This window comes from Methylocystis parvus (genome assembly GCF_049675845.1).
Taxonomy (GTDB): domain Bacteria; phylum Pseudomonadota; class Alphaproteobacteria; order Rhizobiales; family Beijerinckiaceae; genus Methylocystis; species Methylocystis parvus_A.
Genome location: NZ_CP187161.1, coordinates 3,861,643 through 3,916,345, shown reverse-complemented (window position 1 = coordinate 3,916,345; position 54,703 = coordinate 3,861,643). Strand labels below are relative to the sequence as shown.

The following is a 54,703-nucleotide window of genomic DNA, read 5'->3' as shown; positions in this document are numbered from 1 at the left end:
GACGAGCCGCAGCTCAAGGCCATGTTCGAGACATCGGCCGAAGTGTTGAGCGGCCTCAAAAAGGCCTATAGCGACTACGACGAGAAGAAGGAGCCGGCCTGGCCCGGCGGTCGCGAGCTGCATAGCTGAGGAGAGAGCGGATCAGCCGGAAAATCCCCAAGCTCCTTTCCATCGCGGGCTCCGATCCTTCGGGCGGCGCGGGCGCGCAGGCGGATTTGAAGACCTTCTCCGCCTTCGGCTGCTACGGCATGGCGGCGCTGACCGCGCTCACCGCGCAGAACACGCGGGGCGTGACCGCCGCCTATCCGCTCGCGCCCGACATTGTCGCGGCGCAGATCGAGGCGGTCGTCTCCGACATTCCGCCGGACGCGATCAAGATCGGCATGGTGGCGACGCCCGAGATCGCCGCCGCCATCGCCGGCGCGCTGGGCAAGACGCCACGAAATCTCGTCCTCGACCCCGTGCTCGTGCCGACCCAGGGCGCGAGCCTCGCGAGCGCGGGGCTGGAGCGCGCGCTGATCGCGACGCTGCTGCCCCTCGCCCGTCTGGTGACGCCCAACGTCTTCGAGGCCGCCGCCCTGACCGAGACGCCGCAGGCCAAGTCGGTTGACGAGCTCGCCGCGCAGGGGCTGCTGCTTGTCGAGGCCGGCGCCAAGGCGGTGCTGGTCAAGGGCGGCGACCTCTCGGGCGACCCGGTCGACGTGCTCGTCGCGGATGGCGAGACGCGTCTCTTTCACGGTCGCCGGATCGCCACGCGCCACACCCATGGCACGGGCTGCGCGCTCTCTTCCGCCATCGCCGCGGGGCTGGCCAAAGGCGAATCGCTCATCGACGCCATCGCCGCCGCCAAGATCTGGCTGGAGGGCGCACTCGAAGCGGCCGATGCGCTCGACATGGGCGACGGGCGCGGCCCCCCACATCATTTTTACGCCCTCTGGCGCTGAACCGTAAGGCCCAGCTTGGAGGGAAAGGGCTGAATTCGTATTGTCTCCGGCCAGTTTATGTTTAACGGCTTGGGGGCGACATGACTTTGGCGACGCCGACGCTCGGCCTTCGCGCGGGCAACAAGGATAGGGTTTTCTATGTCTCGATGGCCGTCGCCATGGCGACGACCGTCTTCATCGGTTTCGGGCCGACCTTCTTCTTCAAGCTTTTCTCTCAGTCCCCGCCGCTTGCGCCGCTGTTGCATCTCCACGGCGCCGCCTTCGCGGCCTGGTATGCGCTCTTCTTCACGCAGGCGACGCTGATCTCCAACGGCAGGCCCGACATCCATCGCAAGCTCGGCTATGCGGGCGCGTTCCTCGTCGCCGTCATGGTGGTTCTCGGCGTCATGGCGGCGGCGCACGCCATCCGCACCAATCACACGCCGCCGGGCCTCGACCCGCGATCCTTCCTCGTGCTGCCTTTCTTCGGCATCGGCGTATTCGCGACCCTCGCTGGCGCCGGATTTCTGATGCGCAAGCGGCCGGAGACGCACAAGCGGCTGATGCTGCTGGCCAGCATCGCCATGCTGGACGCGCCGATCGCCCGCATTCCCGGCGTCTTCGCGGTCGGCGGCCCCCTCGCCTCCTTCGGGCTTCAGGACCTCTTCATCATCGCCTGCATCGGCTACGACTTCCTCTCGCGCCGGCGAATCCACCCTGCCTATCTCTTCGGCGGACTGTTCATTCTGGCGATGCAGCCCATGCGGATCGTCGTCTCGACGACGCCCTGGTGGCTGGCCTTTGGGGATTGGCTGAAGGGGTGATGCGCCCCCTCTCCCCGCAAAGCGGGGAGAGGGCCGGGGTGAGGGGCAAGGGCCCAATCCGAGCGGATGTCGCTCTGCCCCTCACCCTGACCCTCTCCCCGTTCGCACGGGGAGAGGGAAGTATTACCCGTTCAGCGCCGCCTTCACCGCCGCGCTCGCCTTCGCGAAATCCATGCGGCCGGTATATTTCGCCTTCAGCGCGGCGACGACCTTGCCCATGTCCTTGATGGAGGCGGCGCCGGTCTCGGCGATCGCCGCCTTCACGGCTTCCGCCACCTCGGCCTCGGAGAGCTGCTGCGGCAGATAGGCGGAGATGACGGCGATCTCGCCCTTCTCCTTGTCGGCAAGGTCGGCGCGGCCGGCCTTCTCGTAGATATCCAGCGATTCCTGACGGCTCTTGATCATCTTCTGGAGCAGAGCGAGGATGTCGTCCTCGGTCAGGGTCTTCCCCGCGCCGCGCGCCTCGATGTCCTTGTCCTTGAGGGCCGCGTTGATCATGCGCAGGGCGTCGACCTTGGCGCTGTCGCGGGCCTTCATGGCGTCCTTGAGGTCCTGGTTGATCTTGTCGCGCATGTGACTTGGGGTTTCCATTTTGGGGGCGGATGGATTACATCCGTCCGACAGAATTTCTCGCGCCATGGCCGGGCTGGTCCCGGCAAGCAAGCCGACGCCGTCCCCGACGGCTCGGCGCGGCCATGACGCGCGGCGAGGCGCTGTCATAACGGCTTGCCCCGCCCGAACGCAAATGGACGGTAGATGACCCAAGACAATGGCTGGACCAAACCCGTGCACACCGGCGTGCTGGTGCTCGCAAGCGGCGAAGTGATCGAGGGCTATGGCCTCGGCGCCGTCGGCGAGGCCGTGGGCGAAGTCTGCTTCAACACCGCCATGACGGGCTATCAGGAGATCCTGACCGACCCCTCCTACGCCGCGCAGATCGTCACCTTCACCTTCCCGCATATCGGCAATGTCGGCGTGAACGAGGAAGACATCGAGACGGTCGACCTCGCAAAGAGCGCCGGCGCCGTGGGCGCCATCTTCGGCCAGAAAGTGACCGAGCCCTCCAATTTCCGCGCCGAGACGACGCTGACCGACTGGCTCGCCAGGCGCGGGATCGTCGCCCTCTACGGGATCGACACGCGCGCGCTCACCGCGCTGATCCGCGAGCGCGGCATGCAGAACGCCGTCATCGCTTTTTCGCCCGAGGGCAAGTTCGACATTCCGGCGCTCAAGGCGAAGGCCGCGGGCTGGCCGGGCATCGACGGCATGGACCTTGTCCCCAGCGTCGGCGCCAGGGAGCGCTACGACTGGAAGGAGACGCCCTGGAAGCTCGGCGCCGGCTATGGCGCCCGCGACGGGCAGGCGAAATTCCGCGTCGTCGCCATCGATTACGGCGTGAAGCGCAACATTCTGCGCCTCCTCGCCGATCAGGGCTGCGAGGTGATCGTCGCCCCCGCCACCGCGACCAGCGCCGAGATTCTGGCGCTGAAGCCCGACGGCGTGTTCCTCTCCAACGGCCCCGGCGATCCGGCCGAGACGGGCAAATACGCCGCGCCGGTCATCCGCGACCTGCTCGCGAAGAAGATCCCCACCTTCGGCATTTGCCTCGGCCATCAGATGATGGCGCTCGCCGTCGGCGCGAAGACGAAGAAGATGCCGCAGGGTCATCACGGCGCGAACCATCCGGTAAAGGACTTCACCACCGGCAAGGTCGAGATCGTGTCGATGAATCACGGCTTCGCGGTCGATCGCGACAGCCTGCCGTCAAACGCCGTCGAGACGCATCGCTCGCTCTTCGACGGCTCCAATTGCGGCATCGCGCTGACCGATCGCCCGGCCTTCTCGGTGCAGCACCATCCCGAGGCTTCGCCCGGCCCGCAGGACAGCCACTATCTGTTCCGGCGTTTCGTGGAGATGATGGAGAAGGCGAAGGCGGCGTAGCCGTCTTCCAACCGCGCGCAACGCGCGAAGGAGGCGGCGTTGGCGAGCGTCAGGAGCGTCGTCAAATTCCTTGGCCTCGGCGCGCTCGCCGCCGTCGCGGCCGTCGCCGCCTCGCTTGTCGCCCGACCTCAGCTCCGCGCGGAGCTGATCGCGGAGCTGAACGACCCCGCCGGCCTTCCTACGCTTGAGGACGACCCGCGCGTTCATTCCGAGCCGGAAGCGCGCGCCTGCGCGGAGGCCGTCGCGGACGCCCTTCCCGACGCCATCGCCAAAATCGAGGCTGCGCATGGCCGCCCCTTCGCCAGGCCGCCCATCGTCGCCGTTTTCGCGGATGAGGACGCCTATGCGCGCGCCAACGGTCTGGGCGACGCGGATGTCGCGGGCGTCTCGCGCGCCGGCCGGGCGATGCTCTCGCCCTATTTCTGCGCCCATGAGCGCTACCGGCTCGGCAGCGTGCTCGCCCACGAATTGTCGCATGTCCATTTCTTTGGCTGGCGCCCGCGCGGGACGCCGCGCCCTCCGCAATGGTTCACCGAAGGCCTCGCCGTCATGGCCTCTGACGGCGGCGCGGCCGAGAGCGTGACCGACGCGCAGGCGGCGCAGGCGATCCGCGACGGCTATGGCGTCATTCTCGACGCGACGCCCTGGTCCGATTTCCTCGCGATCCCCTTCGCCGCCGAGCCGCCCTGCGGCAAGGGCTGCGTCGTGAGAAGCTTCCGGCAGCGGCTCGCCTATCGGCAGGCGGCGATCTTCGTCGCATGGCTGCGCAGGAGCGACCCTGACGGCTTCTCGCGGCTGATGCGGGCGCTGGAGGGCGGCGCGGATTTCGACCCGGCCTTCCGGGCGGCCTATGGCGCAACTCCGGCGGAGCGCTGGAAGGATTTCACCGCGACGCTTCAGGCCTCGCGATAAAAAATCAGCGACAGGCCGACGATCATGAACGCCACCGGCCAGACATAGCCGGCGATCTTCTTCGCCCCGCCGTCGAGCCGCAATTCCAGCCAGCGCGACCAGCCCGCCGCGACGCCCGCAAGCGCGAGCGGCGTGTGGGTGATCTCGATTAAGGTCTCTTCCTTGAGATTGGCGAGCGCGTGGGAATGAGTGAGCAGGAAAGCCCCTGCCGTCGCCACGCTGATCGGGAAGACATAAGCCGCCCACCACGCCTTGATGCGGCCGAGCCGCACCTGCCATTCGAAGAGGCCGAAGGCGACGATGAGCAGCGTCAGCAACCGGTGCTGCGCGATCTCCGGATCGCGCAGGCTCTCGATGAGGCCGAGGCGCCCCAGCGGCCAGACGGATTCGTCCGCGCGCAGGAAGAGGAAGCCGGCGAGCCCGAGAAAGACGAGCGGCCAATGCTGCATGATTGGCGCAAGCCGCTTGCTGGCGCGCTCCAGCAGCGCCATCACGCCCATGACGAAGACGAAAATCCCCGCCCAATGGTGGTTATATTCCGACCAGGCGATGTCGGCCGGCGTGCGCGGCGGATAGGCGCCGGGCGGCAGCTCTTTCAGCGCCTCCGGCGGCAAAGCGGCCGAGAGAGCTTCGAAATCGGGGCTTTCAAGCCGGATCGGGAAGCGCGGCTCCAGCCGATCGACGATCTCGGCGAAGCTGGCGCGGTCGTTCGGCAGATCGCGCGCCGGCGGCAGAGAGGCGAGCGAGGCCGCGCAGAAGATCACGGTGAGGCCGACGCCGATCTCCGTCTCCGCGAAACGGCGCGTGCGCAGCAGCGGGCCGGCGGGGTCGTTCTTGAGCTTGCGGACGGCGAGAAAGTTCAGCCCGCCGAGCAGCAGCAGGCCCAGCAGCAGGATGATCTTGGCGCTGAGCATCAGGCCGTAGGACGTGCCGTACATGGCGGGGGGCGCGCCGACATAGAAGACGGCCATCAGCACGCCGCCTAGAAGCAGCGCCGCCACCGCGCCAACGGACATATGGGAGAACCGCCGCGCGACGAGCGCGCGCGCGCCGGGATCGGCGACGTCTGTCAGCGCCATCAGAAAAAAGGGGATCCCGCCGATCCAGACGGCGGCGCCGATCATGTGCAGGAACTCGGCCGCCGAGAGCGCGACGGCGCCGTCGAACTGGCTGACGGCGTGGGTCGAACCCGCCTGCACGCCGAGCAGCAGCGCCGACAGCACCGGCGCCGCCGAGCGGATGGCGACGCCGCCGCGCCGCGCGCGCCAGGCCGCGAGCGCGATGACGCCCGCGAGGACGCCCGCCATGAGATCGACCGCGACGGCGCGGGCGCCGGCGGCCTCATGGACCGGGATTTCGAGCGTGCCCATGAGCATGACGGTGAGCGCGGCGGCGGCGAGCGCCTCGGAGCCGGCAAGCGCGCAGGACGCCATGAAGACGAGCCGCAGCGCCCGGCGCTCCAGCGCCTCGCCCGCCCCCGCAAGCCGCGGCGCGAGCGGCCAGACCAGCATCAGCAGAAAGGCGAGGCCGCCGACCGTGACGCTCTGCGCCGCAAGGATGAATCCCCGCAGCACGACGGCCAGAAAACCGTAAATATCGACGAAGAGCTGCATTCAGCGGCTCACGGTGAAGGGAATGTCTCCCTGGGTGATGTGGCCGTCCGGGCTCAGCGTCTGCCAATGCAGGCGGTAGCGCCCCTGTGTCAGGCCCGTCGCCCTGGCCTTCAGCGTATCGGCGTTGTCCCCGTCGAGAACGGGAAGAAGGACGGCGTCGCCGTCGATCTTGAAGAGCTTCAGATAGGAGCGCGCGGCGTCGATCCGGCTGTTGAAGCGGATCTCGATCCCGAGCTCGTCGGTCTTGACGGTGTCCTGGGGATGGGGCGTCGAGCCCAGCACCAGCGCATGGGCCGATGCCGGGTCGCAGGCGAATGTCGCGAGGGCGCAGGCGCCCAAAAAACGGAACAGCTTCATGAGTCGACCCGCAGCCGCCCGGATGGGCTCAAGTCCCGCCGATTAGCCGATTCCGCGCGGCCTTAGCAATGGCTCCGCCCTTGCCGCATTTTGTCGCTTACTTCAGGAAGACGTAGATATCGACGTCGACGCTAGCGTCTTCGCCTTTGAAATCAGTGAGATATTCCTCGATGATGAGATCCTTGGTGTCGAGGCCCTTCTCGTCGAGATAGGCGGCGATCGCCTCATAGGTGGCGTCGATTTCGTCGTAAGAGCCGCGATGCTGGAATTTCAGCGCCTTGCCCGCCGGCGACGCGCCGATCTCGACACCGTCCGAGAGCTTGGGCTTCCCCTCGGGCGCGGCGGCGAGCGGCGCCATGGCCTCGAAGGCGAACCCCGTGTCGTCCGTCTTGGTGAAGACCGCGACGGGGCGGCCGTTCACCGTCAATCCGGCCTTGGCGACGGCGGCGTTGAGCTTTTTCATCGCCTCGGAAAGCGTCTTGGCTGCGCCTTCCCATTTCCCCTGCCCCTTCAACACCGCAGCCGGGCGCGCATCGACGGTAACGGTCTCGCTCATCACGGATGGCGCCGCGTCGGGCGTCCCGGGCTTGGCGGCGTCGGGCTTTTCGCCGGGCTTGGCGGCCTCGGGCGCGGCGGGCGCCTGCGTCGCGGCGGTCTTGGCGGGCTTGTCGTCCTCCTCGGACGGGCCGGGGAACATGCGGCGTTCGGCGATGATCGCCGCAGAGGCCACGAGAAGCGTGAAAATGGCCAGCGCCCGCCAATGGGTCTTCAGGGCGTCGATCAGACCCGGTTCCTCGTCCATTCCTGCTGCGTCCCTTTTCGGCGAAAGCGATTCGTGAGCCACTCTTGGCGCGCAATTGCGACAGGCGTCGGGCGACGCGGTCGCGCGCCCTCGAAGTAGCGCTGAAGCGACGCAGTCTCTATATACGACCGCGTCTCAATGGAAAGACGAATGGCGCATCCGCTCGACAATCATCCGATCCTGCGCATGAACGGCGCGGGCAACGAAATATTGGTGCTCGACCTGCGCGGGACGGCGCATGTGCTCGCCCCGGAAGAGGCGCGCGCCATCGCGGCGGCGCCCCGGCTGCGCTTCGACCAGCTCATGGCGCTGCACGATCCGGCCGCGCCGGGAGACGACGCCTTCATGCGCATCTACAATATCGACGGCTCGCTCTCCGGCGCCTGCGGCAACGGCACGCGCTGCGTGGCCTGGGCCCTGGCGCGCGAAGGCAAGGAGCGGCTCTCGCTCGCGACCGACGCCGGACGCATCGAAACGCGGCGCGAGGCGGAGACGCTCTTCACCGTCGACATGGGCCGCCCGCGTCTCGACTGGCGCGACATTCCGCTGGCGCGCGAAGCCGACACGCGCGCCGTAAACCTCGACCCGCCCGTCGCCGGCGCGCCGGCGCAGTTTTCCGCCGTCAGCATGGGCAATCCGCACGCGGTCTTCTTCGTCGCCGACGCCATGGCGATTGCGCTCGAAGACCTCGGGCGGAAGATCGAGCGTCACCCGCTCTTTCCCGAGCGCGCCAATGTCTCCTTCGCGCAAATCCTCTCGCGCGACGACATTCTTCTGCGGGTCTGGGAGCGCGGCACGGGCGCGACGAAGGCCTGCGGCTCCGCCGCCTGCGCGACCCTCGTCGCGGCAGTCCGTGCGGATCTAACGGAGCGGCGGGCGCGCGTGCGTTTGCCGGGCGGCGACCTCCACATCGAGTGGCGCGCCGACGATCATGTGATGATGACGGGGCCCGTCGAATTCGAGTTCGAGACGCGGTTGAGCCCGAGCCTTTTCGAAGGCGCGGCGGCGTGAGCGCGCGGACGGGAGAGCTTGCGCCAAAGGCGGAAGTTCTCACCTTCGGCTGCCGCCTGAACATGGTGGACAGCGAGGAGCTGGCGCGCCAGCATCCCGGCGCGGTCGTCGTCAACACCTGCGCCGTCACCAATGAAGCGACTCGGCAGGCCCGCCAGGCGATCCGCCGCCTGCATCGCGAGCGCCCAGAGGCGCAAATCGTCGTCGCCGGCTGCGCGGCGCGGATCGACCCACAAAGCTTCGCGACGATGGACGGCGTGACGCGCGTCGTCGCCGAGGAACAGACCAATCGCGCGCGCGCGGCGGAAGAAGGCACGCGCGGCTTTCTCGCCGTGCAGAACGGCTGCGACCATAGCTGCACATTCTGCATCATCCCCGCGGGTCGCGGCGCCTCGCGCTCCGTCTCGCCGCAGGAGGCGGTCACGCAGGCGCGCGCGCTGGTCGAGAGCGGCAAGCAGGAGATCGTTCTCACCGGCGTCGATCTCACCAGCTACGACGCCGACGGCATGAGGCTCGGCGGGCTCGTGCGTCTCCTTTTACGGGAATTGCCGACGCTTGCGCGGCTGCGCCTCTCCTCTATCGACTGCATCGAGGCGGACGACGATCTCGTCGCGGCGCTCGCCGAAGAAGAGCGCCTCTGCCCTCACCTACATCTATCGTTGCAGGCGGGTGACGACCTGATCCTCAAGCGCATGAAGCGGCGCCATCTGCGCGGCGACGCCATCCGCTTCTGCGCGGCGTTGCGAGAAGCGCGGCCCGACATCGTCTTCGGCGCCGATTTCATCACCGGCTTTCCGACCGAGACGGAAGAGATGTTCGACCGCACGCTCGCGCTCGTCGAGGAATGCAAGCTGACGCATCTGCATGTCTTCCCCTTTTCCGCGCGACCCGGCACGCCGGCGGCGCGCATGCCGCAACTTTCGCGCGACATCGCCAAGGAGCGCAGCGCACGGCTACGCGAAGCGGGCGATCGCTCGCTTGTCCGTCATCTCGACGCGCAAGCGGGAAAAACGCTGCGCCTTCTCACCGAACGCGGCGGCGGCGCTCGCGCGGCTGATTTCACGCTGGCGCGCACTCCCGGCGTCGAGGCCGGGCGCATGATCGACGCGCGCGTAACCGGGCATGACGGACGCGCCCTGACGGTCGCGCCTATCGCGTCTTGGTGAGCGCGTTGGTGCGGTTGCGGATCACTTCGAGCAGCGCCTCGCACAAAGTCGCGGCGACGGCTTCGTCATTTTGCTGCGAGAGCGCGCAGCGAAAGGCCGCCACGATCTCCGCATAGGCCTCGGCTCCATAGAGATTCATCACCGCGCTCAACATGCCGATCGCGGTTTCCTCGACAGAGGCTCCCATGAAATTCCCCGTGAAATTGGTGACGTAAAACGCGACTGCTCCTGCGGATTCGCGCGGGCAGCCATGGCCTCGATTGGAAATTCCGTTACTGTGGCGGCGGTTAATTGGAGAGCGCTCCGCAAAGACGAACTGCGGCCCTCCAATCCGCCACAGGTGATTGAGCTTAACCATGACAGAGCGAATGTCAACCATTCATGGTGGATGACGTGCCGGATTCGCCGCAAAGCCACCTCCAGGATTTCGCGGAGCGCGTGCGCGCATTGATCGCGCCATTCGGCTCGATCGCGAAGGCCGCAAAGGCTCTGGAGATTCCGGAGAACACGCTGCGCCGCGCCTGCGCCGGCCGCAACGAACCGCAAGCGCCCCTGCTCATTGCGCTTTCCCAGAAGCTCAACGTGTCGATGAGCTATCTGCTGGGTCTCTCCGACGACCCTGTCATATCCGCGTCTCCGGGCATGAAGCCATCGCCTCAATTCGAGTTCGCGCGCGTCCCGAGCCTCGACGCCGAAGCCGCCGCCGGCGATGGCGTCGAAACGTCGGCCGTCGCGATCGAAAACATGCTTGCTTTCCCGCAGTGGATGCTACGCAAGCTCGCCCCGCCCGGCGCCAAGCTCTCCTTCATGCGCGCAAAAGGCGACAGCATGAGCCCGCTCTTCAACGACGGCGCGCTGCTTCTCGTCAATGAGAGCGACGCGCGGCTCAAGCAGGACGCCGGCGCGCGGCCAGATGTCTATGTCTTCCAGCAGGACGGCGCGCTGCGCGTGAAACGGCTGCGCCTGAAGCCCAATGGCGACGTCATCATCGGCAGCGACAATCCGGCTTACGATCCGGAATTTCACAGGGCCACCGATGCCAAGCGCCTGAAGCCGCTGGGGCGCGTTATATGGTGGGACGACCGGCTGTGAACTCTACTTGCCGCGATAGACGATGCGATAAATCGCGCCGTTCTGGTCGTCCGTGACCAGCAGCGATCCGTCGGGAAGTTCGGCGACATCCACGGGCCGGCCGAGATAGCCGCCCCGTCCCGTGTTCCAGCCCTCTGCGAAAGGCGCGCTCTCGCCGCCGTCTCCATTGGGACCGGGCGTCGTGAACATCACCCGCGCGCCAACGGGAACGCTACGGTCCCACGAACCGTGCTGCGCGGAGAAAATCCCACCGCGATATTTTTCGGGAAACATCGCGCCGCCATAGAATGTCAGGCCGAGATCCGCGGCGTGCGCGGCTTCCTCGACCTGCGGAAAGACGACGTCCTTCGGCGGCGCATCCTTCGCATATTCATGCGTGCGCACATGGCCGCCGCCATACCAGGGAAAGCCGAAATTAAGGCCGGGCCTGTCGGCGCGGTTGATTTCGCCGGGCGGAATGTCGTCGCCCATGCTGTCGACCTGATTGTCGGTGAACCAGAGCCGGCCCTTGTCGTCGAACGCCATCCCGACCGAATTGCGGATGCCGGTCGCGAAGACCTCGCGGCCGGAGCCGTCCTGATTCATGCGGATGATCCCGCCAATGCCAGTCTTTTCGTAAAGCGGCAGCTTGTCGCGCGGGGCGACGTTATGGGGCTGGCCGAGCGCGATATAGAGCTTCCCATCCGGGCCAACCTTGCAGACGCGGGCGGAATGGCCTCTGCTCTCCTCGCTGCGCGGAATGAGCTCGCCAGCCTTCACGATGGTCTTGGCGACAGAGGCGGCTTCGCGCCATTTATTCTCAGCGTCGTCGATGCGCGTCACGCGGTTGCGCTCGACGAGGAAGAGCGCGCCCTCCTTCGACAGGCACACGCCATGCGGCATGACGAGGCTTGCGGCGGGCGCCAACAGATCGACGGACGTCGCCCCGCCGTCGCCGGGCGTGATCACATAAGCGCGCTTCTCGTCCGTGCCGACGAAGATGGCCTTGCCGTCGCGTCCGACGGCCAGCGTTCGCGCATTGGGCGCCAGCGCGTAAAGCGAGATGGAAAAGCCGTCGGGCAGCCTGACTTGCGAGAGAACGCGCTCGATCTCGCGCCGCTGCGCTTCCGGGTCGGGAGCGCGTCCCGCGAGCGCGTAGGCGCCCATCGCGGCAAACAGCAACAGAAGCGCCAGCCGGAAAAGTCTTTTCATCGCAACCGCTCGAAATTCGCCTCTGCCCAGGAAGAATGCAGCAATCCAAACGTGAAGCAAGGCCGCGACCGCGGCCTTGCTTCTTTAGTCGGCTATCAGAAGCCCGCGGTCTGATCCGTGCCGCGATTCTGCGACGACGTGGACGAGCCCATGCCGGACGCGCCGCCCTCTTCCCAATAGGGCTTCGAACCGAAGTGCTGATGCAGGCGCGATTCCCAATCGCGATTCGACCAGCTCGACTCGTCGTATTCCGGCGCATTCTTCAACTGATCCTCGGTGACGTTCGTCACATAGCCGCCGAGATTCGTGTCGTATTTGAACGCCTTCCACGGCAGCGGGTGCTCGCCCTCGCCAATGCCAAGGAAGCCGCCAAAGGTCATGATCGCATAGCGAATGACGCCCGAAACCTTGTCGATCATCAGGTGGTCGATCTGACCGATCTTGTTGCCCGAAGGGTCATACACGGCCGTCCCCTCGACATTCTCGCTCGAGATCAGATTGCCGCTCTGCGTCGCCATTCCCATCGTCGCCTCCTAAAAGCGCGTTGCGAACCTTTTCACAGGCCCGCTGAGCCCAGAGAACAAATCTTCGCAGCAAATGTTCCCGGACGGCGGACAGTCCGGCGGCGCCGTATCTGGCGACAGATGCCCGGCCCACGGCAGCCGTGCGGCTTTCGCGGGGAACGAAAACAGTCTATTGCAGCGCCGACGGCCCCAAGAGGCGCGCAGGAAAGGGAAGTATGGGCTCGGAAATCGCGGTCAGCTGGGAAGTGCTGGAGATCATCTGGATCAACATCCTGCTTTCCGGCGACAACGCCATCCTCATCGCCCTCGCCTGCCGCGGATTGCCGGTCAAGCAACGGCGCTGGGGCGTGTTCCTCGGCGCGCTGGGCGGCGTGATCCTGCGCGTGATCTTCACGCTGCTCGTCGTCCAGATGATGAGCATTCCCTATCTCAAGGCCCTCGGCTCGCTGCTGCTCCTGCTTGTCGCCGTGAAGCTGCTGATCGACGAGACCGAACACTCCGACGTGAAGGCGAAGCCGGACCTCATGGGCGCGGTCATCGCGATCATCATGGCGGACGCCGTGATGTCGCTCGACAATGTGCTCGCAATCGCGGCCGCCGCGCGCGGCTCCACCTATCTCATCGTCTTCGGTCTCGCGCTTTCCGTGCCCATCGTGATGTTCGGCGCGGGCTTCCTGCTCAAGGTCCTGGAGCGCTTCCCGGCGCTGGTCTGGGCGGGCGCGGGGCTGCTGGGCTGGGTCGCGGGCGATATGGCGGGGTCGGACCCCGCCGTGCTCGAACGTCTGCACGGCGTCGATCACGCCATGCTGGAGCGTATTTTGTCGGGTGGCGGCGCGGCGTTCGTGCTGCTCGTCGCCTTCGCCATCAAGGTCTATCGCCAGTGGCGAGAAGACCGCAGCGATGAAGAGCGGCGGGAAAAATAACGCCGGGCGCGGCCATCGCTGCGTGAAAAGGCGCCCGCATAAAGGAAAAGCCGGGAGGCGTTCGTCGCGAAGTCAGCCTCGCGCGAGCTTTGGCCTCAGCCGCGCAGGCCTTGTTTCGCGACCGGCTGCTGCGGATCGAGCTGCAAGGCGCGCTGATAGGATTCCTGCGCCTTCTGCTTGCTGCCGTTCTTGTCATAGGCGAGACCGAGCCACGCCCAGGCGAGCGCGCTCTTGTTGTCGACGTTCAGAGCGGCGTTGAAGTCCTCGATCGCCTTGTCATATTTGCCGAGCGCAACGAGGCTCTCGCCACGCGCCTGATACGGCGCCGCCGCGAAAGGATCGCGGTCGATGGCGTTGTCGAAATCGCTGACGGCCTTGGCGTTGTCGCCGCGCTTCTGATGGATCAACCCGCGCGCATGGAAAGCCTGCGCATTTTCGGGATTCAAGCGGATGGCGTTGTTCAGGTCCTCGAGCGCCTGGTCGAGATTGCCCTGCGCGCGAAGCAGATTGGCGCGGCCGATATAGGCGGGCGCGTGATTGGGATTGGCCTGGATGGCGCGGTCGAAATCGGCGCGGGCCGTGTCGTTCTGTCCGGCCTGACGGCTCGCCAGCGCGCGATTCGTGTAGGCGGCGGCGTTATTGGGATCGATTTTGATCGCCTGGGAGAAGTCGCCGATGGCCTCGCCGAATCGACCCACGCGGGCGTAAGCGACGCCGCGCGTATTATAGGCCTCGGCGCTGTTGGGATTGCGCCGGATGACTTCGGTCAGCGAATCGAGATTGGCGGAGGCGGCCTTTGGGTCGGTGTCCGTGATCTCGGCGATGCCGCGGCCCGGCGGGCGAATGCCGCTCGCCGTCTCGCAGCCCGCGAGCAAGAGCGCGGACAGCGCCGCGCCGCTCAGGAGCCATGCACGTGGCGAGAGAAGAGACAAGCGAAACGACGACGCCGCTAGGCGGAAGCCCATGCCTGAAACCCTCTCGACATTATTTTGGAGCCAGCTCATTCCTTGCCGGACGCGGTTAAAAAAGCGTCTCCATATGGCAGGAATTCGACGGAATCAGCGCCCCTCGGACGTGATCAGCGGCCCGTAGCCTTGGCCTTGACCGGCAGCAGACCTTCACGCTGCAGCTTCTTGCGGGCCAGCTTGCGGGCGCGGCGGACGGCTTCGGCCTTCTCGCGGGCGCGCTTCTCGGACGGCTTCTCGTAGTGTCCGCGCAGCTTCATTTCGCGGAAGATGCCTTCACGCTGCATCTTCTTCTTCAGCGCCTTCAGAGCCTGATCGACATTGTTGTCGCGAACGAGAACTTGCACGAAACCATCCTGCCTGTCTGTGGCGGCCCAGCGGGATTGCTTCCCGTGAGTCTGTCCGAATTGGGAATAGGTCGCCGGGCGCTGACGGAGCGCCTGACCCGTGAGTTGGGGAGATAGCAGAGTCGGGGGGCCCTGTCCATGGTCGAGGGCGCGGAAAAATGCGGCGCGGCCGCACAGGCCGGAGACGCTTGCTCCCGCGCTGCGTTATATTATAACGTCCGGCATGACCGACGCGACCACTCATCGTCACGCGCACGACCACGCCTCGGAAAGCGTCATCGGCGCGCATGATCACGGCCGCATCGCCCCAGCCCGCGCTTCGCTGCTCGAGGCCTCCGCGGCCGCCCGCGTCACGGGGGTCTGTCTCGTTCTCGTCGCACTTTGGGCCGGCGTGTATTGGGCGCTGCATTGAGGACAGTCGCGACGCCAGGGCCGATCCGCCTCGTCAATCTGACGCTGGGCTATGACCGGCGGCCGGCCGTGCACCATCTCGAAGGCGAGATCGCGCCGGGCGCCGCGCTAGCCGTCTGCGGCCCCAACGGGGCCGGCAAATCCACGTTGCTGAAGGCTCTGGCTGGCCTCCTGCCGCCGCTTGGCGGGCGGATCGAGCGCGCGGGCGCTGCGCGGGACATCGCCTATCTGCCGCAACTCGTCGAGGTCGACCGCTCCTTCCCCATCAATGTGCGCGACTTCATCGCCATGGGCGCCATGCGCCGCGTTGGCCTCTTTGGCCGCATCGGCGCCGAGGAGCGGGATCGGACTGCGCAGGCCATCGCCCGCGTCGGCCTCGCCGGCATGGACGACCGGCCGATAGAGACGCTGTCCGGCGGGCAAATGCAGCGCGTGCTCTTTGCGCGCCTCATCGTCCAGGACCAGCGCGTGATCCTTCTCGACGAACCTTTCGGCTCGATCGACGAGGCGACGACGCAGGACCTGCTCGCCCTCGTCGCCCAGTGGCGCAGTGAAGGCCGAACTGTTGTCGCCGTCCTGCACGAGCTGGATCTCGCGCGCCGCGCCTTTCCGGAGACGCTGCTGCTCGCCCGCGAGCGCATCGCCTGGGGCGAGACGCGCGCGACGCTCTGCGCGGAAAATCTCGCGAGGGCGCGGGCAATGTCCGAAGCCTATGATCGCGCGGCGCGCGAATGCCTGCGCGACGAAGAAGCCGAACATGCTCACTGACGTCTTCATCTCGCCTTTTCTCGACTATGAATTCATGCGCCGCGCGCTTGTCGGCTCGCTGGCGCTCGCGCTCTCCGGCGCGCCGCTCGGCGTGTTCCTGATCCTGCGGCGCATGTCGCTCGCGGGCGACGCGCTGTCTCACGCCGTTCTGCCCGGCGCGGCGGTCGGCTATCTCGTTGCGGGCCTTTCCCTTCCGGCGATGACCTTCGGCGGCCTCGTCGCGGGGCTCGTGGTCGCACTGGCGACAGGCGCCGCGTCGCGCTTCACGACCTTGCGCGAAGACGCGTCTCTCGCCGCCTTCTATCTGGTTTCCCTCGCGCTCGGCGTTACCCTCGTTTCCCTCAAGGGATCGAGCGTCGACTTGCTGCATGTGCTTTTCGGCTCCGTCTTCGGCCTCGACGACGCCGCGCTGATCATGCTCGCCGGCGTCTCGACGCTGACGCTCGTCACGCTCACAATCTTCTATCGCGCGTTGGTGATGGACACGCTCGATCCGCTATTTCTGCGCCAGACGAGCGGGATGGGCGAAATCGTTCCCTTCCTCTTCCTCGGCCTCGTCGTTCTCAATCTCGTCGCGGGCTTTCAGGCGCTCGGCACGCTGATGGCCGTGGGCCTCATCATGCTGCCCGCCGCCGCCGCGCGACTCTGGACGCATGAACTTTCCGTCGCGCTTCCTCTTTCGGCGGCAGTCGCGGCGCTCTGCGTCTATGCGGGCCTCGTCTTTTCCAACGAGACGGGAGCGCCCACCGGCCCCGCCATCATCCTTGCGGCCGGCCTTTGCTATTTCGCTTCGCTGATATTCGGCCGCGCCGGCGGCGTCCTGCGGCTCAAGCGGCCGCGCCGGCATTTGGAGGGATGATGATCACACGCCGCCTTTTCATGGCCTTCGCCGCCGCTATCCTCGCCGCGCCCGCCATCGCCGACGACAAGCTCCCCGTCGTCGCGAGCTTCTCCATCATCGGCGACCTCGTGAAGGAGGTTGGCGGGGACCGCATTTCCATCACGACGCTTGTGGGGCCTGATGGCGACGCTCACGTCTATCAGCCGACGCCCGCCGACGGCCGCAAGATCGCCCAAGCGAAGCTCATCTTCGTCAACGGGCTCGGCTTCGAGGGCTGGCTGGAGCGCCTGATCGCCGCCGCCAGGAGCAAGGGAACGATCGTCACGCTCGGCAAGGGCGTCGCGGCCAGGCCCGGCGAGGAAGGGACCGACCCGCACGCCTGGCAGGACGTCGCCAACGCCAAGATCTACGTCGCGGAAATCCGCGATGCGCTGATCTCCGCAGATCCGCAGGGCGCTGACGCCTACCGCGCAAATGCGGCCGCCTATCTTGCGAAGCTCGACGCGCTCGACGCGGAGATCGTCAAGACGCTGGACGCCATCCCGAAAGATCGCCGCCGCGTCGTCTCGACCCACGACGCCTTCGGCTATTTCTCGGCGCGCTACGGCGTCGAGTTCATCGCGCCCCAGGGCGTCTCGACCGAAGCCGAGGCCAGCGCCCGCGACATCGCCCGCATTATCGTGTCGGTGAAGGCGAACAAGGTCGGCGCGGTGTTTCTGGAGAACATCTCGGACCCCCGCCTCGCCAAGCGCATCGCGGCCGAAACCGGCGCCCGCGTCGGCGGCACGCTCTATTCCGACGCGCTGTCGGAGCTCAAGGAAGGCGGCGCGAATTATATCGACATGATGCGCCACAATGTTAGAGAATTGACGAAAGCCCTGGCGCCGTAATGAGCGCCTCCGATGTGCCCTCACCCTGAGGAGGCGGCGAGAGCCGCCGTCTCGAAAAGCGAGGGCTGCGCCCGCTGCACATCCTTCGAGAGGGCGCTTGCAGCGCCTCCTCAGGATGAGGTTGGGATATTTGCAAGGAAGCACGCGTGACCGAAAAAATTCCCGTGACCGTTATCACCGGCTATCTCGGCGCCGGAAAAACGACCCTTCTCAACCGCCTCCTCACCGAGCAGCACGGCCGCCGCTACGCCGTCATCGTCAACGAGTTCGGCGAGATCGGCATAGACAATGACCTCGTCGTGGGCGCGGACGAGGAAGTGTTCGAGATGAACAATGGCTGCATCTGCTGCACGGTGCGCGGCGACCTCATTCGCATCATCGAAGGGCTCATGCGCCGCCGCGGCAAGTTCGACGCGATCATCGTCGAGACAACGGGCCTCGCCGACCCCGCCCCCGTCGCGCAGACCTTCTTCGTCGACGCCGACGTCAAGGACGCTGCGACGCTCGACGCCGTCGTGACCGTCGCCGACGCCAAATGGCTGAGCGATCGTCTCAAGGACGCGCCGGAAGCCAAGACGCAGATCGCCTTCGCCGACGTCGTCATTCTCAACAAGACCGACCTTGTCTCCAAGGAGGAACTCGAGGAAGTCGAGGCCCGCATTCGCGGCATCAATCCCTACGCCACGCTGCATCGCGCCGTGAAGGCCAATGTGCCGCTCGACGCCGTGCTGGGGCGCAACGCCTTCGATCTCGACCGCATTCTCCAGATCGAGCCGAATTTCCTCACCGTCGAGGAACATGATCACGACCATGACCATGATCACCACCATCATGGCCATGCGCATCACGATCATGACCACGAATGCGGTCCCGGCTGCGACAACCCGGAGCATCACCATCACGATCACGCGCATGAGCATGAGCATCGTCATGAGCACGATCACGAATGCGGCCCGGAGTGCGGGCATGACCCTCATCACCATGATCACCACGACCATGACGCACATGGCCATCTGAAGGCGATCCACGACACCGAGATGCAGTCGATCTCGCTGCGTCATCCCGGCGAGGTCGATCCAGAGCGTTTTGTGCCCTGGCTGAACGAACTTGTTCAGAAGGAAGGGCCGGACATCCTGCGTTGCAAAGGCATCGTCGCCTTCAAGAACGAGCCGCGCCGCTTCGTCTTCCAGGGCGTTCACATGATTCTCGACGGGGATCTGCAGCACGAGTGGAAGGACGGCGAAAAGCGCGAGTCCCGACTCGTCTTCATCGGCCGCAAGCTGAAGGAAGACCTGATCCGCAAGGGGTTTGAAAGCGTCGTCGCGCCCTGAACCGCTACAACTGGATTCGCCAGGATTTGGGGGCGTGAGCGTAGGTTCCGCCCCACCCCTGGCGCTGTTGGGTCACGCGCGCATGGCTCTTGTTCGCTTCATGCCGGCCGTAAAGGCAACCGCCAATCGCGCCCAACACGCTGTGATGGCCGGCATAATGTCCCAGCACGCCGCCCACGAGAGTTCCCTTGATGCAGCCCTTCGCCTCGGCGACGGCCGGCGGCAGCGCAATAAACAATAGCGCGGAAAGAAGAATGGCGGTTTTCTTCATGGCGTCACCTCGGTGAAGAGGAACCGCGCCTCCGGGCCTTTGTTCCGGGAGGCCGACAAGATTGCCGCCCTGCTTCCCAGGCCTAAATCCTGTCGCGAGCGGCGCGCCGGCCGCCTGCGAGGCCGCCATGCTGAAGCGCCTGCTGGAGCATTACCTGTTCCTGTCGCGCTGGCTGCTCGCGCCCTTTTTCGTCATGCTGACGCTTGGGCTCTTCGTCCTGATGGTGAACGCCGCCCGGCATCTGTTGTCGATTCTGACGTCGATCGGCTCGAACACCGAAGACAGGGTCATTCTCGGCCTTCTCGGCCTCATCGACAGCACGCTCACCGGCGCGCTCGTCCTGCTCGTCACGTTTTCGCTTTATGAGAATTTCGTCTCCAGCGTCCCGGCGACGCGGCGCGACGGCCTGCCGAACTGGATGGGCGGGATCGATTTCACGCAGCTCAAACTGAAGCTTCTCACGACCATCGTCGCCATCTCGGCGATCAAGCTGCTGGAAGCCTTCATGGACATTCCCAAAATCGACGACCGCGACCTCAATTACTACATCGCGATCCATCTGACATTCGTGGTCTCGACCGTCCTTTTCGCCTTCTCGGATCGCGTCACGATCTCAGGCCAGGTCGAGAAGAGAAGCGACGAGACGCCCAAAGGAGAGGCGGGCGAACGCGATTAAAGCTCCTGGGCCTCGCCAAGCCCCTCGCCAAGCCCCTCGCCAAGCCGGCGAGTATGAGCGATCACTCGTAGCAGATGATCTCGCGCTCGCCGGCGAAGACCTCCGCCATGCGCGCGGTGACGCCGGGCTTGCGGCGCATCAGGAAACGCGGACGGCGCTGGCGGAGGGCGGCGTGGCCCCGGCGCGGATAAAAGACGAGCGCGCCGCTGATCGCGTCCACTTCCGCAAGCACGCCATTCTCCGTCGACAGGCGCGGCAGGCCGAGATAGCTCGCCCAATATTTCCAGTCCGCGGCGGCGTCGCCGCTATCCTGCGTCTCGGCCAGCACCACGTCGAGATCGCGGTCGCGATGGGCGAGCGACAGGCGGTAGCAGGGCGCGCCGTCGCGGCCTTCCACCACGTCGAGCGCGACGCCGTCATAGGCGGGAACCGGCACGGAAATCATCATGTCCACGCCACTGAAACGGCGGGAGATCAGAATGTCGCTGCTCGTGACCCGCACCCGGCGCGCCCCGCCGTCCGCCCGCCAGTCGCGTTGCACGAGAAGCGCTTCCTCGGTTTTGCGCGCTTTGTTGGCTTCGAACATGGACCCCTCCCAGAAAATCGGGCTCGAACTCTTTCGTCCGGGCGACTCTGGCGCGGGGGCGCCGGCGAAAGCGCTAACAAGCCTGGTGAATCCGGCGTAAACCATTGGCTTTGCGCCATAATTGCGCCCACAGGGTAAATGGCTGGAAACGGAAATGTTCAAATTGTCGGCGTTTCGCATCTGCGAACGTCTTGCGGGCGAGCGGCGCGTCCCCTACTGCTTTGAGCGATGCCCCTCGCCGAATCCGACCTCCCTGCCTTTCTGACGCGCCTCGAAGCCGTCGCGCGCGAGGCGGGCGACATCGCCATGGCCTATTTCCGGCCGGGCGCGCGCACCGCCGCCGCTGTCAGCTATAAAGGCGGCGGCTCGCCGGTCACCGAGGCGGATTTCGCCGTCGACCGGTTCCTCTTCGAGCAGATGCGACGGATGGCGCCCGAGGCCGGCTGGCTCTCCGAGGAGACAGCCGACTCGGACGAGCGCCTGTCGCGCGAGAGCCTCATCATCGTCGATCCAATCGACGGCACCCACGCCTTCACTCGCGGCGACGAGCGCTGGGCGGTCTGCATCGCGCTCATCGAGGGCGGACAGCCGATGGCGGGCGTCGTCCACGCGCCGGCGCGCGGAGAGACCTTCACCGCCGCGCACGGCCACGGCGCTTTCCTCAACGGCGAGCGTCTCGCGGCTGCGACGCGCGCCGCAATCGCCGGCTCCCTCGTCATCGCGCCGCGCCCGCTGCATTCGCGCATCGCCGCCCTGCCCCAGAACATCGCCATCGCGCCGCGCACGCCTTCCCTCGCATTGCGGCTCGTGGACATCGCCGCCGGCCGCCACGACCTCGTCATCTCCTCGCCCAACGCTTGTGATTGGGACATAGCCGCCGCCGACGCCATCCTGCGCGAGGCGGGCGTCGCGCTGGAGGAAGTCGAAAACGGCGAACTCACCTACAATCGCAGTTCGTCCAAGCGGGGTATGCTCGTCGCGGCGCCGAAATCCCTCATCGAGGAAACCCGCAATATCGCCCGGACCATTTCGGAAGGAATTGACTGGTCATGACAAAGCACGCGTCGTCCGCGAAAACTGAAAAGCAACTGCTGCATCTCGTCTTCGGCGGCGAACTCCAGGCGCTGGACGGCGTGGCCTTCCGCGATCCCTCCAAGCTCGACATTGTCGGCATCTATCCGGACAATGACAGCGCGCTCGCGGCGTGGAAGGCGAAAGCGCAGTCGACCGTGGACAACGCTCACATGCGCTATTTCGTCGTGCATCTCTACAAGCTGCTCGATCCCGATCACGACAAGCTGTAAGGCGAGCAGGCGTTTCGACGCCTTCCAAAATTCGCCCGTTTCGAGAAGAATAAATCGTCCCGTCTCGCGACGCGCGGCATCGCTGCGCATCGCATTCGGCGCCGCCCGGAGCAAAGCGCGGCGGCTTTCAGAGCCCAAGGAAACATGCCGCTTCTGACGCTCTATCGACTGGCGACAATCATGGCGACGCCCTTTGCGGGCGCGCTGCTGCATTGGCGCGCGTCGGAAGGCAAGGAAGACCCGGCGCGCCTCGAAGAGCGGCTAGGCGTCCCCTCGCGCGAGCGGCCCGAGGGACGGCTCGTCTGGCTCCATGGCGCCAGCCTCGGCGAAACCATGTCCTTGCTGCCGCTGATCGACCGCTTCATCCAGCGCGGCGCGGAGGTGCTGGTCACGAGCGGCACGGTGTCGTCGGCGCGGTTGCTGCAGGCGCGCCTGCCCGCCGGCTCCTTCCACCAATACATGCCGCTCGACGCGCCCAAATTCGTCGATCGCTTCCTGGATTACTGGCGACCCGACATCGCCATCTTCGCCGAATCCGAACTCTGGCCCAATATGGTCGCGGCGGTGCGCTCGCGCGGGATCGCGCTCGTTCTCGCCAACGCCCGAATCTCCCGCAAGTCCACCGAGCGCTGGAGCAGCGTCCCGGGCCTTGCGCGCGGGGTCTTCGGCTCGATCGACCTCTGCCTCGCGCAGGATTCCGAAAACGCCGCGCGTTTCCTGGCGCTGGGCGCGCCCTGTGTGCGCATCGCGGGCAATCTGAAATTCGACGTGCCGCCGCCTCCGGTCGACGCGGCGCGCCTTGCGGAGTTCAACGGCGCGATCGGCAATCGCCCGGTCTGGGCCGCCGTCTCCACGCATGCGGGCGAGGAGGAGATCATCCTCGGCGTTCACGCCGAACTCGTAAAGCAGATCCCTTCGCTTCTGACCGTCATCGTGCCGCGCCACCGCGAGCGCGGCGCGGAAGTCGCGGCGCTGGCCGACGCCGGCGGCCTCGCCGTGGGCTTGCGCACGCGCGACGGCGACCCGCGACGCGATATGGGCGTTTATGTCGCCGATACGATCGGCGAGCTCGGCCTCGTTTTCCGCAGCGTCGGCGTCGTCTTCATGGGCAAGTCGCTCATCCCCGGCGGCGGGCAGAACCCGATCGAACCCGCAAAGCTCGGCTGCGCGGTCCTCTACGGGCCGCATATCGACAATTTCAACGAGGTCTATGGCGAACTGGCCGCCGCGAAGGCGGCCGCCCGCGTCGCCGACGGCGCCGCGCTCACGCGCGCGGTGCAATATCTTCTAGCCGAGCCCTCGCGCATGCGCCGCATGGGCCGCGCCGGCGCGGAAGTCGTCGAGAAGCTCGGCGGCGCCTCGCGCGGCATCATGACGGCGGTCGAGCCCTTCCTCGCGCAGATCGCCGTCACGGAGCGGTAAATGCGCGCGCCCGACTTCTGGCGTGCGGATGGGATGTCGCCGCGTCTGCTCTCGCCATTGGGGGCTCTGTACGGCGCGGTCGCCGCAAGACGGCTGCGTCGCGACGCCCGGCGCGCCGCTTTGCCGACGATTGTCATCGGCGGATTGACGGCGGGCGGAGACGGCAAGACGCCGGTCGCCATCGCGCTTGCGCAGATGCTCGCCGCCAATGGCGACACCCCGGCATTGCTGACGCGCGGTTACGCGCGCGGGGCCGGCGTCTCTTGTGAATCCTTCGCCGTCGACCCGGCAATACATGGCGTCGAGGCAGCCGGCGACGAAGCCCTGCTTCTCGCGCGTCATGCGCTCACCATCGTCGGCCCCGACCGCGCCGCCAGCGCAGAACGCGCCCGCGCGCTAGGCGCCACGGTTTTGATCCTCGACGACGGCTTTCACAGCCGCCGCCTCTCGGCCGATCTGTCGCTGCTTGTGGTAGACGCCGGCTACGGCGCCGGCAATGGCCGCTGCCTTCCGGCGGGCCCGCTGCGCGCGCCGCTCGAGGCGCAATTCGCCGCCGCCGACGCGATTGTGCTCATAGGACGGGACGCGGCGGGGCTAGCGGTTACGGCTGGATGCGGGAAGCCGATCTTCCAGGCGCGGGTCAATCCAGACAGACAGATCGCCGAGAACCTGAAGGGAGCGCGCGTCGTCGCCTTTGGGGGGATCGGACGGCCCGGGAAATTTTTCCAGACGCTGAAAGAGACCGGAGCCGATATCGTCGTGGCGCGCAATTTCCCGGATCATCACCGCTTCAGCGGGGCGGACATTGCCAGCCTCGCCGCCCTGCGGGAGCGCTATGGCGCGCGGCTGATCACCACCGAAAAAGACGCCATGCGCCTGCGCGGAACCGCCCTGCCCTTCGGCGTCCTGCCGATCCGCCTCGTCTTCGAGCAGGCGGACGAACCGTGGACGACTTTGGCCGAGGCGCTCGAACGCGCCCGGCTCAGGGTTTCTTGAGCAGGCCGAGCTTCATCAGCTTGGCGTCCGGGCCCGCATAGGCTTCCTGCAGGTCCACGTTCCAGTATCGCAGATCCTCGAGCGGGATCGGCTCGCCCGTGACGGCGCAGCGCACATAGGCGCCGGGCTTGCGGATACGATATTCGCCGTCGAGAAATTCGATCTCCGCCTCGCCGGTCGGCTGCGGTGTGCGTTCATAGCGGTTCATGCGAAATCTTCTGTTGAAGCGCCGCGAGAGCGGCTGTCCTGTCCATCGTCTGATCGACGAGATGATCGACCTCATGGGCGAAACGCCTCCAACCCGCCGGGCCGTTTTGAGAAAAATAATACAGCCCCCGGCGCGGCAAAGGAAGGCCCGCCGCGCCGCGGCTTAGCCCGAGACCAGAAATAGGCTATAGCCCCGCCTCTTGTGACGGGGCGAGGAAAATGACGATCGAACTCTCCGCGGGCGACGCCATGGCGCGGACGCCCCTTTCGCGCAGCGACATGAAAACACTGGCGCTCGCGTCGCTGGGCGGCGCGCTGGAGTTTTACGACTTCATCGTGGCGGTGTTCTTCACCAAGACCCTCGCGGCCGTCTTCTTCCCCCATGACAGCCCCGAATGGCTGACGCAGCTTCAGGTCTTCTGCATTTTCGCCGCCGGCTATCTCGTCCGCCCGATCGGCGGCGTGGTCTTCGCGCATTTCGGCGACCGGATCGGCCGAAAGAAAATGTTTTCGCTCGGGCTGTTCCTGATGGCCTTCCCCACGCTCCTGATCGGCCTCCTGCCCGATTACGGCGCGGCCGGCGTCGCGGCGCCGCTCCTGTTTCTGGCGTGCCGGCTGATGCAGGGCCTCTCCGTCGGCGGCGAGGTTCCGGGCGCATGGATTTTCTGCGCCGAACATGTTCCCAAAAACCGCGTGGGCTTCGCGGCCGGACTGCTGATGGCGGGCCTTTGCGTCGGCATCCTCATCGGCGCGCTCACGGCGAAAATTCTCTCCGCCGCCATGAGCGCCGAGGATCTCGTCGCCTGGGGCTGGCGGCTCCCCTTTCTCGTCGGCGGCGTCTTCGGCCTGATCTCCGTTTACTTGCGCAAATATCTGCAGGAGACGCCGGTCTTCGAGGCGCTTCGCGAAAGGCGGGAGCACGACCCGCATCTGCCCATTTCCCAAGTTTTCGCGCGCTTCAAGAGCCGGGTCGCCGTCTCCCTCGCGGCGACATGGGTCTTCTCCGGGGTCTTCGTCGTCTATTTCCTCTATCTGCCGACCTATCTTCAGGCCCAGTGGAAACTTCCCGCGGCGGAGGTCTTCACCGCCAATTGCTGGGCCATCTTTCTGCTGATCCTCGGCAGCGTCGCCGCCGGCTGGCTTGCCGATTTCGTCGGGGCGAAGCGCGCCTATGCGGCAGGCGGCGCGCTGATGTTTCTCCTCGCGGCGGCGCTCGCCTCCACATTGAGAGACGGCGACCCGCGCTTCCTGCAACTCTATGCGCTTGGCGGGTTCCTGATCGGGACGATCACGCTCAGCCCCTACATGATCATCCGCAGCTTCCCGCCGCAGGTGCGCTTCACCGGCTTCGCTCTCTCCTACAACACCGCCTACGCCATCGTCGGCGGAACGGCGCCGCCCGCCATGGCGGCGCTCGTGACGCAACCGGGCTTCGTCCTGGCGCCCTTCCATTACGTCATGGCTCTGAGCCTCCTGGGGGCGGCGATCGGCTGGATTTGGCGCCCCGCCCCTGAATAACCGCGCCCGGAAGCCTGAAATCCGGGCTTTTCCCGTCTTGTTCTCGTCGCCATTCCCGCCTAGCCTCGCCGCGAGTGCCGATTTTGATTCGTCGAGTCAGCTATCGCGAACGCTGTCAAGTTCGCGCTTGATGGGATCACGACAATGGATCGGGACACGATTGGCGATATCGCCGACTCCACCCCCCTTGCCGACGACGCCGACTTTTCCACCCGCCGGCCGGACGCCTCAAAAGCCAAGACGGTGAGCGAACGCGCCTTCGTCGTCACGCAGGGCAAGCATCGCTTTTATTCCCTCGTGCTGCCGAGCGACCTCCTTGCGCAGACCTGCACGGTGGAAGCCCGCTCGGAGAACCCGATCGACGGCTTCCAACGCCTTCTCGATCAAAAGCGCGCCAAATCCATCGCGCGCTACATCGACGCCGGTTTCGGAACGGTGCCTAGCGCCGTGGTGCTTTCTGCGCAGACTCGCGCGCACCTCGCTTTCGACAAGGAAACGTGCGCGCTCACCTTCCGCAAGGATCCGAAGGCCTTCCTCATCATCGACGGACAACACCGCGTCTTCGGCTTCAAGCTGGCCAAAAGCTCGGTGAATGTTCCGGTTGTGATTTACAATCGGCTGACGCGCGCGCAGGAATGTCGCCTGTTCATGGACATCAACACCAAGCAGCGGCCCGTGCCCAACGAGCTGCTGCTCGACATCCGCCGCCTTTCCGAGGTGGAGACGGAGACGGAAGCGCTTCTGCACAATGTCTTCGACCTCTTTCACAACCGCAAGGACAGTGCGCTTGCGGGCTATCTGAGCCCGGCCGAGCGCAAGAAGAACATGATCTCGCGCGTGACTTTCAACGCCGGACTGCGCTCGATCAAGGGCGCATTCGTCGGCGCGCCGGCAGATGAAGTCTATGCCGTGCTCAACGCTTATCTGCGCGCCTGCCGCCATGGCCTCGGTCTGCACGCCATCGACGAGAACATCGCCAATCCCGCCTTGTTCAAGGCGCTGATGCTGCTCTTCACCAATGTGGCCGAGCGCGTCGCGGATCGCCATGCCGGCAAATATACGGTGGGCAATTTCGAGGAAGTTCTCATCCCCTTCTTCCGCCGCCTCAAGAAGAGCGACCTGCCGCGCGCGGGCATGACTCACATCGTTCTGCACGAGCATTACAGCAAGGCGCTAAGCGCCGGCTTCACCCTCAAGCAATGGCTCTTCGCCTGATTGGGAATGGCCGCGCATGGTGAGGCCATGCTCCGTCTTTTCCCAATGAAAGGGCTTGCGCCAGAGTTCGAAAAAGGCGCGCCAACAGGCGATGCTGAGCATGAGGAGCCAGAGCGGCAGCCATAACAGCGCCGCTCGATGGGCCGCGAGCTTGCGCCGTCGCATGCCGACCAGAAGCGGCAAGATCAACGCTGCGACTCCAGAGATCGCGACCAAGCACCAGAGCGCGCTGCAAGCCGTCTCGAAGGGCGTCTTCGGCGCCAGCAGCGCGCCGAAGAGCGCATCATAAACGAGCCTGCTCACAAGCAGTGGACCCAACAGCGGGCCGAGCACGCCGCCGACAAACATGGCGAGGACGGCGAGGGCGCGCTTCGCGCCGAGATCGGCGACGAGGCGGGCGGGATGGCGGCAATGCACGATCGCCGTCTGCATCCACCCTTTAAGCCAGCGCGTGCGCTGCTTCACCAGGGCGCGGAAAACAGCGGGCGCTTCCTCGAATGTGTGAGAATCGAAAGTGCGCACGGCATAGCCGGCGCGCGCGAGGCGCAGGCCGAGATCTGCGTCTTCGGTGACGTTATAGGCGTCCCAGAAGCCGATCTCCCGCAGCGCCTCGAAGCGAAAATGGTTTGACGTGCCCCCGAGAAAAAGCGGCAGGCCGAGCGTCGCAAGACCCTTGTTGTAGGCGTCGAACAACGCGGCGTATTCCAGCGCGAACATCCCTGTCATCCAGTTCAGCCCGCCATTGTCGATCACGAGGCTCGCCTGAAGGCAGGCGACCTCCTTCGGCGCGGCGGCGAAAAGCGAGGCCGCGCGCCGCAACTGGCGACCGTCGGGAATATCCTCCGCATCATAAACGGCGACGAGCGAACCGCGCGCCAGCGGCATGGCGATATTGAGCGCGCGCGGCTTGGTGCGCGGTTCACCGTCCGGCGCCACGACGATCTCGTGTGGCGAGCGGGGCGGATGGGCGCGCAAGGCCGCCGCCGTCTCGTCGTCGTCGCATTCGACGACGAATTTCACGTCGAGCTTGGCGCGCGGATAGTCGAAGCGATCGATCGCGCGCGCAAGCTGGCGCGCGACGGCCGCCTCCTTGTAGAGCGCGATCACGACGGTGTAGACCGGCAGTCGCGCATCCTCGATGAAAGGCGGCGCCGGCTCCTCCCTGAAACTCGCGGCGCAGGCGCCGAGGCGAAGAAAGACGCTGGACAGAAACGCCGCCGCGAGGATGAAGGCCGCGGGAAGGCTCGCCGCTTCGAATGGCAGGAAGAGACAGGCGACGAGCCCGAAGAGAACCGCCGAGGCCAACGCGAGCGGAGCCCGTTTCAGGGAGCCGCGCACGCAGAGATCCTTGTCGACCCGCTCGGCGGAGAAGCTCGCGGCGCGCGCCGCCTCCGGCGGATAGGCGTCGCGAAGCGCCGAAAGAAAGCGCGTGCGCGTCGTCACCGCGAAGAGCGGACGCCCCTTGGCCGCGCGGGCGACGCTCATCAGGCGGAAGATTTCCGTGCCCGCCGGCGCGAAGAGCCAGCGTAACCCGTCCTTGCCCACGCGCAGCGGCGCGTAGCCCTGGCCCGCCGTCCCAAAGGCGCCGGGCGCGAGATCGAAAGCCTCTGCAATGAAACGCACGCGCAAATGATCGGCGAGCGCGCGATAGAACACCTCCTCGGCGACGATGCCCTCCGCGAGCAGCACCGCATCGGCCGAGACGCCCTGTCGGCGCGCGACAGAGGCCGCATAATGCAAAGCCTCGACGGGGACGCCGTAGTTCAGGAGAAAAGCGATCTCGACCGGCGGCGGGCGCGGAACGCTGTCCCGGACAGCCGCGAAGCGGCGTGTGGAGGGAGCCGGGTCCGCGGGGCCGCGCTGTCGGCTGCGCGCCTCCTCCCGCGCCCGGGAGAAGGGATCGACAGGAAAAGGGTCGACCGACGCCATGCTCATGAACTAAAACTCTATGAACGAATTTACTCGAGCTTGACTATTCACCCTCGGCGGCGATTTCGCAACATCTTCCCGCCCGCCCGTTCAGCCATCGGGAGCGCCCTTGCGTCGATTTCACCTGAGCGCCCTCGCCGCCGGCCTCGCCCTGCTCATTTCGAGCGCCTCGACGCCTGCCGCGCCGGCGGGAGCGCAAGCCTCGGCCCCTCCGTCTTTTTTCGATCCCCAGCATTCGCTGCAGAAGCCCGATCTCTTGCGCATAAAGCAGATCCGCTTCCTGACCGAGGACGATTTTCCGCCCTTCAATTTTCTTCTGGGGGACGGGCAGCTCGCCGGCTTCAACGTCGATCTCGCGCGCGCCATCTGCGCGGAGCTCGACGCGCCCTGCAGCATTCAGCGTCGCAGCTGGGAGCTGCTGATCCCCTCCCTCGACGACAATAGCGGCGACGCCGTCATCGCGTCGCTCGCGATCAATGACGAGACGCGCGGAAAAGCCGATTTCACGGCGCCTTACTTCCTGACGCCCGGCCGCTTCGTCATGCTCAAGGATACGACCCTGCCCGCCGCGACGCCGGAGGTCATCGCCGACCGCAAGATCGCCGTCGTGGCGGGCTCGCGCCACGAGGCCTTTCTCAAGGCGTTTTATCCGCGAGCGGAGCTCGTGACCTTCGAGACGCCGGCCCTCGCGCGCAACGCGCTAAGGAACGGCAAGGTGTCGGCGCATTTCGGCGACGCCGTCAGCCTCTCCTTCTGGCTCAACGGCGCCGAGGCTGCGGGTTGCTGCAGCTTCAAGGACGGGCCGTTCACCGATCCGCGCTATTTTGGCGAGGGCGTCGGCGTCGCCGTGAAGAAGGGCAACGAGCCCTTGCGGCGGGCGCTCGATTACGCGCTGGCGAGGCTCGACCGAAAGGGCGCGTTCGCGGAGCTCTATCTCAAATATTTCCCGATCGGGCCGTTTTAGGCCCGTTCGAAAAGCTCGGAGATCGCCGCGCGAACCGTCGCGATCGCCGCGACCAGCGGCTCTCGCAGCGCGCGATCGTCCCTGCCGACGCGCAAGGCCCCCTCATAGGCCTCCGCCGCGTCGCCCAGGGCGAAGGCGCCGACCGCCCGCGCTGAGCCTTTCAGCGTATGCGCGAGATCGGCCCGGGAGCCGCCCGCATGGGCGTCGTCCCCGGACAGCCTCGCCGAGAAATGCTCCGCCTGCCGGTCGAAAAGCGACAAAAGCTCCATCTCGAGCGCATGATCGCCGAAGGTCTGGCGCGAAAGGTGAACGAGGTCGAGAATGGGGGAAGCGGGACCATCGCCTGGCTCCGCCCCGCCCCAGTCTTCGTAAACAGGCGCAATCTTCGCCATCACGTCTCCAGTCTCGCGCAAGGAAGCCTGCCGCCTCTGAAATCGCCGCGCTTACAAGGCTATGTGGCTGAGGTCTGCGCGCCGTCCAGCCTTCCTCCCGACAAGACTCGCGCCCACTTCTGAAGGTCGCGTTAACGAAGTTTCGGATTACGGCGTGAGCCTGTGTTTCAATTGCAGGGCATGGGCTGTAAGATTTGGTTAATCCTTTGGGCGCCCGCACCTTCGGGCGCATTGGGAGCGGTGCGCCTTGTCGCCGCTCGGAGAGTTACGCGATGTCGAAATCTGGCAAGATTCAGGACGCGGCCTCCGCCGCTCTTTCCGCTATCGAGGAGGCGCTCGACCTTGGCGCGCCTCCCGCGACGGAAAGCGGCGCTCCGACGACGGAGGAGCCGCATCCCGAGTCCGCGACCTCGACCGCGGCGGGCGCAATGAGCATGAGCCAGGCCATGTCTCGCAAGGTCGAGACGCGGGAGCCGCCGAAGCCGCCGCTCATGCCGCCGACGATCGCGCCCGCGAATGACGACCGCCGCACCGTGGGCGAATTGCGCGCCGCGCTGCAGATAGCGCCGAACCGCAGCATCATGGCGATGACCTTCGCGTCGATCGCGCTCTGGGCGGTCTGCTGGATTCTTTATGTGTTTTTCCATCAGGGCGAGATTGTCGAAGCCGACGGCTCCTTCCTCGCGCCCAAGCCTGTCCTCACGATCGCCGCGCTTGTCGGCCCCACGATCTTTCTCTTCATCACGGGCTTGATGGCGCGCCGCGCCCACGAGATGCGCCTCATCGCCAATTCGATGACCGAGGTCGCCATCCGCCTCATCGAGCCCGAGACGATTGCGACCGAGCAGGTCGTTTCGCTTTCCCAGGCGATCCGCCGCGAGGCCGCCTCGATGGGCGACGGCATCGAGCGCGCGCTCGCCCGCGCCGGCGAGCTCGAGGTCATCGTGCGCACCGAGGTTACGAATCTCGAGCGCTCCTACACGGAGAACGAGCGCCGCATCCGCCTTCTCATTGACGAACTGACCCGCGAGCGCGAGGCGATCGTCGTCAACGCCGACAACGCCCGCTCGGCGCTCTTTGGCGCGCGCGACGCGCTGTCTCAGGAACTCGCCGCGACCTCCGCCCATCTTGCGGAAGCCGTGAGCGAAGCGGGTTCGCGCGTCACCTCGTCGCTCGGCACGAAGGGCGAGGAAATCAAGCTCGCGCTGGAGAAGGCGGGCGATAATTTCGAATCCACCCTGGCTTCTCATGGCGACCGGGTCGTGGGCGTCCTCACGCAGACCGGCGACGTCGTCGCGCAGCAGATCGCCGGCGCGACCGAGGACGTTTCGCGTCGCTTCACCGACGGCGTGGCCGAGGTCGGAACCAAGCTGCAGACCGCGGGCGAAGCGCTTTCCGTCGATTTCGGCGTGCGCGGCGCGACGATCCTCGAGCGCTTCGAGCAGCTTGGAACCAGCTTCGCCGACTCCATCGGCGGCCAGGGCGACCGTCTGATCGTGCGCCTCGCCGAGACCGGCGGCGTCATCAACGAAGCGATTTCCACCCATGGCGGCGCGCTGGACAAGTCGCTCGCGGAAACCGCCAACCGTCTGACGGCGAGCGTCGCCGAGCAGGTCGAGACGGCGAAGTCCACTTTCGAGAGCGCCGAGACCCGCCTGCTGGGACTGATGGAGGAAACCAACATCAAGGCGCATCAGGAGTTCGAGGCGCGCGGCAAGGCGATCCACGGCTCTCTCACGCGCAGCCTCAGCGAGACGGCCTCCTCTCTCGTCGAACAGGCCGACACGCTGCAGAACCGCTTTGTCAGCGTCGCGAGCGACGCGGTTTCGGCGCTTGGCTCGCATAGCGACCGCGTGAACGAAACGCTCGCCGAGCGCCTCGACAATTTCGAGCGCATGGTGCTCAAGCGCGGCGAAGACATGATCGACCGGGTGAGCGAGCGCGGCGGCCAGCTCGAAACGACGCTTTCCGAACGGCTCGCGGCCTTCGAGGACGCGGTCGTGAAGAACAGCGCCGACGCTGCGCTGCGCGTCGCCGAACATGGCGACCGCGTGACCACTGCGCTGAACGAAGGCCTCGCCGTCTTCGAGGAGACCTTCACCCGGCAGGGCGAAGAGATGGCGGGCCGCATCGCGGACCACACGCAAAAAACGTCGGCCGAGCTTACCGGCCGCCTCTCGGATTTCGAAAAGGTCTTTGCGACGCGCGGCGAGGAACTCGCGGCCCGCGTCACGGAGCATGGCTATCGCGCCACCAACACGCTGACCTCGCGCCTCGCCGAGTTCCAGCAAGCGCTGGCGCGCAGCACGGAAGAAGTCGCGTCCCGCGTCGCAGAGCAGGCGGATTTCGCCACGACCACCGTCTCCGGCCGTCTGGCGGCCTTCGAGGACACGGTCGCGCAACGCAGTGACGACATCGCCGCGCGCGTGGCCGAGCATAGCGAGCGCGCTAGCGCAACGCTCGCCGAGCGCATCGCCGCGTTTGAAGAGGCGATGCATTCGCACACGGAGAGCGTCGCGGCGCGGGTCGCCGAGACAAGCGAGCGCGTGTCGGAGCACAGCGAGCGCGCCAGCGCCACTCTCGCAGAGCGCATCGCCGCTTTCGAAGACGCGTTGCTGTCGCAGACCGAGGGCGTCGCGGCGCGAGTCGCCGAAACAAGCGAGCGCGTGTCGGAGCACAGCGACCGCGCCAGCGCCACTCTCGCTGAGCGCATCGCCGCCTTCGAAGACGCCCTGCTGTCGCAGACCGAGGGCGTCGCGGCCCGCGTCGCCGAGACGGGCGAACGCGCCGCCGGCGGCATCGCCGAGCAGGTCGCGGCGTTCGAATCCGCGGTCGCGGCGAAGAGCGAGGACGTCGCGGCGCGGCTCACCGAGCATAGCGAACGCGCGACGGCGACGCTCGCCGAACAACTCGCCAGTTTCGAGGCGACGGTCGCGCAGCGCAGCGAAGAACTGACCTCGCGGGTCGCCGAACATGGCTACCGCTCGTCGACGAGACTCACCGAACAGCTCGCTTCCTTCCAGGAGGCGGTCACGTCGCAGACCGAGCAGGTCGCAAGCCGCGTCGCGGAAGAGAGCGTGAAGGCGACCGGCGCATTGGCGAATCATGTCGAGGCCTTCGAGGCGGCCATCGCGTTGCGCGGGGAGGAAATCGCCGCGCGCGTCGCGGAACATGGCGACCGGGCGCTGACGAACCTCTCGGCCGGCCTCGCCTCCTTCGAGGACGCCATCCTCCAGCGCAGCGAAACCGTAGCGGCGCGCCTCACCGAGCAGGGCGACCGCGCTTCCACCAACGTCGTGGAGCAGATCGGCGCCTTCGAGGCCGCGGTCGCGCGCCATAGCGCGGACGTCGCCGCCCGCGTCGCCGAACATGGCGAGCGCGCCACGACGATCCTTACGGACCGACTCGCGGCCTTCGAGTCGACCTTCACGCAGCGGGGCGCCGACGTCGCGGCCCGCGTCGTCACCGAGGGCGAGCGCGCCGCCGCGCTGGTTTCGGACCGCCTTGCGGCGTTCGAAGGCGCCGTCTCGGAGCATGGCGAAGAACTCTCGAACCGCGTTTCCGAACAGGCCGAGCGCGCCCGCGCCCTGCTCGCCGAACAGCTTGCGGCCTTCGACGAGAACGTCGCGCGCCACGCCAAGGACGTCGCGGACATGGTCGCGCTCCATGGCGACGCCGCGACCGCGGACCTCACCCAGCAGATCGCCTCCTTCGTGGAGACCGTCGCCCGCAGCCGCGACGAGATCGCCACGCTGGTCGCCACCCATGGCGATCGCGCGACCGCCGAACTCACGCGTCAGATGGCGGCCCTGGAAGAGACCGTCTCGCGCAGCAGCGAAGAGGTCGCCAATCTCGTCGCGACCCATGGCGAACGCGCGACGAGCGAGCTCTCGCGCCAGATCGCCACGCTCGAAGAGACCGTCGCGCGCAGCGGCGAGGACGTCGCCAATCTCGTTTCGACGCATGGCGAGCGCGCCACGACCGAACTCGCGCGCCAGATCGCGGCGCTCGAGGAAACCATCTCGCGCGGCGCCGAGGAAGTCGCGCATCTCGTCTCCTCGCATGGCGAACGCGCGACGAGCGAAATCACGCGCCACATCGCCACGTTCGAAGACACAGTCGCGAAGAAGAGCGAGGAAGCGACGTCCCGGGTCGCCGAACAGGGCGACCGGGCTCTCAACAATCTCTCGCTCGGCCTCGCCTCCTTCGAGGACGCCATTCTGCGCCAGAGCGAAGCCGTCACCGCGCGCGTCGCGCAGCATGGCGAGCAGGCGATGACTTCCGTCACGGAAGGCCTCGCCGCATTCGCGGAGGCCGTCGCCCGCCACAGCAGCGAGGCGGCCGCGCGCGTCGCCTCAAAGAGCGAGGAAGTCAACGCCGCCTTCGCGCATGGCCTCGCTTCGTTTGAGGACACCTTCCTGCGCCAGGGCGACGAAATCGCACAGAAGGTGCTCGAGCAGACGACGAGCGCGGGCGAGGATCTCGCCGTGCGCCTGCAGGCCTTCGAGAACGCCATACAGCAGCTCAACGCCGAGACCGCGCGCCGGATCGAGGAAGAGAGCGCCCGCATGGCCGGCACGCTTACGAACGGCGTCGGCGCCTTCGAATCCTCGGTTCGCCGCCACAGCGAAAACGTCTCCGCGCTCGTCGCCGACCACGCCAGGCGCGTCGACGAACTGCTGGGCGAGCGCATGGCCGCGCTCGAAAACGCTGGAATGGCCGTCGCCCACACCATGGAGGAGACGCGCGAGCGCGCCCTCCAGGAGCTGGAGACGAGCAGCGTGGCGCTTCGCGAGACCCTGCAGCGCAGCGTCGCAGAAGCCACCTCGGCCCTCGCCCAGAATTCGGAAACGATGCAGGACCGCTTCGCCGCCACGGCCAGCGACGCCGTGGTCGCCCTCGCGACGCAGGGCGAGCGCCTCAACGAAGCGCTTGGCGAGCGTCTCGTCGCGTTTGAGAGCGCCGTGCTCGAACAGGGCAAGGAAGTCGTCGTCTCGCTCGCCGAGCACGGCGAACGCATCGCCACGACTCTCGGCGCGCAGCTCGGACAGTTCGAGAACGCGCTGCTTCGCGACGGCTCGGCCATTGCGGATCGAGTCGCCGAGCATGCCTCGCAGCTCAGCAACGAGGTCGCCCAGCGCCTGAACGTCATCGAAGAGGTGATCGGCGGACGCGGCGGCGAACTGGTGCAGCACCTCGCCCAGCGCACCGAAGACGCCGACGCGCGCATCGGCGCGCAGACCGAGCGTTTCGTCGCGAGCGTCGACGACCGCATCAACGCCATCGACCAGTCTTTCGCCTCTCAAGGCGGCGCGCTCGTCGACCGCATCGCCGCGCAGGCGGATCAGATCGTCTCGCGCATCGGCGACAATTCGCGCCATTTCTCGCAGGAGATCGACGCGCGCCTCTCCGCGCTGGACGACGCGGTGTCGCTGCGCGGCGCGGCGCTCGTGGAGCAGATCGCGGCGCAGACCAACCAGTTCGCGGACCGCGTCGGCGCAAGCGCGCAGCAGCTCTCCGCCGAACTCGAAACCCGCCTGGGCGCCATCGATCATACGGTGAACGCGCAGGGCGGCGCGCTGGTCGGCAAGCTCGCCGAGCAGGCGGACCGCATCGCGGCCCGCATCGACGAGCGCTCTCAGCAGCTTTATTCGTCGCTCGACGCCAAGCTCGACGCCATCGACCAGACGATGGGCGCGCAGGGCGGCGCCTTCGTCGACAAGCTCGCCGAGCAGGTGGATCAGTTCGCCGCGCGCATCGGCGACAATTCGCGGCACTTCGCGCATGAGATCGACACGCGCCTCGAAACGATCGACGACGCGATCTCGGTGCGCGGCGGCAAGCTCGTGAGCGAACTCGACGCGACCACCGTCTCGGCCTTCACGCGCCTGAGCGAACAGGTCGGCAAGCTCGCGACCGAGGTCAGCTCCAAGCTCGACGCCATCGACCACACGATCGGCACGAAGGGCGAGCAGCTCGTCGAAAAGCTCGGCGCGCGCGCGGACAACATCGCCGCCGTCATGTCGAGCAAGATCGAAGCCTTCGAGAATGTCAGCGACGCCCGCACGCGGGAAGCGGCGCAGCGCATCGAGGATCTCGTCAAGCACATGGACGCGGGCCTCGGCGCCGGCGGCCAGAAGCTGCAGGAGTCTCTCGCGAGCCACGCGCTCGAGGTCGCCCGCGTCATGGGCGAAGGCGGCCGCGAGGTCGTGCAGACGCTTGACGCCAAGCTCAAGGACGTCGACTCCGTGCTGCTCAACCGCTCCTCGGAGCTGGCCGCGACGCTCGCCTCCAAGGCGGCGGAGATCAACGAAACGCTGGGCGGCCGCGCCAGGGATCTCGCGGAAACGCTGGACGGGCGCATCGAGCTCTTCGAGAAGAACGTCGTCGAGCGCCTGGGCTCCGTTTCGAACGAAATCGACGACCGCAGCCGCAACGTCATCGAGTCGATCAGCGCGCGCCTCCAGGACATCAACCACACGCTGGCCGAAGCGCGCCGCGAGCTGGACACGACGATGCACGCCCGCACCGGCGATCTCGGCCAGGCGCTCACCGAGCGCGTCGGCGAAATCAGCGGCGCGCTGGACGCGCGTCTATCTCAGCTGCAGACCGCGCTCGACGAGCGTCTGGCGCATATCGAGATGACCTTCGGCGAACGCGGCGGCGCCGTGACGAACGAGCTTGCGAGCGTCGGCGAATTGATCGCCAAGACGATCGAGACGCGCGGCGCCGCGATCGTCCGCCATCTCGGCGACAAGCGCGAAGAGCTGTCGCAGTCGATCGAAGAGTCGACCGCATCGCTCGCCCAGGCGCTCGACGCCGGAGCGCAGACGTCGATCGGCGCCCTTGTCGCGATGAACGACAAGATCCGCGCCGAGCTGCCCACCCTGCTCGACAAGCTCGGCCAGACCAACACCTCTCTGCACGCCATCATCGACAAGACCGGCGGCAATCTCGTCAATCTGGAGCGGGAGCTGGGAACGCGCCTCACCGAGTTCCAGGAGGCGATCCGCGTCGTTTCCGGTCAGGTGCAGCAGATCAGCGACGTCGCGGGCGGCACGATCAGCAACGCCCACACCATCGCCGACGCGCTGGGCGAACGCCAGCAGGCTCTGGCGCAAAGCGCCGCGCAGCTCGCAGAAAGCCAGCAGGCGCTCGACTCCGTCTTCGAATCCCGCCGCCACACGCTCGAGAACCTCGTCACGCTCGTCGAAGGCAAGCGCTCCGAAGTCGAGGGCGTGCTGGCGAGCTTCGCGCAGCGGATGGAGGATACCTTCCGCGCGATCGAAAGCCGCTCTCACGACATTGGCGGCGCCCTCTCGGCGACCACCGAGGAGACCGCCAATCTCGTCGAGTCCCGCTTCGCCCATATCCGCTCCGCCGCCGAGGGCCAGCGCGCGGAAACCGAAGAAGCGCTGCGCGCCGCCTTCACCCAGGCGAATGACGAGATCAACCGCCTTTTCAACGAGGCGAGCGCGCGCTTCCAGTCCACGGCCGAGGAAATCCGCGGCCTTTCGCGCAGCATCCATCGCGAACTGGAGGAAACCCGCGAAGAGGTGCGTCGCGGCGCGACCGAATTGCCGCGCGAGACAGCCGAGCAGGCCGCGGCGCTGCGCCGGGTCGTGGGCGATCAGGTGAAGGCGCTGAACGAGCTCACCGACATCGTCGCGCGCTCGGGCCGCGTCTATGACGTCGCGGAACAGGCCCCGCCCGTTGCGCGCCGCGTCTTCGAGGCGGCCCCGCGCGCCGAGCAGCCGAAGCCGCGCCTCGCCGCGGCTCCGCCTCCGCCCGCCCCTGCCCCCGCGCCGCGCGCCGCCGAGCCCCCGCGCGAACCCCAGGGCGGCTGGCTGAGCGATCTCCTCGCCCGCGCCTCGCGCGACGAGGCGCCGCAACGGGCCGCGCCCGCCGCGCAGCAGCCGGCGCCGCAGGTTCCGCCCGGGCGCGCGCCGCGTCAGGGCAACGCCGGCGCGCTGGACAGCCTCACGCTCGACATCGCCCGCATGGTCGACAACGCCGCGGTCGCGGAGCTGTGGCGCCGCTATCAACGGGGCGAGAAGGGCGGACTCTTCGGCCGTCGCCTCTACACGGCGCAGGGCCATCAGACCTTTGAGGAGATTCGCCGCCGCTACCGGATCGATCCTGAATTCCGGGCGACCGTCGACCACTATGTGCGCCACTTCGAGGATCTGCTCGTCGAAACGAGCCGTGGCGATCGCGACGGCTCCAAGGCGCTCGACCTGCTCACGGGCGACGCGGGCAAGGTCTACACCATGCTCGGCCACGCGGGAGGCCGCTTCGACTGAGCGTAAAGGCGCTCAGGAAGGATTCACGGGCGCGGGACATTCCCGCGCCCTTTTCGTTCACGCCAGCGAAGCCATCGCCTTCTCGAAGGCCTCTTCGGCTTTCAGACTTTCAAGGTCCCGCCCCAGCGTCGCGACAGCAAGTTTCCGATCCCCTTTGTAGTAGGACACGGTGCAGTCGCCCGCGGCCGGATCGCCCGCAATCTCGTGGCGATCCCACCCCGGCGCATGGCCGACATAGGAAACGACCTGGTCGTAATGCTGGCTCCAGAAGAAGGGCGCCGCGTCGAAGCGCTCCTTTGCGCCGAGCATGTTGCGCGCGGCCGTCTGTCCCTGCCGCTCCGCCACGACCCAATGCTCGACACGAATATTTTCGCCGGTGATCTTGTCGGGCCAGCGGGCGATGTCTCCCGCCGCGTAGACGTCCGCCGCGCTCGTCATAAGATATTCGTCGACGAGCACGCCCTTGTCGGTCGCGAGTCCGGCGGCCTCGGCCAGCGCGAGATTGGGCCGCACGCCGACGCCGATCACGACGAAATCCGCCGCGAGGGCGCCGCCTTTCTCGAGCGACAGGCCCCCCTCCCCGATCTGCGTCGCCGTATCCTCGAGATGGAAAACGACGCCGTGATTCTCATGGAGCCTTCTCACATGCGCGCCGAGCTCCGGCCCCAGAATACGGGCCATGGGGACGGCCTCCGGCGCGACGACGTGAACCTCCAGCCCCCGCCCGCGCAGCGACGCCGCCACTTCGAGCCCGATGAAGCTCGCGCCGATGACGGCGACACGCTTCGCCCCCGCGCTGGCGGCGATAATGCGGTCGGCGTCGGCGATGCTGCGCAGGTAATGAACCTTCGGCCCGTCCGCGCCGGGTATGGGCAGGCGAACCGGTTCCGCCCCAGTCGCGAGCAGCAGCGCGTCGTATGAGACCGCCTCTCCGCCGTCGAGCGTCAGCCGCTTGGCTGCGACATCGAGAGAGTCGACCTTGCGGCCCAGGCGCAGGAGTACGCCATTCTCTCGATACCAGGCGGGGTCGCGCAAAGGCAGCCATTCGGGCTGGGCCGTTCCGGCGAGATAATCCTTGGAGAGGTTCGGGCGGTCGTAGGGCTGCGCCGGATCGGCGCCGATCATCTCGATGACGCCGTCATAGCCATCGGCGCGAAGCGCATGAGCCGCCGCAAAAGCAGCAGCGCCGGCGCCGACAATGGTGACTGACCGAGGCGCCCGCGCCGGCGCGGGCCGCGGCTCGGATTCCCTGATCCTTTCGCGGGCGAAAATTTGCCCGCCGATTCGCTCGACACGCCATCTCGGCAGCGCGTCGAAAGCCGGGGCGCGCAGAGCCTCGCCGGAGCGCAGGCTGAAACAGGCGTGATGCCAGGGGCAACGAACCGTCTCTCCAACGACAAGGCCCTCATCCAGCGGCCCGTGGTAATGCGTGCAGAAAGCGCCGACGACGAAGACGTCCTCCCCCACGCGGACCATGATCGCGGCCTTGCCGCCCACCTGCCCCCGCAACGGCGCGCCCGGCGAGAGAGCGTCGAGCGAGATTCCCTGGGCGAAGTCCGGCCCTGTTTCCTGTTCGTTTCCCGACATACTGGCTACCCCTCCTTATTGGACGTCCGCGAAACACGACCGTCACTGAGAAGGTGGGCCCCGAAATCGGGCTGGCAAGCGCCTGGAGGCATTAGACGGCGTGGCGAATCAACACTCGGGCGCCTCAAGCTCGGCCCCGCCGCAGCCGGTGCTTTCCGCGCTGGATGGTTAACAATTCGGAAAAAACCTCCAGATCAGACCTCCGCAAATTGTGACATTAGCGCCACATACGCTGACACAAATATTCAGAACGGCCAATTTTGCCTATTGAATAGGCATTTGCGTTGCACTTGAGCTTGAATGCACGCGGTCCTGAGATTGTTATCGCTACAGGTTTCGTCTCCTAACCGGAGTTCCTGGCATGAAGTGGTACTACCTCCCCGTCGTAACTGCTGCGTCTCTCGCGGCCAACATGGCAATGGCGGCCGACATCGCCGCCAAGAAGGCGCCGGCGGCCCCGCCGCCGCCGCCGGCTTGGCTGGATACGGTCACCGTCGATGGTTACGTCGAGGGCGGCGTCGCCGTGAACTTCAATCAGCCCTTCAACAAGCTGAACTGGGGTCACCTCTATACCGACCGCGCCAACTGGCCGACCTTCAACGGCGCGGTGCTGACGGTGCAGCGTCCGCTGGACTCGAAGTCGACCACCTATGACTTCGGCTTCAAGGCGCAGCTCCAGATCGGCGAGGACATGCGGTATAATCATTATACCGGCACCCTCGAATATGCGATCGCGGACCGCACGCAGATCGGCTTCCTGGAAGCGAACCTTCAGGCGCACCTTCCCTGGACGAGCTTCATCTCGCAGGGCGGCATCGACGTGAAGGTCGGTCAGTTCCCGACGTACAATGGCGCTGAAGTCATGTACGCGAAGGACAACCTCTTCTACAGCCACTCCTACATCTTCAACTTCGGGCCCTTCATTCACACGGGCGCGATGTTCACGACCCACGTGCGCGACTGGCTGGATATCTATACGGGCGTCACCACCGGCGTGAACACCGGCTTCCCCGGCTGGCCGGGCGACAACAACAACTCACCCTCCTTCCACGGCGGCTTCGGCCTCAACCTGCTCGACGGGAACCTGACCATCATGGGCATTGTCCACCATGGTCCGGAAAACCCCGTCCAGCGCGGCAATCCGTTCGTGCCGTTCGCGCCGTTCCCGGGCGCTCTGGCGCTCACCTGGCCGAACACGCCGCTGGCGTGCGTCTGCGATCCGAACTCCGCGAACCGCACCTTCGCCAACCTCACCACGACGTGGAAGGTGACGGATAATCTGACGCTCATCACGGACATGGCCTATAATCGCGAGAGCGGCTCGAACCCGATTTCGCAGACCGGCCTGTCGGCGACGACGATCGGCCTCCTCGACGGAACCTTCGGCACCAACCTCGCCGGCGTGCCGCTCAAGCCGCAGGGCGCAGACTCGTACGCGATCGCGCAATACGCGTCCTACAAGGTCAACGACATCTTCAAGATCAATGGCCGCGTCGAATATTACCGCGACAACAAGAACTTCTTCGTGGCGGCCTTCCCGGGCTACTATGACGCGGTCAACGCCTTCCACGGCTTCCCCTGCTACTCCTGCATCTTCCGTCCGGGCGGCCAGGGCACGAGCTATCTGGGCCTGACCGCCGGCGTGACCATCACGCCGGAGCTGCCGAAGATGCCGATCATCACCGGCCTGATCATCCGTCCGGAATTCCGCTGGGATACGGCCGTCAATGGCACGACCCCCTTCTTCCGCGGCGTCAATGGCGGCGGCAACGGCCAGAGCAGGTCGCAGGGCATGTTCAACATGGACGTGATCATCCCCTTCTCGCTGCTCTGAGCGATCGGGATCTGAAAAAGCAGAAGCCGGCGACCTTGGTCGCCGGCTTCTTTTTTGGCGATCGCTCGCCAGTTCAGCAACGGCCGCTCCAGTGGCGGATGCCCTTGGTGGCCTCCATCGGGCTGTTGGTCGTGAAGCAATTGCGGTTCTCGACCGCCGGAGCGGGAGCCGCGGGCTCGGGAGCGTTCGAATAGGCGTAGAAATCGTCGGCGCGATGAACGGCGGGCCTGACGCCGTGGTCCCGCGCCTGAGCGGCGCCGAACGAAGCGAAGGTGAGGGAGACGGCGAGGGCGGCAAACGCGGCGCGGCAAACGATCGAGGTCATGAGCGAGGTCCCTTGGCGAATATGATTATTGAGCAGCCAAAGGGCCGCTGTTTTGTGCAGCGAAAGCCTGCTTCGCAATCACAATGCTCATTTTATAGACAGATTCGGTCCAGTCAAAAAGAGCCACCGGGAGCCACGAACGGCAGCCACGCTAGAACCAACCAGCTTCGCCACGGGGAGCCAGAAATAGTCCAGAAATAATTTGGCAATAATTCCAGGCTGTCCCAGCCAAGGAAAAACAACGATTTAATTACTGCGGCCGCTCCTCGGGCGGCGCGTCTTCCTTCATCACGATCTCTACGTCGGCGTCCTTTGTGGACTGGACGCGGAACGTGTTCTGATACGTCTTCCCCTCGTGGCGGGCGATGGCGACATATTCGCCCTCCGCCAAAACGAGCGAGGGGAAGGCGCCGATCAATTCGCGAATGACGTCGCCGCCCGGCGTCAGAACCGAGAAACTCGTATTGGCGAGCGCCTCGCCGCCCGGGGCTTTCACGAGCTTCAACGTCATGGTCGCCGCGTGATGCTTCAGCGTCGCCTCGATCAGCTTGCCTGCCGGGACTTTCAGGTCGGCGGTGACGACCGAGTTGGTCGCGTTGTTTCCGCCCTGCGCGCCCTGCGTGGTGTCGAGCAGCGTCGAGACGATGTGATAGGCGCCCTCCGGCAGGCAGATGATCTCGTCGCCCTTGGCGCCGGCCAGCACCAGTTTCGCCTCCGCATTGCCGCGCTCGGGAACGTAGATCGAGATCGACAGGCGCTGCGGCGGAATCTTGCTCTCGCCCAGCATGTCGATGAGCTTGAGGCCTCCGGCGTTGAGCGGCAGGCGCTCCGAGACGCTGTGCCCCTCGACCAGAACGCGGCGCGTCGCCCCTGCGAGCCCATAGGCCGCATGCACGATATAGGCGCCGTCGGGCAGCGGCAGGGTCGGAGTGGGCTCGTCCGATTGCGCCACCAGCTTGTGCGAACCATCCGGTTGCGCCGCTTCTTCGAAGACGCGCCAGACAAGGCCCGAGCGAACCGGCTGCGAATCATTGACGGCGAGCGTCGCGCTGAGCCGCAGGGTCGACATGCCCTCCGTATTGGCGGGGGCTGCGGGCGTCGGCCCGGGCTGCGCAGGCCCGGTCTGCGGCGGCGCCGGATGCCCCCGGCGCGCATGGGCCTGATCCGCCGCCCCGGGGATCAATAAGGCGGCGACGAGAAGAGAGCCCGCCTTGCGGAAATTGGTCTTGGTCATCGTCACGTTCTATGGCGCCGATCATGGCCATTTGTCGATCACGCTCCGGCAAAGGCGCGTTCTATGGCGCCGAGCTGATCGACCGAGCGGGCGATGAAGCCGGCGAACCCCTCCCGCCGAGCCGCCGCGCAGGCGGCGTCCAGCGCCGCGCCCTCGAGATCGGGCGCAAGATCGATGGCGGCGACGCCCGCCGCGGCGGCGCCGAGACGGAGAAGCGCGCGGGCGGTTCCCCGCGCTACGTCGCCGCTCGGCGGCGATGTCTCGTCCATTGCGAGTCCGACAAGGCGCCCCGACGCTCCCCGATACCCTCCAAGCGCGAAAATGGCGGACGGCGTCTGCGCCGCGAGCGCGACGATCTTTACAGAGCCGGCAGGAAGCCCTGCGGCCGCCTCGCGGACGGAGAGCTTTGCCGCGAGCTGCTGAACATGCGCGCGTCCGTCGCAGGCTTCCAGAAACACGCCGTCAATCCCACGGGCGACGACCGCCGCGAGGTCTGCGTCGATCAGCTCGCCCGGCGCCGGCGCGACTTGCACAAAAATGCGGGGAGCATTTTCGCGTTCGCGCGTCCCTTCAATGAATTCGCGCGCGAAAGCCCGAGCCGCCTCTCTCTCGGCCGCGTCGTCTCCCCCGAGGCGCAACAAAAGCGTCGAGGCTCCGCTCGTCAGCGCTTGCGTCGCCATGCCGGGCGCGTCGGCGGCTAGGATCAGGATAGAGCGCATCTCGGGAACGTCTCTTGAGCGCAGTCGCGCGGCCTTAAGGCGGAATTTACCATAAATCGCCATAATCCTTTCAGGTAAGCCGGTGCGTTAACGGAGGTCGAGTCGTCCCATGATCGTGCGTCATTTCCTGTCCTGGGCGCAGACGGCCAACGCGGCGCAACGCGCGGAAGGCGCCGGCGCGCTTGCGCGCGCTTATCTCTATTCCGATCTCGAGGCGCATGAGCGGCGCGAAACCGAAATTGCGCTGATGTCGCTTCTCGACGATCCGTCGCCGCTCGTGCGACGCGCCCTCGCCGACAACTTCGCCAGCGCCGCCGACGCGCCGCACGCTCTCGTCTCCGCCCTTGCGAGCGACCAGTCCGACGTCGCGGCGCCTGTCCTGTCCCGTTCGCCGCTGCTCACCGAGGCCGAACTGATCGATTGCGCCGCCATTGGCGACGCCTTCGCGCAAAGCGCCATCGCGCTGCGGGCGCGCGTTCCCGCCGGGGTCTGCGCCGCGCTCGCGGAGGTAGGCGTGCGCGAGGCGGCGATCTCTCTCGCCGTCAATCCGGGCGCGGACCTTCCCGAATTTTCCATGCGCCGCATGATCGAGCGCTTCGGCGACGACGGCGAAATGCGCGAAGCCCTGCTCTCGCGCCCCTGGCTGCCCGCCACGGTGAAGAACGATCTCGTCAACGCCACAGCGGCCGCTCTTTCCGCCTTCGTCATCGATTGCGGCTGGCTGACGAACGAGCGCGCGGAGCGCCTCTCGCGCGAAGAGCGCGACAAGGCGAATGTCATCATCGTGGCGGAAACCGCCGCGCATGATGGCCGCCACGGCCTGCGCGAGCTCGTCGCGCATCTGCGCGCGTCCGGCCAGCTCACGGCGAGCCTCGCGCTGCGCGCGCTGCTCTCCGCCAATCTCGATCTCTTCGAGGCGGCGCTGGTCGAGCTTTCGGGACTGCGGGAAGACAAGGTCGCCGGCCTGCTGCGCGACTTCCGCGGCGCCGGCTTCGCGGCTCTCTACAATCGCGCGGGACTGCCTGAAAAATTCCTGCCGGCCTTCCGCGCCGCGCTCGAGGCGCAGCGTGAATATGGCGGCGTGCAGGGCGGCGAAGCGCGCCTCTCGCTCGTCATGATCGAACGCGTGCTGACGGCCTGCGAGGAGATCAATGGGGGCGAACTCGACAAGCTGATGGCCTTGCTGCGGCGCTTCGAGATGGAAGCCGCGCTGGAGGAGGCCCGCGCCGAGGCCGCGCGCATGGCGGCGGAAGCGCAAACGCCGGCCGTCGCGGCCCCGGCGACAAGCGTCGTCATCGACACCGCCCCCATCATCGACATGGCGGCGTTCGAAGCGGAACTGATGCAGTACGCGGCGTAGCGACACGCAGGATCGTCCGCCGACGTCATTGCGAGCGCAGCGAAGCCATCCAGGAGCGTCATTACGCCTCTGGATGGGGTCGTCGCGACGCTCCTCGCAGGGACGGCAAGCGGCGGGGGTGGGGCCGCTAATACCCGAACTGCTCCCGCAAAATCCGCTCTTCCAGCGAATGTCCCGGATCGTGAAGCAGCACGAGATCGGCGGCGTGGTCCATCTCGATGTCCACGAAAGCGAGGTCGCGGAATTCATCGTGGTCGGCCACGACGGAGACGGGACGCTTGGCGGCTTCGAGAACCTCGATCCGCACCTTCGCCGCGTCGGGCAGCAAGGCGCCACGCCAGCGGCGGGGGCGGAAGGCCGAGATCGGGGTGAGCGCCATCAGCGGCGAATCCAGCGGCAGGATCGGGCCGTTGGCGGAGAGGTTATAGGCGGTCGAGCCCGCCGGGGTGGAAACCAGCACGCCGTCCGTGATCAGCTCGGGCAACCGCTCATGGCCGTTGATGAGGATGCGGAGCTTCGCGACCTGCGAAGTCTGGCGGAGCAGCGAGACTTCGTTGATCGCATGGGCCGAAAACTCGTCGCCATGGACATTTGTGGCGTTCATGAGCAGCGGATGGATGATCGACGCCTTAGACTCGGCGATGCGCTTGCGCAGCCCCGTCTCGCGATACTGGTTCATCAGAAAGCCGATGGAGCCGCGATTCATGCCGTAAATCGGCTTGCGGGAATCCATGTAATTGTGGAGCGTGCGCAGCATCAGCCCGTCGCCGCCCAGCGCGACGATGCAGTCCGCCTCCTCGGGAGGAGCGTCGCCATATTTCTCGACGAGACGTAGCCGCGCTTCCTCCGCCTCCGGCGTGCCGGAGGAGATGAACGCCAGCTTCTTCAATGCGTAAGACGAATCGCCGGCGGCGCCCATCTGAGGAAGATCCTGTTCTCGCGAAAAGCGCGCTCTCTCGTCGATCCGAACACGTTTTCAGCGGCGGGGCGAACCCACCCCTCCCGTCGCAAACGCGCCGCCCTTTCGCATACACCGCCTCGGCGGCCCGGGAAACGCCGGCAGACATTTTTCGGTTCATCCACGCAATTTTAAGCAAATCCAAAAAACACTCGAAAACCTGATCCCCTATGAGTCCAATTGATCATCCCAGGAGGGGGTTCACCGCCTGATCCGGCATGGCTAAACTAGGTTTCATCGCGAGCTTTCTGGCCGCCTTCATGACCATGGACGGCCATTTTTTCCACGGCGAGACGACGCGCACGGTTTGGGAAGGCCTGAACCTGACGGCGCATGCGGCGCAGACGCAGATCATGCGTCTCATGCGTCACTGATCCTCGTCGCGCCATAGCCAGGCGGCGCCGCGGACGCCGCCCGAATCCCCATGCACATTGCGCAGGATTTTTGTGTCCAGCGCATCCGTGAAGGCGTGCTTGGCCACGCGCGCCGTCAGCCCCTCATAGATCCGCAATATGTTCGACACGCCGCCGCCGAGCGCGATGACGTCGGGGTCGAGAATGTCGACGATCATGGCGAGCGCGCGGGCGAGTCGATCCTGATAGGCGTCGAGCGTTGCGAGCGCGGCGCCCTCGCCTTCCTCGGCGCGCGCGACGATTTCCTGCCCCTTCACTTCCTTGCCGGTGCGCCGCTGATATTCTCGCGCGAGCCCACCGCCGCACAGGAAGGTCTCGATGCAGCCGTCATGGCCGCAGAAGCAGCGCAGGCCCGGAAATTCGTCCCGCGTCATCCAGGGCAGCGGCGTATGGCCCCACTCGCCGCCGACGTGGTTTCGGCCGGACAAGACCTTGCCGTCCACCACGACGCCGCCGCCGACCCCCGTTCCGAGGATGACGCCGAACACGACGCGCGCGCCCTGCCCCGCGCCGTCGACCGCCTCGGACAGGGCGAAGCAATTGGCGTCGTTCTCGACGCGAACGTGCCGGTCGAGCAGCCTCGCAAGGTCGGCGTCGAGCGGCTTGCCGTTCACGACCTGCGTATTGGAGCCCTTGATGAATCCGGTATGCGTGGAGAGCGATCCCGGCGAACCGACGCCGACCGTGCCGCGACGCCCTGTCCCGGCTTCCAGCTCATCCACGAGCCCGCCGATCGCGCGCAGGATCGCTTCGTAATCATGCGTCGGGGTTGGGACGCGACGGCGCGCGAGAACGGCGCCGCCGCGATCGAGCGCGACGGCCTCGATCTTGGTGCCGCCAAGATCGATCCCGATGCGGATAGAGTCCCGGCTCATTGGCGTCGGGCGCGGTCGAGGTGCTGCGCGCTTTCGAGCGCCTGTTCGGCGGAAGCATCGATCTGCGCCGAATCAAGATCGAGGTCCTTCGTCATCGCCTTGGTGAAGACGGCGCCAACAAAGTCAGCGCCCGACGCATCCGCGTTCATCAGATTGGCCCTGGAAAAATCGGCGCCGGACGCGCGAGCGAAGCGCAGGTCGGCGCTCATGAGATTGGCGCTGCGAAACTGCGCGCCTTCGAGCACGGCGGACCGCAGCACGGCGCGCATCAATCCCATCGATTGGTTCTTCATGTCCGCCGAGAGATTGGCGTCGTTGAATTTCGCGCCGCGCAGCGAGGCGCCGGAAAGATCGCCAGCGACGCGCGCGCCCGTGAAATCGGCCCCGTCGGCGCGCATTTTCTGCATCTGCGCGGCGAAGGCGTGAACGCCCTTGAGCGAGGCGCCGGTGAGATCGGCCTGCAGTAGCCAGGCCTGATCGAGAATGACGCCGTCGAGAACGGCGCCCGACAGCCGCGTCTTGTTGAGCCGGGCCGCGCGGAAGTTCGCGCCCGAGAAATCGAGGCCGGAAAGGTCAAGCCCGTTGAGGCTCTTGCCGGAAAAATCGCGCTTGCCGGCCTTGAGCGCGCCCTCCACATCGGCGCGGCTCATCTCCGATTGCGAATAGGACGGTTGCGAGAGATCGACGCCCTGCAGCATGTCCTGGGCGCGAAGCGCGGCGGGCAACACCAGCAGCGCGCCGAGCGCAACGCGCGCGAGAAGACGCTTTTTCATTTCCCTTCCCCTCCGGCGCCGGCCAAAGCTCGCGCCTGTTGTATCCATTTGTCGCGCTCGACGCGGCCCGGCGCGCCGATGGCGGCGCCGATCCATCTGGCGTTCTCGAGATCCCACTCCGCGATCTGATCGTAATGGAAGACGCCCAGAGCGTTGAGCTTTTCGAGGCTTTTCGGCCCGACGCCCTTGATGCGCGAGAGATCGTCGGGCGCTCCATTGCGCGGCGCGCCGAGCGTCTCTGGCTTGGCGCCGCGCGGCGTCTTTGCGCGGGCAGGCGCTGGCGCCGCGTTGGGCGGCCGGCGCGTTTCTGCGACTGTGCGAGTCTCGGGCGCTGCAATCGGCCGCTCCGCTTCCGCGACAGGCTGTGGCGGAATAATGACGGGTTCGGGTTCGATCACAGGCGCGGGCGCTACAATGATGGGGGCCGGCGTTGGCCGGTTTTCGCCCTCCCCGCCAAGCGATTTGATGAAGCCGCCAAGCGGAAGCCCCGCGGCATAAGCGAGCGTGGCCAAGTAACCGATGTCGAAGAGCGCCGCGTCCCTGCCCTGCAGAATCTCGACGTAGGAGATAGCGGCGCCGACTGAGAGCGCGAGGACCCCGAGCGCAATGATCCAGCCGCCGCCGAACGTCGCGTCCCGCGCCCGCGTGAAGGTGAGAAAGCCGATGAGCGCGCCGAGCGCCAGCGCGCCAACAAACCATGGCCCGCCGAGCGTGAGCAGATGGATCATCTTTGCGTCTCCTTCGCTCGCCGTCACTTTACGTTGAATTCGATGCGCCAGTTGCGCGCGCGGTTGTCGTCGCTGTCATTGGGCGCGATGGGACGTTCGCCGCCATAGCCGATCGGCCAGACATGAAAGGAATCGGCGCCCGCCTGCAGAAATCGGTCGACGACGAGCCGAGCGCGGCGCTTGCTGCGATCACGATTGAGTTCGGCGAGGCCCTTGTCGTCCGTATGCCCCGCCACTTCGATGGGCACGGTTTTGCAGCGCAGGGCCGCGATGGTCAGCGCGTCGAGCAGCGCCGCCGACTCCTCCGATATCGCCTCGTCGCCGTCGAAGCGGATCGGGGTCTTCGACAATTCGGCGAAAGCCGCGCGGCAGCCCGCCGCATCGAGCGGAACGCCGAGCGTTCGCGCGACGAGGCGCGTTTCGCCCTTGAAGCCTTTCGGCAGGCCGTTTTCGAAGCTCTTCGCAATCTCTTCACGCGCGCCGTCGTGACGCGCGGCGCCTGAGAGCGACATGTCGCCGCCGCTGATCAGGAGATTGCCGCTGTCCATGCGCGCGAGGGCCGCGAGCCCCGCGCCGGCGGCTTCCATGAATTTGTCGGGCGCGCCTTTGGCGACCGATAGCTGATCCTCAACGATGGAGTCGAAGAAGCGCCGGCGCGCATTGTCGAGGATGCGGTTGCGCGTCGCCTCGTCCGGGACGTAGCCGGCGAGGACCGTCTTGTAACCTTCGCGGAGCGCCTGAAACACGTAAGGAGAGACCGGCCCCGGCGCGATCTCGACTTTTGCAAGCTCGAAGCCCTGCGGCAGGCGCGACTTGAGCTCGGTCGAAAGCGACTCGGCGCGCACATTCTCGCGCCCTTGCCCTTCGATGGCGAGCCTGCCGTCGGCGAGAGACACCTTGCCGCTCGCGAGTCGGCGCAAGGCGTCGAGCGTGACGTCCAACGCGGCGGCGTAGTCGCCTTGGGGCGGCGCGGCGTCGATCTTCGTGCCGTCGCTGACTGCAAGGCCCGCGCCGGCTGCGGCCGCGAGCGCCACGGCGCGCTTTTGCAGCGCGTCGCTCGGCAGTTTGCCGTCCAGCGCGACAAAGCTCTCGCCGAGCGTTGCAGTGAAAACATAAGGCTCGCGCGGCGGCGGCGACGGAGCGGCTGCGGTGGGCGCCGACGCTGCGGACGGAGCGGAAGGACCGGCGTCGCCCACGGCGACGATCTTACGCGCGCCGGCCTCGGCCCGTAACGCTGCGATTTCCTTTTGCGAAAGCGCGCCGGAAATCGTCACATCCCGCCCTGCAACGGCAATCCGCGCAGGATCGATGGAAAGCCGCGCGGCGAGATCCGCCTTCAACGAGGCTTCGATCTGAGCCGTCAGCGATTGTCCCGCGAAATAGACGAGCGCAGCCAGGACCGGCAATCCGATCCACCATTTCCTGGGCTGGTGCATGAACGTCCCGCCCCTTTCAATTTAGAATCAATAAAGGCGCGCGCACGCGCCAGAGCGTCCGCGCGCTCGTTCATCTCGTCGCCCGAATGGCCGCGCACCCAATGCCAGGCGACGTCATGGCGCTCCTCAGCTGTTTCCAACCTTTGCCAAAGCTCGACATTCTTGACCGGCTTGCGGTCGGCCGTCTTCCAGCCCCGCGTCTTCCAGCCTTTGATCCATGAGGTGACGCCGCCGCGCACATATTGCGAGTCTGTGTAAAGATCGATGGCGCAGGGCCGCGTCAGCGCCTCGAGCGCCATGATCGCGGCCATCAGCTCCATGCGATTATTCGTGGTCGCCGCCTCGCCGCCCGAGAGTTCCTTCTCCACTTCACCGAAACGCAGAATGGCGCCCCAGCCGCCGGGGCCGGGATTTCCCGAACAGGCCCCATCGGTCCAGATCGACACGCGCTTCGTCACGGCCTGCGCCGGCGGTCTGGTGAAAACGCAGCTTGGCGAGATATTCGCGCGGGTCCTTCGGCTTCACCAGCGCGCCCTCGGGCACGTTCAGCCAGTCGACATAGCGCGTGAGCAGAAAACGGATCGCCGCGCCGCGCGCGAGCGTCGGAAAGGCGTCGAGTTCAGCGGCCGTCAGCGGACGCACGCGCCGATAGGCTGCACGCAGCGCGCGGCCTTTCTCCAGCTGGAAGCGATGCGCGTCGTCGAAGCACCAGGCGTTGAGGCAGATGGCGAGATCGTAGGCGTAGGCGTCGTTGCAGGCGAAATAGAAATCGATCACCCCCGACATTCTGTCGCCGAGGAAGAAGGCGTTGTCGGGGAAGAGATCGGCATGGATCACGCCGCTCGGCAAATCGCGCGGCCAGTTCTCTTCCAGATAGTCGAGTTCGGCCTCGACCGTCTCGCGCAGCCCGGCCTCGACCTCGTCGGCGCGCGCGGCCGAGGGCGCAAAGAGCGCGCGCCACGCGCCGACGGACAGCGCATTGGCGCGCTGCATATCGAAATCCGCACTGGCGAGATGCAGGCGCGCCAGCGTCTCGCCGAGCGCCGAGCAATGCGCGACCTCGGGATGATGGACAGAATAGCCGTCGAGAAAGGTGACGATGACCGCAGGCCGGCCCGCGAGCCGTCCCAGCGCGACGCCGGCGCGATTGCGCACCGGCTGCGGACAGGTGACGCCGCGCCGCGCCAGATGCTCCATCAGGCCGAGAAAGAACGGCAGGTCGGTCGCAGCCACGCGCTTCTCGTAGAGCGTGAGGATGTAACTTCCGGCGCTTGTATGCAGGTAGTAGTTGGAATTCTCGACCCCCTCCGCAATGCCCTTGCAGGAGAGGAGGTCGCCGATTTGGTATGTCGCGAGGAAAGCGATCAGCTCCGCATCGTCGACCTGAGTGTAAACGGCCATGGGCGTTTTTCCGGCGACAACGCCCTTTTAGGCGATGGCCCGCAGCTCGCGCGGCAGCGGGAAGGAAACGTTCTCGTCCGCAGTCGAGACGGTCTCGACGGTGATCTCGAAAGCGCTCGGCGAAGGCGTCCATGATCTCCTCGACGAGCACTTCCGGGCGCGGAGGCGCCGGCGGTGATGCCGAGCGACCCGAGATTGCCGAAAAGCTTTCCAGTCGATCTCGCTTTTGCCCTGCACGAGCCGCGCCGGCGCGCCGGCGCGCTCCGCGACCTCGCGCAGGCGCTGCGAGTTCGAGGAATTGGGCGAGCCGACGACGATCACCGCGTCGACATGCGGCGCGACGCCTTCACCGCCGCCTGGCGATTGGTCGTCGCGTAGCAGATGTCTTCCTTGTGCGGCCCGACGATGGCCGGGAAACGCTTGGTGAGCGCGTTGACGATCTCCTGCGAGTCGTCGAGCGAAAGCGTGGTCTGCGTCACATAAGCGAGATTGCTCTCGTCCGGCAGGTTCAGCGTCTTGATGTCCTCGATGGACTCGACCAGAACGACGGCGCCCTCGGGCAACTGGCCCATCGTGCCGACGACTTCGGGATGGCCGGAATGGCCGACGAGCAGCACGCGGCGACCGCGCTTCCAATGGATTTCCGCCTCGCGATGCACCTTGGTGACGAGCGGACAGGTCGCGTCGATGGCGAGCAGATTGCGCTCCTGCGCCTCTGCGGAAACGGATTTCGCGACGCCATGGGCGGAAAAGATCACCGGCGCGTCGGTCGTCGGAATTTCTTCCAGCTCCTCGACGAAGATCGCGCCCTTCGCCTTCAACGCTTCGACGACATAACGGTTGTGGACGATCTCGTGGCGCACGTAGACCGGCGCGCCGTAGACCGCCAGCGCCCGCTCGACCGCGTCTATGGCGCGCACGATCCGCCATTTGTGGCGTCGATTGGCAGGAAGCAATGTCGCGGCGGCCGGACTCTGTCAAGCCGGCAGACGCGGGCGCGGCCGCCTGCGGGACGTTCAGGCGCGGGGCTACCGATTCGCGGAGCCTTGCGCTAGCATGAGCGGCATGTCCGATCTCGAGTCCATTCTGTCTTCAGCGCAGGGGGGCCAGCTCGTGGCCAATCTCGCCCAGCGTTTCGGCCTCACCGACGAGCAGATCGACGCCGCGATCAAGGCGCTTGCGCCGGCGCTGGCCATCGGCCTGAACCGCGCCGCCGAGGAGCCGCAGGTCTTCGAGAAGACCGTCGGCGCGCTGGCGACGACGACCCGTTACTCCTTCTTCGACGAAGCCGACGCCGCCCATAGCCAGGATTCGGTCGAGCTCGGCCGCGACCTTCTCACCGAGCTTTTCGGCTCGCCGGCCGCGACGGGGCAGGTCCTGCAGGCTGCGGCGCGCGAATCGGGCGTCCGCCCCGATATTCTCAGCCAGCTTCTCCCGATTCTCGCCTCCGTTCTCCTCAGCGGGCTCACCAAGTCGATCAATGAGAAGGGTCTCGGCGGCATTCTCGGGCAGCTCGCGAATTCCGGCGCGCTCGGGCCGATCCTCGAGCAGATTCTCGGCGGCGGTCAGGCCGCTCCGCAACCGGCCCCCGGGCCGGCGCCTCGCGGCGGCGCGGCCGGCGGCGGCCTCGGCGGTCTGCTCGGCGGCATTCTCGGCTCGCTCCTCGGCGGCCGTCGCGCCCCGCCCGGCGGCGGCATGGCGCCGCGCGGTCCCGATCGCGGCAGCCCGCTCGACGTGGACGCCGGCCAGAGCGGCTCCGGCCCGGCCGGCCTGCCCGCCGGTCTGGATCAGGCCGCCATTCAGGACGCGATCGAGCAGATCAAGAAGACGTTGCAGGTGGGCCAGAACGCCGGGGGCCGCCCGGCTGGGCAGACGCCGACGGATCTGGAGAGCATACTCGGTCAGATTCTCGGCAAGCGTTGACGCCGCCTGATTAGCTGCGCCGCGAAAGCCTGATCGCTTTCGCGGCGGTCAGAAGTTTCCGATCAGCTTGCCGAAATACATTGTGGAAAGCGTCGTGCCGGTCGCCTTGGCTCCCGCGACGATCATGACCGATATCATAATCGCCATCAGCGCGTATTCGACCGCGGTCGCCCCGCGCGTGTCGGCCATGAATTTACGAACTGAGCAGCGCATTGAGCCTCCATCTCCCAAGAATAAAAGAGAAAGTTATGCAAAGCTTTAAGAGCGACGTTCCCGTTTTTCGCAGTTCCGCCGGGACCGCCTTTACGGGACGTAGAGCGTAAGCGTCGTTGCGCCTTTTGGCGCGCTCTTGCGTCCGGGCGGCTTTTCCGGCAATCCATCGTCGCCGTTTGCAAGGGAGCGGCGCCGGCGCCGCGAAGAACGCCCGGCGCACGCCGCGCTCCCGCCCAGCGCCCGCCTCGGTCATTTCGACCCTATCTTATGGAAAAATCGGATTAGATGGCTCGCGACGTAACAGATACG

General features: G+C 66.5%; 52 protein-coding genes and 3 pseudogenes (2 of these 55 running past the window's edge). 28 read left to right on the top strand and 27 right to left on the bottom strand.

Translation table 11 applies throughout. The features are described 5' to 3' along the window. The 3 genes from ACPFMJ_RS20200 to ACPFMJ_RS20190 all read left to right on the top strand — a co-directional run. Positions 1–129: the 3' portion of a hypothetical protein gene (locus tag ACPFMJ_RS20200; RefSeq protein ID WP_424361674.1), read on the top strand. It extends 102 nt beyond the left edge of the window; the window shows 129 of its 231 coding nt (coding positions 103–231); its start codon lies beyond the left edge, outside the window; it ends in the stop codon at positions 127–129. Between the two features lie 11 nt (positions 130–140). Then, entirely contained in the window at positions 141–944 is an 804-nt protein-coding gene (gene thiD / locus ACPFMJ_RS20195) for a bifunctional hydroxymethylpyrimidine kinase/phosphomethylpyrimidine kinase (protein ID WP_424363922.1), read from the top strand. Positions 945–1,024: 80 nt separating this feature from the next. Further along, positions 1,025–1,747, top strand: coding sequence for a hypothetical protein (locus ACPFMJ_RS20190; protein WP_424361673.1), 723 nt, complete (start codon positions 1,025–1,027; stop codon positions 1,745–1,747). 123 nt (positions 1,748–1,870) lie between these two features. Here the strand turns inward: ACPFMJ_RS20190 and ACPFMJ_RS20185 are convergent, their stop codons facing one another. Further along, positions 1,871–2,320 carry a GatB/YqeY domain-containing protein gene (locus ACPFMJ_RS20185; RefSeq protein ID WP_424361672.1) on the bottom strand — a complete coding sequence of 150 codons (450 nt, stop codon included), beginning with the start codon at positions 2,318–2,320 and terminating at the stop codon, positions 1,871–1,873. Positions 2,321–2,503: 183 nt separating this feature from the next. Between ACPFMJ_RS20185 and carA the strand changes: the two genes are divergently transcribed. Further along, positions 2,504–3,688, top strand: coding sequence for a glutamine-hydrolyzing carbamoyl-phosphate synthase small subunit (carA, locus tag ACPFMJ_RS20180; RefSeq protein ID WP_424361671.1), 1,185 nt, complete (start codon positions 2,504–2,506; stop codon positions 3,686–3,688). A gap of 39 nt (positions 3,689–3,727) precedes the next feature. Then, positions 3,728–4,600, top strand: a complete 873-nt coding sequence (locus ACPFMJ_RS20175) for a hypothetical protein (RefSeq protein WP_424361670.1) — start codon at positions 3,728–3,730, stop codon at positions 4,598–4,600. On the opposite strand, the gene ACPFMJ_RS20170 is transcribed toward ACPFMJ_RS20175, so the two are convergent. From ACPFMJ_RS20170 to ACPFMJ_RS20160, 3 genes are all read right to left on the bottom strand, one after another. Beyond that, positions 4,585–6,213, bottom strand: coding sequence for a copper resistance D family protein (locus ACPFMJ_RS20170; RefSeq protein ID WP_424361669.1), 1,629 nt, complete (start codon positions 6,211–6,213; stop codon positions 4,585–4,587). The two genes, ACPFMJ_RS20175 and ACPFMJ_RS20170, sit on opposite strands and share 16 nt — an antisense overlap. Continuing rightward, entirely contained in the window at positions 6,214–6,570 is a 357-nt protein-coding gene (locus ACPFMJ_RS20165; RefSeq protein WP_424361668.1) for a copper resistance CopC family protein, read from the bottom strand. It abuts the gene before it with no gap. Positions 6,571–6,667: 97 nt separating this feature from the next. Beyond that, on the bottom strand, positions 6,668–7,372 hold the full coding sequence (locus ACPFMJ_RS20160; protein WP_424361667.1) for a GyrI-like domain-containing protein: 705 nt from the start codon (positions 7,370–7,372) through the stop codon (positions 6,668–6,670). A 150-nt stretch (positions 7,373–7,522) separates the two neighbouring features. Here ACPFMJ_RS20160 and dapF point away from each other — a divergent pair, with 150 nt between their 5' ends. After that, complete coding sequence (gene dapF, locus ACPFMJ_RS20155) at positions 7,523–8,383, top strand: diaminopimelate epimerase (RefSeq protein WP_424361666.1); 861 nt, start codon at positions 7,523–7,525, stop codon at positions 8,381–8,383. Continuing rightward, entirely contained in the window at positions 8,380–9,549 is a 1,170-nt protein-coding gene (locus ACPFMJ_RS20150) for a MiaB/RimO family radical SAM methylthiotransferase (RefSeq protein WP_424361665.1), read from the top strand. The genes dapF and ACPFMJ_RS20150 overlap by 4 nt, the downstream gene beginning before the upstream one ends. On the opposite strand, the gene ACPFMJ_RS20145 is transcribed toward ACPFMJ_RS20150, so the two are convergent. Beyond that, positions 9,533–9,736 (bottom strand): hypothetical protein, encoded by a 204-nt coding sequence (locus tag ACPFMJ_RS20145; protein ID WP_424361664.1) that lies wholly within the window; start codon positions 9,734–9,736, stop codon positions 9,533–9,535. The genes ACPFMJ_RS20150 and ACPFMJ_RS20145 overlap by 17 nt on opposite strands. Before the next feature lie 194 nt (positions 9,737–9,930). Here ACPFMJ_RS20145 and ACPFMJ_RS20140 point away from each other — a divergent pair, with 194 nt between their 5' ends. Further along, positions 9,931–10,641: an XRE family transcriptional regulator gene (locus tag ACPFMJ_RS20140; RefSeq protein ID WP_424361663.1), complete on the top strand. Its 711-nt coding sequence runs from the start codon at positions 9,931–9,933 to the stop codon at positions 10,639–10,641. Between the two features lie 3 nt (positions 10,642–10,644). On the opposite strand, the gene ACPFMJ_RS20135 is transcribed toward ACPFMJ_RS20140, so the two are convergent. Both ACPFMJ_RS20135 and ACPFMJ_RS20130 read right to left on the bottom strand, forming a co-directional pair. Beyond that, positions 10,645–11,832 (bottom strand): PQQ-dependent sugar dehydrogenase, encoded by a 1,188-nt coding sequence (locus ACPFMJ_RS20135; protein WP_424361662.1) that lies wholly within the window; start codon positions 11,830–11,832, stop codon positions 10,645–10,647. Positions 11,833–11,927: 95 nt separating this feature from the next. Continuing rightward, positions 11,928–12,350 carry a PRC-barrel domain-containing protein gene (locus ACPFMJ_RS20130; protein ID WP_424361661.1) on the bottom strand — a complete coding sequence of 141 codons (423 nt, stop codon included), beginning with the start codon at positions 12,348–12,350 and terminating at the stop codon, positions 11,928–11,930. 221 nt (positions 12,351–12,571) lie between these two features. Here ACPFMJ_RS20130 and ACPFMJ_RS20125 point away from each other — a divergent pair, with 221 nt between their 5' ends. Next, entirely contained in the window at positions 12,572–13,279 is a 708-nt protein-coding gene (locus ACPFMJ_RS20125) for a YjbE family putative metal transport protein (RefSeq protein WP_424361660.1), read from the top strand. A 95-nt stretch (positions 13,280–13,374) separates the two neighbouring features. On the opposite strand, the gene ACPFMJ_RS20120 is transcribed toward ACPFMJ_RS20125, so the two are convergent. Together ACPFMJ_RS20120 and rpsU are read right to left on the bottom strand one after the other, a co-directional pair. After that, the gene (locus ACPFMJ_RS20120) at positions 13,375–14,244 is read right to left on the bottom strand and encodes a tetratricopeptide repeat protein (protein ID WP_424363921.1); all 870 of its coding nucleotides are present in this window, start codon (positions 14,242–14,244) and stop codon (positions 13,375–13,377) included. A gap of 128 nt (positions 14,245–14,372) precedes the next feature. Then, positions 14,373–14,591 (bottom strand): annotated as a pseudogene (rpsU, locus tag ACPFMJ_RS20115) (30S ribosomal protein S21); the annotation flags it as partial. Positions 14,592–14,814: 223 nt separating this feature from the next. Here rpsU and ACPFMJ_RS20110 point away from each other — a divergent pair. The 5 genes and pseudogenes from ACPFMJ_RS20110 to ACPFMJ_RS20090 all read left to right on the top strand — a co-directional run bounded on the left by ACPFMJ_RS20110 (position 14,815) and on the right by ACPFMJ_RS20090 (position 18,832). Next, positions 14,815–15,003, top strand: a complete 189-nt coding sequence (locus tag ACPFMJ_RS20110) for a hypothetical protein (protein WP_424361659.1) — start codon at positions 14,815–14,817, stop codon at positions 15,001–15,003. A gap of 89 nt (positions 15,004–15,092) precedes the next feature. Beyond that, positions 15,093–15,770: pseudogene (locus ACPFMJ_RS20105) on the top strand (metal ABC transporter ATP-binding protein); the annotation flags it as partial. Next, positions 15,760–16,629: a metal ABC transporter permease gene (locus ACPFMJ_RS20100; RefSeq protein ID WP_424361658.1), complete on the top strand. Its 870-nt coding sequence runs from the start codon at positions 15,760–15,762 to the stop codon at positions 16,627–16,629. The pseudogene ACPFMJ_RS20105 and the gene ACPFMJ_RS20100, both read left to right, overlap by 11 nt. Continuing rightward, entirely contained in the window at positions 16,629–17,501 is an 873-nt protein-coding gene (locus tag ACPFMJ_RS20095) for a metal ABC transporter solute-binding protein, Zn/Mn family (protein ID WP_424363920.1), read from the top strand. The genes ACPFMJ_RS20100 and ACPFMJ_RS20095 overlap by 1 nt, the downstream gene beginning before the upstream one ends. A 146-nt stretch (positions 17,502–17,647) precedes the next feature. Continuing rightward, positions 17,648–18,832 carry a CobW family GTP-binding protein gene (locus tag ACPFMJ_RS20090; RefSeq protein ID WP_424361657.1) on the top strand — a complete coding sequence of 395 codons (1,185 nt, stop codon included), beginning with the start codon at positions 17,648–17,650 and terminating at the stop codon, positions 18,830–18,832. 4 nt (positions 18,833–18,836) lie between these two features. On the opposite strand, the gene ACPFMJ_RS20085 is transcribed toward ACPFMJ_RS20090, so the two are convergent. Next, positions 18,837–19,103, bottom strand: a complete 267-nt coding sequence (locus ACPFMJ_RS20085; protein WP_424361656.1) for a hypothetical protein — start codon at positions 19,101–19,103, stop codon at positions 18,837–18,839. 127 nt (positions 19,104–19,230) lie between these two features. Here ACPFMJ_RS20085 and ACPFMJ_RS20080 point away from each other — a divergent pair, with 127 nt between their 5' ends. Then, entirely contained in the window at positions 19,231–19,779 is a 549-nt protein-coding gene (locus ACPFMJ_RS20080) for a YqhA family protein (RefSeq protein ID WP_424361655.1), read from the top strand. A gap of 61 nt (positions 19,780–19,840) precedes the next feature. On the opposite strand, the gene ACPFMJ_RS20075 is transcribed toward ACPFMJ_RS20080, so the two are convergent. Beyond that, on the bottom strand, positions 19,841–20,365 hold the full coding sequence (locus ACPFMJ_RS20075; RefSeq protein ID WP_424361654.1) for a DUF6101 family protein: 525 nt from the start codon (positions 20,363–20,365) through the stop codon (positions 19,841–19,843). A gap of 228 nt (positions 20,366–20,593) precedes the next feature. Here ACPFMJ_RS20075 and ACPFMJ_RS20070 point away from each other — a divergent pair, with 228 nt between their 5' ends. From ACPFMJ_RS20070 to lpxK, 4 genes are all read left to right on the top strand, one after another. Beyond that, positions 20,594–21,418 carry a 3'(2'),5'-bisphosphate nucleotidase CysQ gene (locus ACPFMJ_RS20070; RefSeq protein ID WP_424361653.1) on the top strand — a complete coding sequence of 275 codons (825 nt, stop codon included), beginning with the start codon at positions 20,594–20,596 and terminating at the stop codon, positions 21,416–21,418. After that, on the top strand, positions 21,415–21,669 hold the full coding sequence (locus ACPFMJ_RS20065; RefSeq protein WP_424361652.1) for a DUF4170 domain-containing protein: 255 nt from the start codon (positions 21,415–21,417) through the stop codon (positions 21,667–21,669). The genes ACPFMJ_RS20070 and ACPFMJ_RS20065 overlap by 4 nt, the downstream gene beginning before the upstream one ends. Before the next feature lie 144 nt (positions 21,670–21,813). Continuing rightward, positions 21,814–23,091, top strand: coding sequence for a 3-deoxy-D-manno-octulosonic acid transferase (locus ACPFMJ_RS20060; RefSeq protein ID WP_424361651.1), 1,278 nt, complete (start codon positions 21,814–21,816; stop codon positions 23,089–23,091). After that, positions 23,092–24,087 (top strand): tetraacyldisaccharide 4'-kinase, encoded by a 996-nt coding sequence (gene lpxK / locus ACPFMJ_RS20055; protein WP_424361650.1) that lies wholly within the window; start codon positions 23,092–23,094, stop codon positions 24,085–24,087. On the opposite strand, the gene ACPFMJ_RS20050 is transcribed toward lpxK, so the two are convergent. After that, positions 24,074–24,295 carry a DUF2093 domain-containing protein gene (locus tag ACPFMJ_RS20050; RefSeq protein WP_424361649.1) on the bottom strand — a complete coding sequence of 74 codons (222 nt, stop codon included), beginning with the start codon at positions 24,293–24,295 and terminating at the stop codon, positions 24,074–24,076. The two genes, lpxK and ACPFMJ_RS20050, sit on opposite strands and share 14 nt — an antisense overlap. Before the next feature lie 218 nt (positions 24,296–24,513). Here ACPFMJ_RS20050 and ACPFMJ_RS20045 point away from each other — a divergent pair, with 218 nt between their 5' ends. Continuing rightward, a complete protein-coding gene (locus ACPFMJ_RS20045; protein ID WP_424361648.1) occupies positions 24,514–25,812 on the top strand; it encodes an MFS transporter in 1,299 nt (432 codons plus the stop codon). A 144-nt stretch (positions 25,813–25,956) separates the two neighbouring features. Beyond that, positions 25,957–27,027 carry a DGQHR domain-containing protein gene (locus ACPFMJ_RS20040; RefSeq protein WP_424361647.1) on the top strand — a complete coding sequence of 357 codons (1,071 nt, stop codon included), beginning with the start codon at positions 25,957–25,959 and terminating at the stop codon, positions 27,025–27,027. Here ACPFMJ_RS20040 and ACPFMJ_RS20035 read toward each other — a convergent pair. Then, on the bottom strand, positions 26,986–28,962 hold the full coding sequence (locus ACPFMJ_RS20035) for a glycosyltransferase (protein ID WP_424361646.1): 1,977 nt from the start codon (positions 28,960–28,962) through the stop codon (positions 26,986–26,988). The two genes, ACPFMJ_RS20040 and ACPFMJ_RS20035, sit on opposite strands and share 42 nt — an antisense overlap. Before the next feature lie 103 nt (positions 28,963–29,065). Between ACPFMJ_RS20035 and ACPFMJ_RS20030 the strand changes: the two genes are divergently transcribed. Beyond that, the gene (locus tag ACPFMJ_RS20030; protein ID WP_424361645.1) at positions 29,066–29,920 is read left to right on the top strand and encodes a transporter substrate-binding domain-containing protein; all 855 of its coding nucleotides are present in this window, start codon (positions 29,066–29,068) and stop codon (positions 29,918–29,920) included. Here ACPFMJ_RS20030 and ACPFMJ_RS20025 read toward each other — a convergent pair. Next, positions 29,917–30,312 carry an Hpt domain-containing protein gene (locus ACPFMJ_RS20025; RefSeq protein WP_424361644.1) on the bottom strand — a complete coding sequence of 132 codons (396 nt, stop codon included), beginning with the start codon at positions 30,310–30,312 and terminating at the stop codon, positions 29,917–29,919. The two genes, ACPFMJ_RS20030 and ACPFMJ_RS20025, sit on opposite strands and share 4 nt — an antisense overlap. Positions 30,313–30,584: 272 nt before the next feature. On the opposite strand from ACPFMJ_RS20025, the gene ACPFMJ_RS20020 reads away from it, so the two are divergent. Then, a complete protein-coding gene (locus ACPFMJ_RS20020; protein WP_424361643.1) occupies positions 30,585–38,615 on the top strand; it encodes a hypothetical protein in 8,031 nt (2,676 codons plus the stop codon). A 57-nt stretch (positions 38,616–38,672) separates the two neighbouring features. Here the strand turns inward: ACPFMJ_RS20020 and ACPFMJ_RS20015 are convergent, their stop codons facing one another. Then, positions 38,673–40,202, bottom strand: coding sequence for an FAD-dependent oxidoreductase (locus ACPFMJ_RS20015; protein ID WP_424361642.1), 1,530 nt, complete (start codon positions 40,200–40,202; stop codon positions 38,673–38,675). Between the two features lie 361 nt (positions 40,203–40,563). On the opposite strand from ACPFMJ_RS20015, the gene ACPFMJ_RS20010 reads away from it, so the two are divergent. After that, complete coding sequence (locus ACPFMJ_RS20010) at positions 40,564–42,036, top strand: outer membrane beta-barrel protein (protein WP_424361641.1); 1,473 nt, start codon at positions 40,564–40,566, stop codon at positions 42,034–42,036. A gap of 73 nt (positions 42,037–42,109) precedes the next feature. On the opposite strand, the gene ACPFMJ_RS20005 is transcribed toward ACPFMJ_RS20010, so the two are convergent. The 3 genes from ACPFMJ_RS20005 to ACPFMJ_RS19995 form a co-directional block, all read right to left on the bottom strand. After that, complete coding sequence (locus ACPFMJ_RS20005) at positions 42,110–42,361, bottom strand: hypothetical protein (protein WP_424361640.1); 252 nt, start codon at positions 42,359–42,361, stop codon at positions 42,110–42,112. Between the two features lie 250 nt (positions 42,362–42,611). Continuing rightward, complete coding sequence (locus ACPFMJ_RS20000) at positions 42,612–43,595, bottom strand: hypothetical protein (RefSeq protein WP_424361639.1); 984 nt, start codon at positions 43,593–43,595, stop codon at positions 42,612–42,614. Positions 43,596–43,633: 38 nt separating this feature from the next. Then, entirely contained in the window at positions 43,634–44,314 is a 681-nt protein-coding gene (locus ACPFMJ_RS19995; protein WP_424361638.1) for an aldolase/citrate lyase family protein, read from the bottom strand. 109 nt (positions 44,315–44,423) lie between these two features. Here ACPFMJ_RS19995 and ACPFMJ_RS19990 point away from each other — a divergent pair, with 109 nt between their 5' ends. Then, a complete protein-coding gene (locus ACPFMJ_RS19990; protein WP_424361637.1) occupies positions 44,424–45,674 on the top strand; it encodes a DUF2336 domain-containing protein in 1,251 nt (416 codons plus the stop codon). Between the two features lie 127 nt (positions 45,675–45,801). Here the strand turns inward: ACPFMJ_RS19990 and ACPFMJ_RS19985 are convergent, their stop codons facing one another. Then, the gene (locus ACPFMJ_RS19985) at positions 45,802–46,593 is read right to left on the bottom strand and encodes an NAD kinase (RefSeq protein ID WP_424361636.1); all 792 of its coding nucleotides are present in this window, start codon (positions 46,591–46,593) and stop codon (positions 45,802–45,804) included. A gap of 257 nt (positions 46,594–46,850) precedes the next feature. Here ACPFMJ_RS19985 and ACPFMJ_RS19980 point away from each other — a divergent pair, with 257 nt between their 5' ends. Next, positions 46,851–47,006: a hypothetical protein gene (locus ACPFMJ_RS19980; RefSeq protein WP_424361635.1), complete on the top strand. Its 156-nt coding sequence runs from the start codon at positions 46,851–46,853 to the stop codon at positions 47,004–47,006. Here the strand turns inward: ACPFMJ_RS19980 and ACPFMJ_RS19975 are convergent. The 7 genes and pseudogenes from ACPFMJ_RS19975 to ispH all read right to left on the bottom strand — a co-directional run bounded on the left by ACPFMJ_RS19975 (position 47,000) and on the right by ispH (position 53,214). Next, the gene (locus ACPFMJ_RS19975; protein WP_424361634.1) at positions 47,000–47,920 is read right to left on the bottom strand and encodes an ROK family protein; all 921 of its coding nucleotides are present in this window, start codon (positions 47,918–47,920) and stop codon (positions 47,000–47,002) included. The genes ACPFMJ_RS19980 and ACPFMJ_RS19975 overlap by 7 nt on opposite strands. Further along, positions 47,917–48,693, bottom strand: a complete 777-nt coding sequence (locus ACPFMJ_RS19970) for a pentapeptide repeat-containing protein (protein ID WP_424361633.1) — start codon at positions 48,691–48,693, stop codon at positions 47,917–47,919. The genes ACPFMJ_RS19975 and ACPFMJ_RS19970 overlap by 4 nt, the downstream gene beginning before the upstream one ends. After that, positions 48,690–49,421, bottom strand: coding sequence for a hypothetical protein (locus ACPFMJ_RS19965; protein ID WP_424361632.1), 732 nt, complete (start codon positions 49,419–49,421; stop codon positions 48,690–48,692). Before ACPFMJ_RS19965 ends, ACPFMJ_RS19970 begins: the two co-directional genes overlap by 4 nt. 23 nt (positions 49,422–49,444) lie before the next feature. Beyond that, positions 49,445–50,857 carry an OmpA family protein gene (locus ACPFMJ_RS19960; RefSeq protein ID WP_424361631.1) on the bottom strand — a complete coding sequence of 471 codons (1,413 nt, stop codon included), beginning with the start codon at positions 50,855–50,857 and terminating at the stop codon, positions 49,445–49,447. Continuing rightward, on the bottom strand, positions 50,782–51,315 hold the full coding sequence (rnhA, locus tag ACPFMJ_RS19955) for a ribonuclease HI (RefSeq protein WP_424361630.1): 534 nt from the start codon (positions 51,313–51,315) through the stop codon (positions 50,782–50,784). The genes ACPFMJ_RS19960 and rnhA overlap by 76 nt, the downstream gene beginning before the upstream one ends. After that, entirely contained in the window at positions 51,227–52,258 is a 1,032-nt protein-coding gene (gene thrB, locus ACPFMJ_RS19950) for a homoserine kinase (protein WP_424361629.1), read from the bottom strand. The genes rnhA and thrB overlap by 89 nt, the downstream gene beginning before the upstream one ends. A 27-nt stretch (positions 52,259–52,285) precedes the next feature. Further along, a pseudogene (ispH, locus tag ACPFMJ_RS19945) lies at positions 52,286–53,214 on the bottom strand (4-hydroxy-3-methylbut-2-enyl diphosphate reductase). Positions 53,215–53,314: 100 nt separating this feature from the next. Between ispH and ACPFMJ_RS19940 the strand changes: the two are divergent. Then, entirely contained in the window at positions 53,315–54,181 is an 867-nt protein-coding gene (locus ACPFMJ_RS19940) for a DUF937 domain-containing protein (RefSeq protein ID WP_424361628.1), read from the top strand. A 48-nt stretch (positions 54,182–54,229) separates the two neighbouring features. Here the strand turns inward: ACPFMJ_RS19940 and ACPFMJ_RS19935 are convergent, their stop codons facing one another. Next, positions 54,230–54,394: a Flp family type IVb pilin gene (locus ACPFMJ_RS19935; protein WP_424361627.1), complete on the bottom strand. Its 165-nt coding sequence runs from the start codon at positions 54,392–54,394 to the stop codon at positions 54,230–54,232. A gap of 285 nt (positions 54,395–54,679) precedes the next feature. Between ACPFMJ_RS19935 and ACPFMJ_RS19930 the strand changes: the two genes are divergently transcribed. Beyond that, on the top strand, positions 54,680–54,703 hold the 5' end (the start) of the coding sequence (locus ACPFMJ_RS19930) for a glutamate--cysteine ligase (RefSeq protein WP_424361626.1). The gene runs 1,365 nt beyond the window's last position; only the first 24 of its 1,389 coding nucleotides appear in the window; it begins with the start codon at positions 54,680–54,682; its stop codon lies beyond the right edge, outside the window.

Excerpts from the sequence above, each read along its gene's own strand:
- ACPFMJ_RS20190 (WP_424361673.1), top strand. The coding sequence starts at position 1,025 with ATGACTTTGGCGACGCCGACGCTCGGCCTTCGCGCGGGCAACAAGGAT.
- ACPFMJ_RS20185 (WP_424361672.1), bottom strand. The coding sequence starts at position 2,320 with ATGCGCGACAAGATCAACCAGGACCTCAAGGACGCCATGAAGGCCCGC.
- carA (WP_424361671.1), top strand. The coding sequence starts at position 2,504 with ATGACCCAAGACAATGGCTGGACCAAACCCGTGCACACCGGCGTGCTG.
- ACPFMJ_RS20170 (WP_424361669.1), bottom strand. The coding sequence starts at position 6,213 with ATGCAGCTCTTCGTCGATATTTACGGTTTTCTGGCCGTCGTGCTGCGG.
- ACPFMJ_RS20165 (WP_424361668.1), bottom strand. The coding sequence starts at position 6,570 with ATGAAGCTGTTCCGTTTTTTGGGCGCCTGCGCCCTCGCGACATTCGCC.
- ACPFMJ_RS20160 (WP_424361667.1), bottom strand. The coding sequence starts at position 7,372 with ATGGACGAGGAACCGGGTCTGATCGACGCCCTGAAGACCCATTGGCGG.
- dapF (WP_424361666.1), top strand. The coding sequence starts at position 7,523 with ATGGCGCATCCGCTCGACAATCATCCGATCCTGCGCATGAACGGCGCG.
- ACPFMJ_RS20145 (WP_424361664.1), bottom strand. The coding sequence starts at position 9,736 with ATGGGAGCCTCTGTCGAGGAAACCGCGATCGGCATGTTGAGCGCGGTG.
- ACPFMJ_RS20140 (WP_424361663.1), top strand. The coding sequence starts at position 9,931 with ATGGTGGATGACGTGCCGGATTCGCCGCAAAGCCACCTCCAGGATTTC.
- ACPFMJ_RS20135 (WP_424361662.1), bottom strand. The coding sequence starts at position 11,832 with ATGAAAAGACTTTTCCGGCTGGCGCTTCTGTTGCTGTTTGCCGCGATG.
- ACPFMJ_RS20130 (WP_424361661.1), bottom strand. The coding sequence starts at position 12,350 with ATGGCGACGCAGAGCGGCAATCTGATCTCGAGCGAGAATGTCGAGGGG.
- ACPFMJ_RS20125 (WP_424361660.1), top strand. The coding sequence starts at position 12,572 with ATGGGCTCGGAAATCGCGGTCAGCTGGGAAGTGCTGGAGATCATCTGG.
- ACPFMJ_RS20120 (WP_424363921.1), bottom strand. The coding sequence starts at position 14,244 with ATGGGCTTCCGCCTAGCGGCGTCGTCGTTTCGCTTGTCTCTTCTCTCG.
- ACPFMJ_RS20110 (WP_424361659.1), top strand. The coding sequence starts at position 14,815 with ATGACCGACGCGACCACTCATCGTCACGCGCACGACCACGCCTCGGAA.
- ACPFMJ_RS20100 (WP_424361658.1), top strand. The coding sequence starts at position 15,760 with ATGCTCACTGACGTCTTCATCTCGCCTTTTCTCGACTATGAATTCATG.
- ACPFMJ_RS20095 (WP_424363920.1), top strand. The coding sequence starts at position 16,629 with ATGATCACACGCCGCCTTTTCATGGCCTTCGCCGCCGCTATCCTCGCC.
- ACPFMJ_RS20085 (WP_424361656.1), bottom strand. The coding sequence starts at position 19,103 with ATGAAGAAAACCGCCATTCTTCTTTCCGCGCTATTGTTTATTGCGCTG.
- ACPFMJ_RS20080 (WP_424361655.1), top strand. The coding sequence starts at position 19,231 with ATGCTGAAGCGCCTGCTGGAGCATTACCTGTTCCTGTCGCGCTGGCTG.
- ACPFMJ_RS20075 (WP_424361654.1), bottom strand. The coding sequence starts at position 20,365 with ATGTTCGAAGCCAACAAAGCGCGCAAAACCGAGGAAGCGCTTCTCGTG.
- ACPFMJ_RS20070 (WP_424361653.1), top strand. The coding sequence starts at position 20,594 with ATGCCCCTCGCCGAATCCGACCTCCCTGCCTTTCTGACGCGCCTCGAA.
- ACPFMJ_RS20065 (WP_424361652.1), top strand. The coding sequence starts at position 21,415 with ATGACAAAGCACGCGTCGTCCGCGAAAACTGAAAAGCAACTGCTGCAT.
- ACPFMJ_RS20060 (WP_424361651.1), top strand. The coding sequence starts at position 21,814 with ATGCCGCTTCTGACGCTCTATCGACTGGCGACAATCATGGCGACGCCC.
- lpxK (WP_424361650.1), top strand. The coding sequence starts at position 23,092 with ATGCGCGCGCCCGACTTCTGGCGTGCGGATGGGATGTCGCCGCGTCTG.
- ACPFMJ_RS20050 (WP_424361649.1), bottom strand. The coding sequence starts at position 24,295 with ATGAACCGCTATGAACGCACACCGCAGCCGACCGGCGAGGCGGAGATC.
- ACPFMJ_RS20045 (WP_424361648.1), top strand. The coding sequence starts at position 24,514 with ATGACGATCGAACTCTCCGCGGGCGACGCCATGGCGCGGACGCCCCTT.
- ACPFMJ_RS20040 (WP_424361647.1), top strand. The coding sequence starts at position 25,957 with ATGGATCGGGACACGATTGGCGATATCGCCGACTCCACCCCCCTTGCC.
- ACPFMJ_RS20035 (WP_424361646.1), bottom strand. The coding sequence starts at position 28,962 with ATGAGCATGGCGTCGGTCGACCCTTTTCCTGTCGATCCCTTCTCCCGG.
- ACPFMJ_RS20025 (WP_424361644.1), bottom strand. The coding sequence starts at position 30,312 with ATGGCGAAGATTGCGCCTGTTTACGAAGACTGGGGCGGGGCGGAGCCA.
- ACPFMJ_RS20020 (WP_424361643.1), top strand. The coding sequence starts at position 30,585 with ATGTCGAAATCTGGCAAGATTCAGGACGCGGCCTCCGCCGCTCTTTCC.
- ACPFMJ_RS20015 (WP_424361642.1), bottom strand. The coding sequence starts at position 40,202 with ATGTCGGGAAACGAACAGGAAACAGGGCCGGACTTCGCCCAGGGAATC.
- ACPFMJ_RS20010 (WP_424361641.1), top strand. The coding sequence starts at position 40,564 with ATGAAGTGGTACTACCTCCCCGTCGTAACTGCTGCGTCTCTCGCGGCC.
- ACPFMJ_RS20005 (WP_424361640.1), bottom strand. The coding sequence starts at position 42,361 with ATGACCTCGATCGTTTGCCGCGCCGCGTTTGCCGCCCTCGCCGTCTCC.
- ACPFMJ_RS20000 (WP_424361639.1), bottom strand. The coding sequence starts at position 43,595 with ATGACCAAGACCAATTTCCGCAAGGCGGGCTCTCTTCTCGTCGCCGCC.
- ACPFMJ_RS19995 (WP_424361638.1), bottom strand. The coding sequence starts at position 44,314 with ATGCGCTCTATCCTGATCCTAGCCGCCGACGCGCCCGGCATGGCGACG.
- ACPFMJ_RS19990 (WP_424361637.1), top strand. The coding sequence starts at position 44,424 with ATGATCGTGCGTCATTTCCTGTCCTGGGCGCAGACGGCCAACGCGGCG.
- ACPFMJ_RS19985 (WP_424361636.1), bottom strand. The coding sequence starts at position 46,593 with ATGGGCGCCGCCGGCGATTCGTCTTACGCATTGAAGAAGCTGGCGTTC.
- ACPFMJ_RS19980 (WP_424361635.1), top strand. The coding sequence starts at position 46,851 with ATGGCTAAACTAGGTTTCATCGCGAGCTTTCTGGCCGCCTTCATGACC.
- ACPFMJ_RS19975 (WP_424361634.1), bottom strand. The coding sequence starts at position 47,920 with ATGAGCCGGGACTCTATCCGCATCGGGATCGATCTTGGCGGCACCAAG.
- ACPFMJ_RS19970 (WP_424361633.1), bottom strand. The coding sequence starts at position 48,693 with ATGAAAAAGCGTCTTCTCGCGCGCGTTGCGCTCGGCGCGCTGCTGGTG.
- ACPFMJ_RS19965 (WP_424361632.1), bottom strand. The coding sequence starts at position 49,421 with ATGATCCATCTGCTCACGCTCGGCGGGCCATGGTTTGTTGGCGCGCTG.
- ACPFMJ_RS19960 (WP_424361631.1), bottom strand. The coding sequence starts at position 50,857 with ATGCACCAGCCCAGGAAATGGTGGATCGGATTGCCGGTCCTGGCTGCG.
- thrB (WP_424361629.1), bottom strand. The coding sequence starts at position 52,258 with ATGGCCGTTTACACTCAGGTCGACGATGCGGAGCTGATCGCTTTCCTC.
- ACPFMJ_RS19940 (WP_424361628.1), top strand. The coding sequence starts at position 53,315 with ATGAGCGGCATGTCCGATCTCGAGTCCATTCTGTCTTCAGCGCAGGGG.
- ACPFMJ_RS19935 (WP_424361627.1), bottom strand. The coding sequence starts at position 54,394 with ATGCGCTGCTCAGTTCGTAAATTCATGGCCGACACGCGCGGGGCGACC.